Origin of the sequence: Acetobacter fabarum, assembly GCF_011516925.1 — a bacterium.
GTDB lineage: Bacteria > Pseudomonadota > Alphaproteobacteria > Acetobacterales > Acetobacteraceae > Acetobacter > Acetobacter fabarum.
This window is the reverse complement of the sequence record NZ_WOTG01000013.1, coordinates 1-57671: the sequence shown is the minus strand read 5'-3', so window position 1 is coordinate 57671 and position 57671 is coordinate 1. Positions and strand designations below refer to the sequence as shown.

The window sequence follows — 57671 nt, the reverse complement described above, 5'->3', positions numbered from 1 at the left end:
GCTCCTTTGCCTTGTTGGTCTTCCCCCAGTATGTCGCAGACCGTTGTGACGCTCTGCGTTCGGCTTTTGTTCCAAAGAGCGTCACAACGCTCTGGCGCATCATGGGGAGAGAAGGAGACCCCAATGCGACATTCCCGAAACGCTCTTCTGGCGGCTACAACCCTTGTGGCCCTTTCAACACTGGCGCAGGCCCAGCAATGCCCAACCCTGCCCCCTGTGGAAGTGACACCCCCGTTGCCTGTCCCATCAGGCACCCCTGACGCTGGCCCTGTCCTGCGCCCCACGCCGACCGTGCCTACGCCACGGCTCATCCCGGCCGAAGAAATTGCAGCAAGCCCTGCACTCCGACGCATCACCAGTACAGGTGCGAAAGTCTATGAGATCGGTAACCACGTCATGAATCATGGCCTTCAGGGTGTGTATGCCGTCAATGGCGACATCTTCCGGGTCTTCTACCTGACCCCGGATGGGCAGGCGCTGATTGGCGGTGTCCTGTGGGAGCAGGACGGGCACAACGTCACGCGTGATACCATTGCCCCGATCAAGGGAGCGATCCCTACCGTGACCATCACCGCGGGAAAAACGGCGGCCGGGCAGAACGGTACATCGGCCGATGGGAGAATATTATCTCCCGAGCAGGTCAAGCACGTCGCTCAGGCCAATATCGGTCTGGAAGGACGGGACGGGCTACCGCGCCTGACTATGGTGATCGACCCGCTCTGCCCCTGGTCAATCCGCGCACTCAATACGCTGGAACCTTTTGTCGCACGTGGCCAGATCCAGCTGGCTCTGCTGCCGATCGCGATCAATGATCACGAAAACGGCAATGCCAGCACCCCGGCCGCCACAGCGCTGTTGTCAGCAGTGCCATACGAGATGCAGGCGACATGGCAGAAGATCATCGATCTGCATCACGTCGCGGACGACATGCCCCGCACAGACGAGGCGGCTCTTCATCTGCAGCAGAATATGGCTGTCGCCAATGCCATCGGTGTTCCAGGGACACCGACATTCATCTGGCGCGACAAGGCTGGTGCCACGCATGTCACTGAGGGGTTGCCCGGGGATGTTGAACAGCGGATACGGGAACTGGGGCGGTGAGGCGGTCCACACGCCCCATTCTAAGAGTGGGGAAGTGGCTGATCTTTCCGCTTTACCTGCCATTCGTGAGGGGCGTGCGCACCTTTAACCTGTCGCGACAGTATCTGCGCGACCGGAAAGCCTTCATCGAAGCGTCAGCCATCGACACGGCCCTTGCTCCCGTTATGGACCCGGCGACTATCAGGGCGCTGGTGTCCACACGGCGCAACGGGCGGTTCTGCCTGCTCCTGTTTGTGGGTACTCTGTGCGTGTGGGTCTGGTCGTGTGTTCACCAGGGGACAAGGCTGGCCAGTGTCACCAGTCTGCAATTCGGGGTTATCCTGCTGGTGCTGCTGGCCGAGTTTATCAGACTCAGCTTCTCGAACTGGATGCTCCGAACCGGAGGCATCGGGCGGTTCGGAACGTTCATCGCACGGGGAAGCAATCTCTGGCCCCGTTAGGGAGCACTGCGTCGCGCTGGAGCCTCAGACTTGTCGCGCTCTGGCACGAGGCCGTGCTTCCAGCCAGTTTTCAACCTTCAGCCCCCTGATACGACAGAACTCACGGGTGTTATCCGTGACCAAAGTGAGGTTGAGGGTATAGGCGTGGGCAGCAATCAGTAGATCGTTCAGGCCGATTGGTTGCCCTGCCGCTTCCAGCTCGGCCCGGATGCCTCCATATTCGCCATCAGCAGGTACATCCAGCGCCAGGACCGGGATAATGCTCAGAACGCTCTCGACCCGTTCCAGCAGTCTCGCAGACCCTTTCTTTGCGCAGCCATAACGTAGTTCAGCTGCGACAATTACGCTGGTGAAGAGCGTCTTCGGGTTTTCTTTTGCAATGCGACACGAGGCAAGTCCGGCAGGATTACGAATCAGATCACTGATGATGTTCGTATCCAGAAGGTATCCGCTCAAAGGATATCCTCCGGACTGGCAGTCTGATCTTCGATAGCAGGGAACTGGTCATCCGGTCCCAGTGGTTCTTCGGATTTCCATAGAGCCAGAAGCCCGGCCATCGTTGTCGGTCGTTCGGTCGGCTCGATAATAAGCCGGTTGCCTTCACGCCGGATCAGTGCCCGGTCTCCTGGCAGCTCAAACTCAACAGGAATTCGCACCGCCTGACTGCGGTTGTTACGGAATAACCGGACTTCCCTTGGGCGGGATGTAGAAGGGGATGGCATTGTCATGGAGGAGTCTCCTTGTATATGCCATATTGTATATGTACCGGACCAAAGTTTCCAGAACAAATTGGAACGGCCCTATCTCCGGCCTGAACGCCGGGGCCTGCGGGCCTGAAAGCCGAGTCAGGCAGAATATGTATCCGGCTCCGTAGCAATCGCAGAGAAGCTTCTGATTGGAACGGCATGTGCTGGAAATTTCGCGACAATCTGCAGCTCTCCGCCCATCGCTTCAATGTAGCTGCGGAGCGTGCTGATATACATGTCGGTACGCTTTTCCATTTTTGCAACAGATGCCTGATTTATCCCAAGGAGTGCTGCGATCTGCTTCTGCGACATCACTTGAGCACGCCGCAGTTCTGCCAGATCCATGGCGTCCGACATGGCGCGTGCCTTCAGGACGGCTCTTTCGCGGGCCTCTGGGGACAGCTTTTCCGCCAGAGACGCCAGTGACTTACGGTTTGCCATGTCGCTTCTCCTGTTCCAGTTCCTGTAGGTGCATGTCGTACAAGTCGTCCGCCACCGGCACCAGATTGACGTAAAAGCGGTCGTGACCAGTCTTGTCGCCGCCGATAAGCAATATCGCAGCGCGACGTGGATCAAAGGCATAAAAGATACGAAGTGGCTTTCCTCCGCTCTGAACCCTTAATTCACGCATGTGACTGTGTCGCGAGCCCTTTATGCCAGACGACATAGGGTGTCTAAGGTTGGGGCCGCGTTGCTCCAGAAGAAGGCCGGACGCATAAACGTCCTCCTGCTCGCTGCTGGACAGTGAGTCAAACCAGAGTTCGAACTCGTTTGTGTGTTCGACCAGCCACGCCATAAACCTCACCATATATGCCCTCTAGGGCATGTTCAAGTGTTATTGCAGATGCGTTGCTCACTGCTGATAAGAGAACACCACCATGCCATCTGACGGGCGGATGCCTGCGACAGTGCAGCGTGTGCCTGCGGTGGCGGTTGTCGAATGCCATGGCAGAACGTCCGCCGTCGGGATCCAGGCGTAACGGCCCTGCCCGCGGATGATCTGCGTCCAGGCACCCGACGTCGTCGTCGTCACGGCAATCTGGGACGGTGCAACCCCGATTTTTTTCGCATGTTTGCTCGGCCCGGAATAGAGGGTTTCGAACTCAGTCCGGGGCGACATGCAGGTGGCGGGATCCTTCAGGGGTACGGGCGGCGCTTCGGGAGCTGCTGCCACAGGCGCGCCCCAGTCGCGTGGGCCGATTTCGGCCTGCCGTTGGGCCGAAAGCCGATCCAGTTCGGCAGGCGACATCGTCTGGGCCTGTGCGGCCGACACGAGCAGGCCGGTGGGAAGCAGGACAACGGCCAGTTTGGGCATAATCGACACGGGAAAATCCCTCTAAGTGGTTGAACACGTCGATTAGCATACCGCTTGTCGGGAAAGAAGATTCCAGTATGCAGATCAGCCTACTCGTCCGGGGCACGATCCTGCAAAGTCTGGGCTGCACGGCGGTTCAGATGCTCTGCCAGCAGAGCGGCTAGCGTAGTTTGCAAGCGCGGCTGTCGAGCTGCGGACGTTTGGTCCGGTCGTTCAGCAGTTTTGGACACACCAGGATCCACGGTTTCAGCACACATAAAAAAGCTCCATACTGGTCGGGACAGGCAATTGCCTGATTTCCCGATCAGTATGGAGCTTTCAGTTGTGACGCGGCTCAGAAGGTCCCGGCGCGACCTGTTGTCTGCGATACTGCCCATTTGGCGTGTTCATAATCCGGGCGGTCGCCCTGATCGACCGGGTCTGTCGGGCGGACGATCGTGCCATCGCGGGACGCGACAGAGAGTGGGCACGGCTACCAAGTTGTAGGTTTGAAAATCCTCTTACCTGACCCTGGCAAAATTACGGGATCAGGGAAATAGCGGCTAGGGCCAATGTAAGGCATAACATGTCTTACACTCGTTGCGACGTTTACGAGAGATGTCGCAGGGTTTGACGTAGGCGCCAGCAGGTGAACTGTCCGACCAAAATCAGTACATGCCATTTCGATAGCGGAGCACAAATCCGTGTCATTGGTCAGAACACCAGCTACATCAAAAAAACCTTTTGCTGCATCTCGAACTAAGTGAACCCCAAGATTAACATCTGACCCCTTCTCTTCCGTTTTCCAAACTTTTGCCACATCCAGAATGGTGCCAGAAGGCAAGTGGTGTCGGGGTAAAAAACGGGGCGGCTGCACAAGGCCAGACCATTTTTCGCTCACTTGATGACGGCCGTAAATGGTTTCAACAATCGGTGTTGACTTGAGAGCGTTAAGGTAAGCCTGCTGTTTTTTGGGAGCATCAGGCTTCACACGTCCAGAGGCTCTGGCTGTAAAATACTTTACGGCTACAATGCTGCAAGTTGCTGGCATAACTGCTTTTGCGAGCGCTTCAAGATTAAGCCAACGATGAGCCGTTTTTTTTAAGCAGAGATAATAGAGATTGAAGCCGTCAATATAAACAATTGCACGCATATGTTAGACCCTTAGATATGCAAAAGGCCATTCCCCCGAAAGGAAATGGCCTTTTGAGCCTACGGCACGCCGCAGGTGATTGAATGAAACCAACATACTAGCGTCAAGCAGGAAGGTCAAGAAACTTTACGCGCAAATTAGAAGGTTCCGGCGCGACCTGTTGCCTGCGATACTGCCCATTTGGCGTGTTCATAATCCGGGCGTTCGGCCTGATCGACCGGGTCTGTCGGGCGGACGATCGTGCCATCGCGGGACGCGACAGAGGGCGACCAGTGCGCCGGCGATGAGCCGTAAGACGCATAAGGGTCGTATTGTGCCTGACGCACCGGCGGGGGCTTGAGCGGCTTGTCATTCGCAGACCGTAGATTGCCGTGCGCACACCCGGAAAGCGCCAGCATGCAGCCGAGTAGCGGAAGAGGCAGCCTCATGCCTGCTGCGCATTCAGTTCTGCCTCAACGGCGGTGATGAGCGCGACTGCGTTAGCCGGTTGAGCTTTAACGGTGTTTGCACACTGGGCCAGCTTATTAAAATCTCTCACCAGCTTATTATACTTCTCGTTCAGCTCGTTCAGTTTCTTCCAGCCTCGGTCTTTCTCAACCCGCAGGGCCTCCTGCGCCTGCTCAAGCTGCTGACGCAGATCGGTGGTGACCTGCTCTTCTTTTTTCCAACCTTCTAGGCAGCTAACACCCCAAGCTTTCCAGTCAGCCACTTCTTTCTGGAGCTTGAAAGCCGTAACCTGCCAGTGGTTGGCGACCTGCACCTGCTGGGCCAGAGATGACACCGTGCGGTTCTGCTGCTCCAGATCGCTGGCAACCCGCCGGAGTGATCCGCGAATACCGCCTAACGCACCAGCTGTTACAAAATCACTGCACATGGGTCACGCCCTCAAACATCGGTCTGTGTAATGGGCCGCACCTGTGCAGCCGTTGTCGTATCCATTGCAGGAACTGTACCACCAGAACCACCACTGCCACCACTTTTTTTTGCTTCGTCTTTCAATCCTTCGAGATATTGTGTGGCAACCTGACGACCAGTATCTGCCCCTTGTTCAACCGGCCGGCTGGAGGTTTTTTCGAATTCTTCCGCATCCACACGGCTGGCTGCACCAAATCCGACCATGGAGGCCATGTGATGGGGCAATGTGGTGATCAGGCGGAAGGACAATGTCGCAGTCGTCATCTCCATGGCGGAATACATGATGATCATGGCGATCAGGCCGACCCAGTTATCGGTGAGATAGCCATGGTCCAGCGTAAAGGTCGAGGCGACCAGAAAGCTTTTCATCAGCAGCCAGGAAAACGCAGAAAATATTGTATAGCTGAATACCATACCGATCACCATCATCGCCGGCCGGAAGAGAATGGTGAAAAGAATCTCGTAACCCCGCACCCCTTTGCCGTGTATGCCGTCTCCTGCGAACGTCATATGGGCAAGGAACCATAACGGCGCATAAGCGACAGCCTCGACTACCAGCAGAAACCATCCCGTAACACCGGCAATCCAATACAGATAGGGCATCATCGGCAGGACATAGGCCAATGTGACCCCTGCCGAGAGCAGGAAAAGGCAGGCCGTAAAAATTACCGGGAGCAGACGGGTAATTGTTCCGCTCAAAAAGGTCGCCGCAGCAGCAGTAGCCGTGACGCCCCATTGTCCCGTGAAGAAGGACGCAACGCCAGCACTAATATCGAGAGACATACTGCCTGCGGCCACAGACAACGCAATGGCACTCAGGGCCAGATGGATGAGCAGATGCCCCATGCCAATCATGGCTCCAAGGGGATCAACCCAATCTGTGCCAGAGCTGCCCATCACCAGATGGTTCATGATGAGTTCAAGCGTGCCTGGTCCGAAGTTCAGGTACGTCAGCACCTTTGTCCAGATCGCCGTGCTATCTGAAGAGACACGGGCATTGGCATACAGCCGGGGTGATGTGCTGTTGGGAGCTGGCTCGTCAGCTGTCTGAAGTGTCGCATCCATCTTGCCGAGATAACTGGATACGCTCTGAAGGAACGGCAGCAGGTCCTGCCCCAGATACGGGCCTGTGCCGGCCCATGATGGTGCTACGACAGCGGGGGTGATCGACGACACTGAAATGACTTCTGCATTCAGGCGGGAAATTTCGAGATAATAAGCCCCAAGTCCCGTCCAGCCGAGGGAACGGAGTTCTGCGGTCGCCGAATTGTCACTGGCTGTTGACCCGGCTGCATTCCGGACTGCGGCAACTACGCTGGAGGCGATACCTGTCAACTGCCCGTTGAGGTAGTTCGTCTGCGCAACGAAGATCGTGTCGAGTGTCCCCAGTGTTGCAACGTCACGTGTTTCCCACAGTGAGGTTATGGTATTCTGTAAACCGGAGCGGATATTTGTCACCAGCGTTTTGAGGGACTGGATTTGCTGGCTGCTGACGCTACTGAAATCAATGCTCTGGTATTCGGTCGTGGTCGCAGTTTTAACGGGTGTACTGACGGAGATCAGCCCACAAGTTGGGGTGGCCGTGCCATTACCACCCGTCATATTATAGGAGAGGGACAGGGTACCATTGCCATCGTCAATGATGGTGGGTTCAGGAACAAGAACGGGGTTGTTGGAGGCCTTGTTGATCAACGCCCGACAGATCTCGCTTTCCATGACACCGAGCACAACCTGACGCGAGCCCGGGATCATGGGCGTTGCCAGAGGGAGTGCTCGCGGTCCCACCGAGTTCATCACCACTTTTTCCTCGATTGTGGCCATACCGATAGAAGCCTTGGCAAAATTCACAATCAGGTTTTGACCGAGCGAAAATCCGTTGAGGACTGGCAGCATCATAATGACGCTGCCGACCGCACGCACTGGCACCCAGCCGCCAAAACTGGCGGAGAACACCTTCCCGGTTTCAGCGGTTTTCTGAATCTGCGCCAGGATGGAATACATGATCCAGAAGCACGCCATAATCGAGACAAAGGTGGTAAACCATTGCAGCAGGGTGCCGGTGGCCGTATCCGCGGTGCCGTCCATCGGGAACAGGCTATCGAGAACTCGCGAAGACCAGTCATCACCTGCGACAAGGTCTGCCCAGCTTACATTCTCGAACCCGTTCGTGGCGTGGGCTGGCCCTGCGTGAAGCAGAACCAGCCCTCCAAGTAAGGCTGCCACCAGTGGCGGCGAAAGCCGCGCCATTTTGGACACACCGCGCATGGCTCAGGCTCCCATGGACGGGCTGTTATCGCGCCCCTGCTCACGTCCCTGGGTGAGGGCCAAAAAACGCGCCTTCACCTTCTCCATGATGCGTTCGAGTGCGCCCCCGATGTTCTTGATCAGACTCTCGCCGGGATTGCGACCGGGCACGTCCTCCATCTCCATGGCTTTCTGGCCGGCCCTCTCTTCGACCTCGACAACGGACTGGGCGTTGGTCGCACCGCGTTCAGCGGCCTCACTCTGCAGAGAGCCAAGGTTGAGACGCATATTCTGCAGTGTGTGGCCCAGGTCACTGTAAGCCTTGCCTACCCGTTCATCGGACAGGCGAAGCTTCTCGAACTCCTGCCACAGGCCATGATGCTTGCCGCCCTCACCCATGCTGGCAATCAGTGCAGCAGGTTTAACGCCTTCCTGTCTGGCTGTTTCTTCCATTTTTTTAAAAAAGGGCGCAGCGGTCTGCTTGAGGTCCTGATAATTCGTGTCGGCTGTACGGATGTTACTGTCTACCGTTGCGACCAGACTATCGATCCGGCGCTGGTCAGATGCGACGGCCTGATTGGCAAACCACGATCTGGCAGCATTGGCCACCTTGGACACGGCATGTCCCGCCAGACTACCCACGGGAGCCTGCGCCGGTTGGGCCTGTTTGGGCTGCGCTTGGGCCGTAGTCTCCGCCTGTTCTACAGATGTAGCTTTGGCCCCTAATTGCTCGAGTTCCATCTCTTTATTCTGTGTCTGACTTTGGGTGCCTTGTTGCTCCTTTTGCCCGTTGGTCTGCTCCGGCGGCTTCTGCTGAGTCCCTTGCTGCTGCTCAGGGGGGGTATTTTGGGCTTCCTGTTGGTTGTTCATGTCATTGTTGCGGATATCGCTTTCCTGCCGAGCACTAATGCCCGCTTGGGCTTTTTGCTCTCTGGAAGTCTGGCTGCCGTCCTGTGAAGCCTGTACCTTCGGCTCTCCTCCCGGCGCTTCTACTGCTTCGCCAGCACGGGAGACAGGATTACCGTTTTCGTCACCAAACGGAATATTCATGGAAGCATGGCCGTGTGAGGGATCATCCTGGTCCACGTCTGGCTCGCTGGCAGGTCGCACGGTCTCACCCACCTCCTGTCGCGGATCAACTGTCGCCTCATGAGACGCCGCCTGCGTGGTGCTTTCGGCGACAACGCTCGCCGCAACCGCAGACACCGGCTCCACAACGCCGGGCTCGGACTGAGCGACAGCTGGGCCAGCCTGTGCAACATTTTCTGAAACAACTTCAGGAGCGACCACGGACGCCGATGGCGCCACGGCTGGCGCGGCCTGAGGGACAGGAGCAGGTTGGACAACAGGAGACGGCTGTGGTGCGGGCGCGACACCGGCCTGCGCCGCTCTGGCCTCAAGGGCGTTTACCCCGGCCGTAATCAGAAAAGAGGTCTGCTGTTCCGCCGGCAAGGAGCCCAGCTCCACGCTGGCATTACGAATATCCGCGACAAGCTGGCGGTCATTCATGGAAGCAGTCTGCTGGAGCATGGAAGCCATCTGCGGATTGCTCATGCCGGGATACTGACCCGCCATTGAGGTCAGTCCTGCCTGCAGAAGCGGGGACACCTGCACCCCCTGCCCCGTGCCACTGAATTTCGGCCAGTCCTGCATCAGCCAGGCGACATGAGTGGCGAATTTCGGGTCGTTCTCCAATGAAGGATCGTTTTCGAGCTGCTCCTGCAACTCTTTCAGCCGCTCCGCCAGCCCACGCTGGTCTTCAGGCACGGACTGCTGCTGCTGCCCCATTGCCTGCAGCACGCCGCTGATGGTTGAGGAAGGGGTCGCCGTGGGCTGCACGGCCGAGAGTGTATCGGACATGGTGTTTCCTTATGTCTTAGGGAGAAGGAACCGGCAGAGCGCCGGTAGAATGACGGCTGAGGGCTTCATCAGCCTCGATCGCAAGGCGTTTGGCATCCGCGACTGCGGTCATTTCCTGGAGTTTGTAGGTGTTCCACAGGAGCCAGTTACGCTGGGCATCCAGAAGGGCGATCTGGATCAGAACGGACTTTTCAGATGACATCGCCTGCAAATCGGCCTGCCAGTCCGTGCCGGAATACTTCCGGTTAATCTCCAGCTCTGTTGCCTGCCACGATGACCCCTTGTCTGATGTCGTGAGCCCCTCACGCTGGGCTTCCGCCTTCTGGGCGGCCGTCAGAGTGATGGTCTCAGCGCGTTGACTGAGGACATGATCAACGATCATGTGCGCCAGATGCATCGCCGCGTTATAGGAGCGACGGAACGGCATAAGCTGCTGCCCCTGTGTGGAGGTGATGGCGCTACCGCGCTGCGCCGCCGGGGCAACCGGTTCGATCAGGGTGACGGCATAGGCATTTGCCCGATCAATAGCGTCCTGACCGGTATAAACAGACGGCGTAAACATGCTGGTCGCCGCCTCATCCGCCCCCTTCATCGTAGTGTCGGCAAGTTTGCACAGCCCTGCGTCAGCTTCCGCATCATCGCAGTATTTGCCAAAATGGGCGTTGTTGTTGGCTTGCGCCCCCTGCCCGCCGCCAGCCCAGGACGGCGTACCTTTTTCAGCACGTGTGCGCGCTCCCTTGGCAACGTCGAGCGCTAACGCGACATCACTGGATTGGCGGGCTGCGACAATCTGAGCCTGTCCTCCTTCGAGGTTCAAACAGTCCTGGCGATTTACCGCATGCAGATCCTGAATTTCCGCATGGCGCACTTCCTTGGCGAGTTGCGCCTGCAACATGTTATTGGCGTCTGCGATCTGCTGCTGTGCGCCAATTTGGCCCTTCAGGTAATTGGTGATCTGGTTGAACCCCATCCCCAGCTTGTCATTAAGCAAACCCAGCGACCCATTAAGAACTTTCTGAGCGGTCGATGTGACTGTGGTGATGGCGCTTTGAGCGGCAGCTATTGCAGCCACAATAGGGCCAATATCAAATCCGAAAGCCTGCGCTGGACGGGGCGCGGCCATCTGGCCCAGAAACAAACCACCTGCGAGGATCAAAACCAGCCCTAATCGGGAAGACGGTCGTGACATGCTCAGTCACCCCCCGAAAGGCCGAAAGCCTTGGCCGCATCGCCCAGCTTGTAGCCGTCAGGCAACTGCAGGGTGCCATTCACATCCCAATGGTTCGTGCCCGATCCATTGGTTCCGCTGCTGATCAGCGTGTCGCCACCACCACCGAAGTTCACCGTCGGGCAGACAGTTCCAGAGCCAAGGCCAAGGTCAAAGTTTGTATCCGGCCCGGTGAGGGTCAGGCCGCATTCTACGGTGCCTTGCAAGCTGTCCCATGCCGAACTGAGCTGGCTGCAGATCTTTCCCATGGCACTGCGGGCGATGGATTGCGCGCTAAGACCATTGCTCAGCATGTCCAGACCGACACCGTTAAAGAAGCTATCGAGACAGGTAAATTTGGTCACTGATTCCGGCATCTTGATCAGGGAGTCATCAGCCTTCATCTGGGCTGCGGCACCTGTTGCCGCAGCCTGAACCAGCGCCTGACAGCCTTCAGACGCGGCTGAGGCAACGCCGGCCGAGACAACCAGCCACCCCGAAGCGCCAAGGACCAGTCGCGATACAGGCCCCCATCTCATGATGTCGTCTCCTTCTGCTGTGCCTGTTCAGGAGACGAAACTGCAATGGGAGGTGCATCACCCGGAAAGGTGATGGTGTCGAGAATACGCTGGGCATACCCAGAGGTAAGCCACTCGGGCGTGGGGGAAGCCTTTTTGGCTACAGATTGAGTATCGGGCATGGTCTGTCCTTGTGAGGTTTCACAAAGTCAGTATGCGCTCGGCCGTTGTGACGGCGGACGTGTGCTCAGGAAGGGCTACAACATGCCGTCACTCTTATGATATAGTGAACAAGAGGAGACCGGATCATGCGCCCATCAGAAGTGCTTGCACTGCATCGTGACGCCATTGTGAAGCTAACGGCACACTGGAATCTTACAAACCCTCGGGTGTTCGGCTCTGCTCTGAAACACCATGACAATGATCAGAGTGATCTGGATATTCTTGTCGATGCACCAAATGGTGCAACCTTGTTGGCGCTAGGCGGCCTACAGAACGATCTCGAAGAACTCCTTGGAGTGCGTGTTGATTTATTGACACCTACCGAATTGCCCGTGGGATTTCGTGACAAAGTTCTGGCTGAAGCCCGCCCTGTATGAGAGGCGCCTTCCGTTTTCAGGATTATTTGATTCACATGCGCGACGCACAGGCTGATGCGGTCAGCTTCATAGGTACCATGTCGCGTGAGGAATTTCTTCAGGATCGGCGAACCCAACAGGCTGTTGTGATGAGTCTGATCATTATAGGCGAAGCCGCGTCGAAAATTATCAATGCATGGCCGGAGATCAAGCATACCTACCCAGACATTCCATGGGGCGCGATGCGCGGCATGCGCAATCGTATCGCGCACGGTTACTTTGCTGTTGATTATGGCATGGTATGGGACACGGTGAGGGACGCTCTTCCTGCCTTAGGACAGCAACTGGATTTATTACTGAAAGAAATCCAGAGGCCTTAATTCTGGAAGATATATTCTATCAACCACTCCACTGGCGGCAAAAAATAAGAAGGGTAATACGTGTAATTTTTGGACACGGATGGGCTGCACCAGCTATGCGCCAAGTACAAGACAGACCCGACCAAACGTGAACCGAGGCAGAAAACGGGAATATATCTACAGAATATAAAACTCCGTTACGGTTTGCTGCCTGTTCAAAACAGATAAAAACAGATGCGGAATACGATTCCGTTATGATAACGAAGGGTAGATATTCAATTCCGACATTGCTGGAGCCCACATAGTGCAGAGCCTGTTCCGGAGAACGACCCAAACCATGCAACCGGCGTGGTGCTTTCCCACCACACAGCAAACCGCACTGGGCACAGGCTTTGGTGGTCCGCCGACAACGCGCTGCGGCTGGTCCCGTGACGAGGAACTCTATCTCGCCCGGACCTATCCCACAAAAACGGATGCCCCGTTCATTTCAAAACTGATCGGACGTACACTTGGCGCCGTACGCCGCAAGGCTCAGGCCCCTGGGTTAGGCGGGCCGCCCCGCGGTCGGGGGGGTAAAGACCGCTTTTCCTTTGCCCCCCCCCCCCCCCCCCCCGCACAATCTGGGGATAACCTCAAGTCTCTCCCACGCATTTTCTGATTACTTTTCTGCCATCCGTCGTACATCTTCCGGACGACTGATATGGGATGGCACGGCGATTGATCTTCTCGCCGATCTCTGGAAACGCCTGTTTTCCGTCACCTGCATTGCCCGGATGCTGGGTATCAAACGCACAGCCGTCTCAGAAGCCGCACGGCGTGCCGGACTCCCTGAACGCGCAGGACTTCCCCTGGAACATAACATCCCACAGGGCAGCCCTCAGGACGTTCCCGTTAACGATACAATCGCCAGTCAGATAATCCGCAAAATCTGCAAAATTACAGGGCGGCCATTTTTTGTGCGCCCCCGTGACGTCCGGAAAATCCATTACAGCTTCCTCGGCAAACTGTTTCTCGCACGGCGTCGCAGCACCCTCGAAGGGATCGGTGAGTATGTATCCCACGCATTCAATACCGACCGCCTCGCCTGAACCATGCGCAATACCTATGACGCCGTAACCAGACGGCTCAATGATCCAGCCTTCGCCCGGCAGGTCATCCGTTATCTGTCTCTCGTGCTTCTGGCGGCACTTTGTGAAAGTTTCACTGTGTCAACAGCCCTCTTTTACGAGGTCACACATCGGCCAAAGCCACAGCACATCTATCATGACCCGTTTGGAAAGCCGCGCGAACTGATCGTAACCGATGAGCCGTATTTTACGGACTCTCAGGTCATGAACTGGACCGCCGACAAGGTCACGAACCTCTATACGTTCAATTACCTTGATTACGGAAAACATCTCGATAGCTGCGCAGGATATTTCACCAGTGACGCGTGGAACAGTTGGGCAGCGGCTTTTCAGGGGCCGGGCAATATCGAATTCATCCGCACCAAACAGGTTCTCCTGACAGCCGCCCTCAAGACGGCAGCCAGCATCGAAAGTTCAGGCCTGAACAGGCGGGGCGTGTTCGAATGGCACGTCGCATTCCCCATGTATCTGAAATGGACGAACGCGGCCGGTGAAAAAACTGATGTGCTCGCCGTAAGGGTTACTATTCAAAGAACAAATGATCCGCTTCACCCCGATGGCCTGATCATCACACAGCTCAACGCGCCCAAGGCAACATCCTGATGGGTATAAACAGGATTTCTCTCGTGCTCATGCTGGGCATGATGGCCTGCGTATGCTCCACAGCGTTCGCACAGTCTCGCCAGAACGGCGGCCCCGACGACCGGGAAAACGAGCACCTTGATCCCATCTATGCCGGATCATTGCCGCCACCGCCTGCAGTCCGCCAGAACCTGTATGACCGCTTCGATACCGGCCAGAGATCCCTGGATGCGGAAGATGACCCGCATATGCTCGCAAGCCCCACCTCACGATCGCTGAACATATCTTTCGAGCCGGGTGCGCAAATTCCCATAATACGCCTCGCACAAGGCTATCCCGCAGCGATTACCTTTCTGGATGCGACTGGTCAGCCGTGGCCAATTGCATGGGATCTGGCCACCAACAAGGCTGCAAGCTGCGACGACAAAGGGAACGGCGATAAAACAACCGTGCGCGCGGTTGGCATCAATGCCTGTGTGCCGCAGCCTGGCTCCAATGTTCTGCAGATCACCCCGGTGTCGCGTTATCCGCGCGGGGGCATACTCGTAACGCTCAAAGATGCCCCCAAACCCATCAACTTCATGATTGTCGCGGGCACGGGCGCCTATGACGCCGATCTTACCGTCAGGATCACCCGAAGAGGGCCAAACGCAAAAGATCAAGCCTCAACGTTGGGCGCAGTGCCAGATACTTCTGATCCGATCCTGAACAATCTGCTTGATGGCATTCCGCCCGTAGAGGCGGTGCCACTGCTTGTTTCTGGCGTGAGCGCTGATCGTCTGCGTGCGTGGAAGCTGAAAAACATCATGTATATCCGCACTACCTTCGAACTGTCGTCACCGGCGGCTACTGCACATGTCAGCGCGTTTGACGTGACAGCCTATGCCGCCCCCTATTCGTCACGGCTTCTTGTCTCGACCGGAGAGCGTCTGGTTCCGGTCTCCGTACAGGAGGATGGGCCGTGAGCAACGAACCGCAGAGCAACGGCGCACAACCGCTGAAATCCTCATTCGACGGGACCCGCAGGATCCTGCCATGGGTCGGGGGCGGTTTAATCGCGGTTGTGGTTGGAGGCTATTATTTCTTTGGCACGACAGCACATGCCCCTGAATCCGCCCAGATTACGCACCCGGACATGCAAAGCCCGGCAGGCGGCTCCAATCATTCAAAAACCATGGATGATCTCGCACGCAAACGCGACGAACAGGCGGCACAGGCAGCCCTCAAGGTGGGAAAGTCTTACACCAGTGCCCTTTCCGGGCAGGATTTACCTGATCCGCAGGAAGTCGCCTCAGAAATTGGCGACACTCCGGACACCACCCAGAAGCCAGCACCTGCACCACCACCCGTCTCCCATACAACAGCCCCCTCCCCATCACCTGCGCCCCCTGCTCCGTCCTTCACGCCGTCAACACCACCTGCTCCACGCGGCCATTTCAATACCACTCCGGCTGAAAAACCGGCTGTACCAGAGCAGATGTCCGAACGCGCGGAGATGGAATTGATTACCGCATGGTCCGGTGGGCCTCGGGTCCGTCTCGAAATACCTGGTACAAAAGACAGTCATGGCGGATCAGGGGACAGCGGGTTTCAGACAGATGCCGCCGAACCCGCCACATTCACCCAGACCCCGGCCACGACTGCGACCGCGGCCAGCACGGATGCTGAACGCGCATCGCAGGGCACCCGGTCAGGCAGAGGCACACTCCTGCTTCCCGCAGGGCGGGGCGTTTATGGACACTCCGTCCTTACCGTCAACAGCGATCTGGGGAATGCCGTTCTGATGCAGATCGATAGTGGGCCATTCCGCAATGCACGCATCAGCGGTACGTTCGAGATGAAAAGTGAGCGACTGGTCATCAAGTTCAACAAGCTCATGATCGGCGACGCTGATCCCATCACGGTCTCTGGCTATGCCGTATCCCCCCAGACGGCCGAAGTCGGTGTCGCCTCTGAAGTCAGGGAGCACCTGGCGACACGGATCATCCTGCCTGCTGCGGCTGCGTTCGTCGAAGGGCTGGGGAGTGCCATGTCGAACTCCAACACGACAAATTACAGCAACGGATCGGGCATGTCGTCCTTCACGCATCTCAATCTGGGCGAACAGATGGGCGCTGCCGCGGGCACAATGGGCCAGCAGGTTGGACAACTCATCCAGAAACAGACGCCTCAACAGGCCACCGTCATCCTCAAACAGAACGACGGTGTCGGGGTCATGTTCGATGAGCCCGTCTATCGCCCCTGAACGCCGTCACAACGGACTGGGCGATACTGGAAAAAGACATTCACGAAAGGACAGTCATGCGACCGATTTTTGCAATGCTTGCAACCTCTCTCGCGTTTTCAACGCCGGCTCTTGCCGCGAACCCGCCACCTCTCCCCACGGCAACACCGAGGTCCGCACCGTTGTCCGGTTATGTCACGTTCAAGGGTCTCGACGGTGGTAGCAGAATGACCGTCATAACCATTGGTGATAGCTGGGGCGGGGGAGGAAGTTATGGCACTGCCGTGCCCTACACGAATTCCGTAATCTTCCATCCCGGCAAGCCCCCTCTCATCCACAAAGGCGTTATCGAAACCGGAACCAGACTGTGGTTTCGCGCCCACGAAGACCATCAGGGCGTCATCAAACTTGACGTCAACATCAGCACCAACACGCTCCGTGACATGAAAAAAGGCCGGGTTCCGGGCACGGACAAAACAATCGATCTCCCCGAGACAGATCCCCAAATGCTGACAGAAACCATCTCCATTTCCGACGATGAAACGGTGCCCTTGATTTCCTCTGCTGGAAAGCCGCTTGGAACTCTGACGTGGGCAGCAGCGCCTCTGACCGCAACCGCCACGGCTCACTAAGGAACCACCATGAGAGGCCTCGCCATGACCACCGAACCCGAAACCGGGTCTGTCACGATGCTACGCAAGCCTGGCACACCCCAGACTGAACCAGCCGCCACCACGCCCCCGGCCGCCACGCCACAGGCGACGCCGACGACTGCGCCCCTTCCGGAGCCCGGCAACACGGCCACTCGATCAAAAGCCCTGCGGGCCGGCCTCGTGCTGGTCGCAGCCGCAGGCATCGGCGCATCAATAGCCTATGTCGCATCATCGCGTAGCCCAGCGCCGCATGCGCCACTCCACGCCCAGATGGCGGGAGCAAATGGCGCGGCTGTGAACAGTTCGGGCATCACCCCGCCCGATCTCGGCACACCTCCAGCGTCACCCGCAAAGCAGGCGACAGCGCCAGCAGCGAGCGCACAGACGGCGGCGCCGACAAACACCGACAAGCCGCCCGTCCCGGCGTCAACCCCGCTCACACAGCCATCGCCGTCTCTGGACGCATCCGCGCAGGCAACTTCTGAAAAGACGATGCCTGGCACTCAGGCAGACCAGCCAACACCCACCCCCACAACCACCGCTGAAGATCAGCTTTTCATGGAAATGAGCCGCAAGCTCACTGAAATGGCGAGCCGGATCGACACGCTTGAACAGAAATTCGATGCAAGCCAGCGCGCGCTGCACGATCAGCTCGTATCCGGACTGGGCACCGTCGGCGGCCGTCTTGACGAACTACGCCACCGTGAGGACACGCTGGAGGCCACTCAGAGCGTCCATGCCGCATCGCCTCCCGCAGCGGCTGCCAATGTGACCGCCAGCACCCCCGCGACAGCCGCACCGACACCGGCGCGGAATAACGCTCACAAATCCGCAGAAACGGCTGCCACGCATCACACACCGTCTGACGCGCAGCCTGCCGAACACCCGGCTCCACGCCCACACTACACCGTTCAGGCTGGTGCTCCCGACATTGCCATTCTCGAAAGCCCGCTGGGTCAGCCCGTGCGCGTGCAGCCCGGTTCCGTGCTGGACGGATGGGGCACTGTCACCGCGGTCACACAGTCCGGCAGTAGCTGGGTCGTCCACACCGAACATGGCACCATCCGTTAAGGCGCACAAACCATGTTGCAGGATCTTGTGGATTTCGCAGGCTCAATTGGCAAGGCCTTCGCAATACTGTTGCCAACGCTGTGTTACGTAACCGGCTCAGCCTTCCTGATAGGCAGCCTGTTGAGGATGTACAGTCGGGGTAAAGGAGCGACAGGGGTAGGCAGCAGCCTTCCTCTGTGCATCGCTCTGATCGCTGCCGGGGCGTCACTGCTCTCGTTCCCCGAATTCATCAACATGGGCAACACCACGCTGGGCCTTTCAGCAAGAGCCAGCGTCGGCGGCGTCAACTCGGCAGGGCAGGTCACGTTTTCTTCTGACAGCCTCAAATCGGCAATCTCCCAGGGGCCCACTGCGGCACTGGCCGCAATCCTCCATATCTTCCGATACTACTTCATGAGCTACGGCGCTTTCTGGGTCTACGTGTCCATCATGCGCCAGATCAGTACCATGAAGGGGCGGAGCAATACGTCAACGACCACCAATCTGTGCATGGTCATTGGTGGCTTTTTCCTGATGAACGCCGACACCATAGGGCCGGCGCTCGCAAAGGAACTTCACCTGCTTTCCTCATAATTTCTTCAAAGGACACAGACGTCATGAATGTACGGATCAAAACCCACGTAACACTTGCCCTTGGCGTAACAGTTCTTCTCACGCCAGCCCTTATGGGGTTCGCTCACGCACAGGCCATCGACGAACTGATGCGGTCCGCAACAGGCCGCGCAAATGACGCATGGGGTTATCTGATCAACTCAGTCGGCTTTATTGGTGGGGGAGGCCTTCTGATTGGTTCTCTCTTCTACGCCTATAAAAAACACAACCGCACAGGCGGCAACGATGTCAGCTATGGCAGGATCATCGCCGCGGCCGTTGTCGGTACCTGTCTACTGGCCCTGCCATTCTACGAACGGACGGTGAGCTCAACGATTTTTGGCTCCAGAGCAACGATCACGGGCGAACAGCAGACCATCAGATTCGACCAGTAATGCACGATCTGGTCGTCCATTTTCGCGCACCCACGGGGAGCCTGACCAGCCGGTTGCTCCCCACAGATGCCCAGACCGCATGCGCGTGCTGCGGTCTGGCGGGCGCAACCCTCACCGTCAACGAAACCCCACTCTGCCTTGTCTGTGCGCCCGCCTATGCCGCAGACGACCAGCAGATCGACCAGCACGCAGCACTCATATGGCTCCCTCAACTCGATCAGGGCAGCCTGTCGCGGCTGATACGTGCCGCATGGACGGCCCTGCTGGTCTGGAGCCCCGGACATCCCGGGCGAGACCGTGCGCTGACGATACTTGATGATCTGTCAGGACGCCGTGAAACCGCTACCGAGAAGATCGGCACCTATCATCCGTCGCATCTGCGTCTCGCGGTGTCCACCCTCGCCCCCCATCACATGTTTAAACGTCAGGGAGCCGTCTCAGGTCTGCGCATCTTACCTGTCGCCGCATGGCGCGAACAGAACAGCGAAGCCCTCAGCAAGCTCCTGATCAACCGGAACACAGCACCATGAAACGTCTGTGGCAGAAAAAGATTACCCAGGCCCCGGCACCACCAGCCCCGGCGACACCCGGGCCCACTTCGGAGCAGGACAACCCTGTTTCGCTCAAAGCGGGGTTCCGCCCACTTGACCTGTTGCTGCGAGGGGTTGGCTATCTGTCACAGATGTTCAAACGGGACCTGTCGTCCTTCTGCGATCTCGCGACCTGCGACGAACATGGCCTCATCACCTTCAGTGGCGACTACGTCACCCTGTTGCGGGTCAAGGGGCTGCGACAGATGGCGAGCCGCGCAGAGATCGAGGCAAAGGCCCAGGCTTTGCGACAGGCCATCGGTGGACAGATGGACGGTCCGGGTCACGCCATGCAGTTTTTCTATATGGCAGAACCGGACGCCTCTGCCTTCGTCAATCGCAATCTCGGTGACCGACGCAGAATTGCCGCCGCCCTGAACGCCCAGTTTGAAGACATCCTGACCGAACGTGAGCGCGTTCTCATACCCAAAATGCGCCATGAACGAACATGGCTGGTCCTATGGAGCCGTCAGGGGTGCCTGTCCAAGCAGGAAATCGCGGCAAGCAAGGCCGCCCGCGCAGAGGCCTCAAAACTCCTCCCCGATCTGGGCGATGGGCAGAACCCGCTTATGGGGTCAGTGGAACTCGCGACAATCCATACAGCCTTCGTAACCCATATCCGCCACACCTTCGAACATCAGGGGATCCTGATGGATGAACTCACACCAGTGGATGCACTACGGGCCATCCGTGAGGAAATCTATCCCGAGGTCCACGGCTCACGCTGGACGCCCTCCACACCCAACAGACGCCCGCCCTCCATCATCCCCGACGAAAACCATCCCGCCAATGTCGCAGATGCCCTCTGGGCACCCTTGCGGGAACAGCTTTTCATGGATGACGCCTATAAACCGGATTTTTCCACCGTCACGCTGGGGACCCGGGACTGGCGTCCCGTGGATCTTGAGGTGATGTCCGAGACCCCCACACCCTTTATCGAACTGTCATCCCGGCTGGCCGCTCACCGTATGCCCTGGCGGATGAACACGACCATCCAGGGGACAGGCCCGCTCTTTATGGGGTGGAAAAAGGAAGTCGCAACCCTCTTACGCTTCGGGCCCAACCGCCTGGTCTATGAAGCGTTCATGGATCTGGCGCGCCGGCGCGAAGCAGGCGAAGCCGTCATTTCCGCCCGCACATCCTTTGCCACATGCGCAACCAGCGGCGAGCGCATCCAGCTGGCCAGACGCGCCTCGACCCTCGAGCAGGCGATTGGTGGCTGGGGAGGGGCGTCGGCCAGTCGCCTGTGCGGCGACCCACTAGCAGGTGTCCTGTCGTCAATCCCCGGGATCGCACTGGCCTCTACAGCTCCAGCAACCGCCGCTCCGCTGGATGAAACCCTGATGACCATGCCGTGTTTCAGGATGGCAGCACCGTGGACGGACGGCGCGGCTCTGCTGCGCGCCAATGACGGGACAATCATCCCCTTCGACCCAACCGGCAGCGGGCGTGTCGCGACACTCGACCTCTTTGTCGCCCCATCCCGACGCGGCAAGTCCATGCTCGCCAACTCCCTGCTGCTTGCCACCGTTCTGAGCACTGCGTCCCTGACCGATGCCGGTCCGCGACTACCCCTGATCGGCAAACTGGATATTGGCGACGCGGCAAGCGGCTTTATCGACATGATCCGCAACGGGCTACGGGCCGAGGATGCCCATCAGGCTCTCTTCATCCCGTTCGATTTCCGCCCCGACCATGCCTACAATATCTTCGACACCGAAGCCTGCTGTCGCCAGCCCCTTGAACATCACCGCGCCTTTCTGACCAATTTCCTCTCAACCGTGTGCATGCCGCTCACAGGTGAGCCCTTCGAGGGGATGAACCAGATCATCGATGCGACCGTCAGCACGGCCTATCAGATGTGTTCGGATGAAACTTACTCGACACACATCAAAAAATACCGGGCGGGCGACAACCCACTCGTCGATGTGGAACTGACGCGACAGGGTCTGGAAACCGACGAGCATACGACCTGGTGGGATGTCGCAGACAGGTTCGCGGCCCGTGGCGACATCCGCATGGCGCGAATAGCCACACAGCACGCAGTACCTATTGTCCAGGATCTTATAGCCGCCACGTACCAGGCACAGGTGCAGGACAACTACGGCTCCAACACGCCCACATCTGGCGGGGAAACCGGACTTGCCATCTTCCAGCGTTACGTAAAGACCTTCATTGGCAAATACCCGACGCTCAACCAGCCCACCCGTCTCGATCTTGGCGACGCCCGCGTTGTCGCCATCGACATCGGCCGTGTCGCGCCCGAAGGTCTTGGCGAGAACGCCCGCCAGTCTGAACTGATGTATCTGCTGGGCTTTCAGATCATCGGGCGGAACTTCTTCCTTGACCCCGATGAAGCCGAAAAGGTGCCGGCTCACGTCCGCGAGATCCATCGTGAGCGCTTCCGCGAATTCCGCGAAAGCTACAAGCGCCTTGAATGCGACGAATTCCAGCGCGCAGCTGCCGCGCCCTTCGTGCTGAAGCTATTCGAAGAAGCGGCACGAAGGGCCGCCAAGCTGGGTGTGCGTCTGGGGCTGACCAGCCAGAAAATCACCGATTTTGGCAGCTTTCTCACGACCCACTCGACAGCCCGCTTCATTCTGGGGACAGCAAACCCGACCGAAGCAGACGACACCGCGAGGCTACTCGGCCTGAGTGCTGCGGGACGACAGATTGTCCACACCGCCCTGCAGGGGCCACGCCCCGATGGCAGCGGCGCACCCCTGCTGCTCCAGATCAAGGTCGGGGAGGACTGGTATGAAATGTTCCTCCTCAACACACTCGGACCAATCGAACTCTGGGCCCTCTCGACACGCCCCGAGGATGTCGCCTTACGCAAGCGCGTCTATCACGCGCTCGGGTCAGTTGAAGCCCGCCGCCGCCTGTCGCACGTGTTCCCCAAAGGCAGTGCCGCCGATGAAATCGAGCGTCGCAAAAACGAACAGATGGCCGAAACAAACTCCCTTGACGCACAGGCCGCACTCGGTGGCGTCATCACCGGTCTGGCGGTCGAAATCTGTGATGCAGTCGGACTGGGTGCGACACTCAGAGCCGCCGCCTGAGGGATGCACAGCGTCACAACGGTCTGCGCGATACTGAGGATATGAAGAAGGCACACCTCCTCGCCGCGCTATGTATCCTGAGTGGATGCACGCACGACCATGACGCGGACACCGCCCCGGTGCGCGTCGATACACCCGGGATGCCATCGGCCGAGCTTGCCTTGCAGCAGAGCATTGACCGCGTCCACGGCTTCATCGCCAATATGCGTCAGCGGCTGGGCGACGACCCGGCCCTACGCATCCGGCCCGGTGTCGCATTACAAAGCGGCGGCGTCATGGCCAGCCATGCGCCGCCGCCAAAGCCTGCCGCGACACCCACACCACCGGGTAGTGGGTCGCCGCGCAATGCGACGCCAATCGTCGGCAAGGGAGGCGTGACCTGGTTCGCTTTCGGGGACGGCACCCCCACAATAAACTGCCATTATCCGGATATCTGCATCCTCAGACTTGATCGCGGTGAAACCGCCCTGAACTCTGATCTCACGGTTGAGGACGCATCCAACTGGCACGCCGATCTGGTGCGCGGGGGCAAAGGTATCCATCAGGGGTGGGCCGTCGCAATCGATCCCGGCACAGGCGCCTCCCGGACGACCCTGACCCTCAATGGCAGCCAGCATGCTTACAAAGTGCTCCTGGACACCCGGGGAGACAGCATGAGAACCATCGCGTTCACCCATGCCCCAGGTGAGCCTCTCAGCCAGCCCGACATTGCGCCTCAAACCGGGGTCACCGGGACGCCAGACTTTGCTTACCGCATGACGGGGGACGCTCCGTGGAAGCCCATGCGCGTCTACCGCGAAGCCGGGAAAACCTTCATTCAGTTTCCCCCGGGTGGGATCAATGCCGCGCCCCGTCTGGTTGTCGTCGCACCTGCGGGCAAGACCACACAGGATTACACCACCATTGGAGACTCTTACGTTATCCCCCGCGCCATCGACGATGCGCTGCTGATTGGTAACGAAGCGGGTTCTCCTCAAATCCACATAACACATGGAGGAACGAAGTGACCCGCCTCACCCGCCACGCCGCAACGGGCATCCTGCTTGTCGGGCTCACCGGATGTGCGCAGAACGCACCATCCACGACTTCTCACGTGTCGGGCGCAACCTTCAGGGATGCCTCGGCACTGACTGTCTTTATCGCGGACATCCTCGCCAACAGCATGGACGGCCCCAACAGCATCATTCGGCTCGCTCCTTACGAGGGACCCGATCCCAACCATACCACCGTGCTGCTCACCGATACCCTGCGCGAGCGGGGCTTTGCCCTCTCTCCTGACGGGATGTCCTATCCAGGCGCGCATAGTGTCCGATACGCGGTCAGTCCGGTTGGACAGAACCTCCTGCTCGAACTGGACACTGACGATGCTCAGGCGACCTGTCTGTATGGACACGCTGAGGACGGCTCCCTGCAACGGGCTGGAAGCTGCACGATCCATAATGGACAGACCCTTGTTCTGAAGATCCCCAATATCGAACAGGTCCGTCAGATCCCCCTCAAAGCAACACCACTCGCGCCACAGTCTGCCCGACCGGCCACGCCTGCCATCATCAAACCACCGGCCGAAGAATGGACCCTTGTCGAAGGTCAGCCCATCCGCGAGCAGATGGTCGCATGGGGTGACCGCGCAGGCTGGAAAGTGTTCTGGCCCCACGATCTGAACTGGATGGTGCCAGCAATGACCACATACAGCGGAGACTATCAGAAGGTCATGACAGACATCATCCACACCATATCGGACGAAGGCAAAAGCATTCACGCCGACTTCCATACGCCCAATCACACTCTGGTCGTCACCAGCCCCGGGGGGCGCGGCGAATGAAACTCCTTCCTACACTCCTGACCACCGCATCATGCGTGACGCTGCTGAGCGGATGTGCAGATTTCAAGGCCGTGCAGAAGGTCGAACGGGATGCCGAAACAGCGGACAAAAACTACAAAATTCCCCAAAACCCCGTCGTAACGGTATCGGACAAACCATGGCTGCTTGGAGAAAGCGTCCATGAGTCCGAAAAAATCCCTGAAATTCTCCTGCACCCCGCGGGGATTACCCTTTCACGGCCAGTGTCATTGCGTGATGCCGCCATCATCGCCGGGCGCGTGACACATATTCCCGTCAGTGTCACGCCCGATGCCGAAATGGATTTTGCTTCCTCAGGCGGCGGCTCCAGTTACAGTGCAGCAGATCTGCCGCCACCACCGGCCGCATCGGGAAGCACTTCCCGATCTGACAGTGACGTTGGGCAAAGCCGCTCAGCCCCCCGCTCTGAAAGCAGACCCTCGAACAGTGAAACCTGGTCAGGTGTCGGGAACTGGCTCCAGTATCAGGGCACGCGTGAAGGCGTTTTCCAGACACTCGCCACCCGCTTTGGTGTGTGGCAACGCTGGACAAACGGGCAGGTTGAGTTTTACCGCACGCTGACAAAGACATGGTCAATCCCGGCATTTTCCGGGGACACGACGTCTGACTCCTCAATCGTTGCCTACACTGGGGGTGGCAGCGGCTCGTCCGGTATGGGCATGGGGATGGGTGGCGGCAGTGCCATGATGTCCGGCGGGATGTCTGGTGGCGGCATGAACGGCAACGGCGGGTCCTCAGGCCAGTCGTCCGGCATGGCGTCCATCACGGCACACAGCAAGACAAACCGCTGGCAGACGATCCAGAAAACGGCCGCTGTCATCGCGGGTGATGCCCGTGTGATCGCGGATGAGGGACTGGGGACCGTCTCCGTGACCGGCACGCCAGACCAGATTGCACGCGTGGAAGACTGGGTTCAGGGACTGCGTGACGACATGCTTAAGCAGGTCGCTGTCGAAGTGCATGTCTATACTGTCAAGATTACCCGCGAGAGCAACTACGGGTTCAGCCCGACACTGTCCTTCTCCTCCCATGGCGGCCTGCTCGGCATCACATCCACGCCGGCCACAATGCCGCAGCTCCAGACCTCAGACACACCCTTTTCGTTCGGCGCATCCATTCTGGATACAGGGAAAGGGACAGGCGGACTTTTCTCAGGATCGAAGGTGGTCGTGCAGGCGTTGCAGCAGCTGGGGCATGTCACCGAGCAATACGACCGCTCCGTTGTCACGACGAACAATCAGACAGCTCCGTTCCAGAACGGCATCAATACGACCTATCTGGCCAACAGCTCATCCGTGCTCGCAACCAACTCGGGCAGTTCCAACTCCCTGTCCCCCGGTGTCGTAATGTCCGGGTTCATGGGGTCAGTAACACCCAAAATCGTTGATAGCCGGATACTGCTGCACCTGAACTTCCTGCTGCAGACACTCCAGACCATCACCACCATCTCAAGCGGTGGCTCCTCTATCCAGGCTCCCAAAACATCCAGCACATCTTTGGATGACACCGTCGCATTGCAAAACAACAGCACGTTGGTTCTGAGCGGCTATGTCGATGACGCGACCTCCCGCAAACACAACGGCGTCGGTTCTGCCATGGACTGGATCCTTGGCGGCGGTGGAGACGCAACCCTCGATAAAACCCACGTCGTCGTCACTGTTGAGGCCCACACCCTATGAAAAAAGCCCTTATCGCCTCACTCGCACTCACAGTGAGCCTCCCCGCTGTATCGCGGGCAGCACCTCCCGATTGCACACAGCATCTGCAGGAGCCAGGAGCTGACGGCCGGCTCTCTCAGGAGCAGCTCGATGCGAACAACGCCTGTCTGGCCATCGTTGATACACAGAAAAAAATCTCTGAAGGACTGGCCGCCATAGCCGACAATGAGCGGCGGACAAAAAATGGCGGTGCGGCTTATCAGGCACCTGCCGTGCGCAATGAGGCCTCATCCGCACATATGCCGTTTCCACAGCAACGTCCCGTAGCGATGCCCAGGCCTGACATGATGCCGTCTCAGGACAAGACCGAAGACCCTCGTCCCAAGGCCAGTGTCGACGGAGTTTTATGGGAAGGGGGGAACGTCATCACGGGCATGATCCGTCTTCCCGATGGGCAATCCCTCGAAGCCATGAAAGGGACGACACTCCCCGATGGCAGCGTCGTGACGACCATCACCCAGAGTGGCACGGTCATCGTGACCCGGAACGGCAAACACTATTCCCTGCCGTCCAGTAAGCCCGTCCCGCAGTCCTCCTCGGAAAACCCCCTATAGGGAGCGGAACAATGGCCGTATTATTCACCCTCTCAAACGGAAGCCGTGTTTTCGTGAGCGGAATGCGCTGGGTGCCACACGCCCGGCGCCCATCTCTGCGCACCATCCGAGGGGAAGCACTGGCGATGGGCATGACAGACTATGTGCGCGCGCAACAGCTGCCCAACCGAGTTGGCTATCTGAAAGTCGTCGATGAAAAACTCGCCGATCAGAAGGCCGGGAAAGCCCGAAAAGAAAGTCTCCTGCTTGCAGTCCTCGCGCAGTGTGAGCCTTTGACGTGCGTCGAATGTGACTTTGGTCCCTCTGGAACCTGGGTCATGGCTACGGACGAAAATGGATCGCCCCTGCCCGGCTCGGATAGCTTTTTCGCAGATGACGATCTCGAAGGTTATCGGTCCTCTCTGGCTGGTTTTACTTTCAGGCAAAAAGTTCTTGTCACACCGGAAAAGGCTGATGACTTTCTTGCAGCCCTTCCGGCCGCGCCAGTCTCCATACGCTCCGTCTCCTTAAGGCCCTACTATATTACGGCTGGCGTTCTGGGGGTTGCTGGTCTGATCGCCTTGCAAAGCTTTCATGTCCTGCACGAGCGCAACCTCGCACACCTACGCGATGAAGCCCGCCGTAATTTCCTTCTGCAGCAGCAAAAAGCCCATGCGGCCACCCAGGAAGGGCCTTCGGCCGCCGAGTGGGTAAAAATCTGCATGCACACTGCCTATTCGCTACCACCCTTCAAGAATGGCTGGACGCTGAAGACCTGGGAGTGTGCGGGAAGAACCGTAAGCGTCCTGTGGGTCCGCTCAGGAGGCACCCTCGCCGATGCCCCGGTTGGTTTGATGCTCAATAATGGCAACTCGGTCCGGTCCCATTACCCACTCCTGCCTTTTGAGAAGGTGAGCGGGACACCGGGCAACGCGACAGGGGATGCTAAATCATTCATCGCCTTTGTGCAGCGATCCGAAGTCAACCTGTCCGTCAAAACAGCGGATCTTGCCCATGACGATCATACAGACGCGCAAAGTGCTTATATGATCACGTTCCCATGGCAGGGCGATCCCCGGGAAATCCCATGGGATTTTTTCCGCAATATCACTGTTGAGCGTCTGGGACGTGAAATCAGTTCCGATGAACGGGGTGCCGCGCGGAACACGGATTATCAGATTCATGTCGCCATCAAGGATAGCTCCGCATCCTCCACAAAAAACGAGGGAGGCTAAAGCATGGGCAACATCTGGTCCCGCCTGTTTGGACGTTCCAATCAGACTGCAACTGATGAACTGCCACTGCCTCAGGCACAAGTGGTGATCGACATGCCGAGAAGTCTGGAAGGGCAGATTTTTATAGAGGCTAATGGTGATGACCGCACCGTTTTTGCCAGCAGACAGTTACAGGATCGTCTCCATTTTCTGCAGTGGCTGGACAACCTGCGTTATGTTGACGGTTTCAGGGGGGTTAAGGTCAAATACGTTCCACTAAGTGCTGTCACGGAACGCATGGAACATGCCCACCAGAACACAGCAATTATGGAGACCCCTAAAGAAGATGTTGAAGTCAGAGACCGGGCACTTGCCCTTCTGACGGAGATAGGTGGCTACAATTCCTCTGACATCCGGATCAGGAGACTATCCCGGCACACAGAAGTAGCCTGTCGCATCAACGGCCGTTACATGGTGGCCCACGAACTGGAAAATTCGTTTGCTGACCGCATGATGCGTGCAATGTACCGTTTGGGTTCGTCCCAGGCCGCATCCGTCACGGACAGCCAGTTTCAGGATGGCGGCATCTCAGGCGAAGTTCTCAAAGGCACAGGTCTGGATAACGTGCGTATCGTGCGCGGCCCCTGCGTTCCTCAGACAGAGGGCGGATGGTTCATGATCCTGCGCCTCCAGTCCGTCAAAAAGGGTGTCAACAGACGCATCCGGGGGAATTTCAGCACACTCCAGCCGCTCAAAGGTCCTCCCGGTCATCTCCGCCTGATAGATTACGGTTTCACCCAGGCTCAGATTGACCGCCTGATGGGTATTGCCATGTCCCCGTCCGGGGGGCTGGTTTTTACCGCACCGACCGGTCACGGCAAAACAACAACACTCTATGAAATCTGGGCTGAGAAAGCGCGCGTTCAGCCGGGGCGGAACACCGTCACGATTGAACAACCCAAGGAACTGGATATGCCATGGGCTATTCAGCTGGATATTCCCAATACAGACGATGAAAAAGAAAATGGTCGCGTACTCCGAGAACGTCAGCGCGTCACCTTGCGTATGGACCCCGATGACATCGGTTTGGGAGAAGTGCGAGACGTCGATGGGGCAATCACCTGTTTTACAGCCGTGCAAACCGGCCATTTCGTAGCATTCACCTGCCACGTTGATGACCCATTTGATCTGCCTCTCAGGCTTCAGATCATGGATTTCACGCGTCTGAGTTTCGCCATAACGTGTAATCCATCCCTCATACGCGGCGTCGTGTCGCAAAGACTTGTGCCCGTGATATGCCCGCATTGCGCTGTTCCCTGGACGACTGACGATGCGCGTCTCGCAAAAGTCATCAATGAGGCTGTTCTGACGTGGTGCCCCGATCCCGCCCTGATCAGAAGGATCGGGCCGGGATGCGAGCATTGCTACGGAACTGGAATCGCCGGCCGAACCTGTGTTGCCGAGGTGATCGAAACTGACGAAGAGCTCATGAACGACTTTGTCGTACATGGCGTCAGTGTCGCACGACATCGCTATCGCTCGCGTCCCGATGCCGATCCATCGCTGCTGGAAGCTGGCATGAAGCTCGTCGCGGAAGGTAAGCTCGACCCTTTTGACGTTAACACCACCATCGACCGCATCCGTCCGTATGAAAAGGTCATGAAGGACCGTGAGGATGGCGCATTACGGGGAGCGAAATCATGCTGATCCGTTACACCGATGTCGATTATGAGCAGCAGCATAGAAAAAAATCACTGTGGTTCAGATTGAACGCCCTGATCTTCTTCAATTGGACAGCACGCTCCACCCTGTACCAGATGCTGGCAATACGGCTGAAAATTCATATTCCGGAAACCCAGATCTTACGCATGTTTGCGGCGCAGGCGGCACGGAAAAAACAGACAGTCATCCCGCAGATTATTGAGGACATCATCTACCGTCTCAATCACGGCGAAAAGCTCGTCGATGCGTTCCGTCCCTACGTGCCAGACGATGAATACATGCTGATGTATGCGGGCGCAAAGGCCGGAACGCTCCCCACAGCCCTGCAACTGCTCTGTGAGGCAAAAGGGCGCTCCAGCGCCATGATGCAGGCCGCCATGAAAGCCGTCAGCCAGCCGCTGATGTATCTCGGGATTATCTTTGTATTCCTGCGGATCATGGGAACCGAAATTCTCCCAGGTCTGGTCTCTGGTCCGATGGCACCCAAACATCCCAGTTCCAGCCAGCAGATTCTCGTGGTCGCATCCAACCTCGCGTCAGGTTGGTCTGCCTTCATAACACTGGGCCTTCTGCTTTCAATGGCGCTGATCGTGTGGGCCAGCCTGCGGCGCGCAACAGGACATTTCCGCGTTATCCTCGAACGTTTCCCGCCATGGTCAATCTATCGGGACGTTCAGGGATATATCTGGATCACGGCGTTCCTCTCCCTCGTTCTGGCTAAGGTGCCAGACAAGGAGGCACTGCGGATTCAGGCTGTCGGAGCATCTCCATGGCTGAAGGAGCGCCTTGACGCCATCCTGACCAACCTCACGATCAATGGCCTGACATTTCCAGACTCACTCCTCTCAACAGGGTTCGAATTCCCATCTCCGCGCATCATTGACGATGTGGAAGCCAACTGGGTGAGCAGGGAGGGCTACCTGCGCCTGCATGAGACAGCAACAATATGGGCCAATGCGACTGAGCAACGCACAATTGCCTTCGCAAAAAAGGCGGAAAACGTATTCCTCCTGATCATGATCGGCCTCGTCATCATCCTTGGCGCTGCCTGTGACAATCTCGGCGCAGATTTGTCGCACTCCGTCTCTTTCTGAACGTCCCTTAATTTTCCAAAAGGAAATCCTACTATGGACCTTATTGTTTCCATTCTCTCAAAATACGGCCTTCAGGCTCTGGCACTGGTCCTCGTTATGGGCGGTGTTTATGAAGCTTTCCACAAGTCCAACGCGCAGACGGCAGCAAGCTGGGAAAGCGAACTGGTCACCAATATTGACGGCTTTTTCCAAGGTGGCCTGACTGCCAGAAACTTCAGTGGCCTCAATAATACGGTTGCCATCAAAGCCGGGCTCGTTCCCAAAGGAATGCTCACAGGGGATGGTAGCACCATCAAAGGTCCATGGCCCAACTCATATGTTTCCCTGAGCCCGACCAGCAACGGCATGGGTTTCATGGCCACATGGAGCGATGTGTCCAGCGATGACTGTGCAACCTTTGCGCGGTCACAAAGTGCCAACATGGTGAGCGTCAATGGCACAACGATCGACCCGACGAACAATGCCGCGGCAGCAGGGATCGCCATGGCCTGCGATGCTGGCGCCTCCTCATCGACGGCATCAATTGCGTTCGAACACGATAGCTAAGGGCCATGGCCTATATCATTCTCGCCTTTTCTCTCATTCTGGGTGCGTTTGCTGACACGAAAGGGCTAGCTACTCTGGCCCTGCAGCAGACCATCTACGAAGAACCCAGCAACGCAGCCCAACAATGGCTGGCTTACCGAAGTGCTGTGCAATCGTACGTAGACCGACACCCGGACTTCTCGGGAAGCCTGAACCTGTCGGATATTGGCATGGCCAATGAAACGCTCTTTCTGCCTGGTGTGGGGAATGATGTGTCCAAAGGGAAAGATGGGACGACCATCGTAACCTGGATGGCTCTCCCACCAGACGTCATTGCAGACACGATCCGGCTGGCCGATGGCGACCGAAGCATCGGGATCGCACACGATACAAGCTGGTCTTCCCCATTTTTTGGCAACATGGGGAACCTGCCAGTCTCTGTCCCGGAAGGGGACATCATCTCTGTTGTCACATTCACAGGTCCGAGGTTCTAGATGGCGTCCATTATTGCCGTACTCGCAGCCATTCTGGTGTCGTTATGGCCAACAGCCCGCTATTACAGCATGACGCAGGATGCGAATAACCGTTCCGTCATCGCCGTAACGGGAGGACAGTTTGATATTCTCCTTGCCGGCGTCAAAAAATATATCCGCGCCCATAGCAATGAACTGATCAACACCATTCCGGTTGGCAGCTCCACAGCTGTGTCTCTGGCCACATTGATCAAGGAACGCGACCTCCCGGCCGGGTTCACCAGCACCAACCCCTACAATCAGACCTGGACAGCATACATCACGCAATCAGACAGTGGCGTGCTGGACGGTCGCATCATTTCCTACGGCGGCCTTACCCTTTCCCCCAAGGATGCTGTCGCCATTGCCCTCAAAGCGGGCGCTCAAGGGGGTTATGTCCCGCCAAACGGCCTGATGAATGGCCTGAATTCCAATATGGCCGTTGGGGCCAGTGGCACATGGTCCCAGACAATTTCCGGCTTCCCCAATCCCGGTGCAGGCCATCTGGTCGGACTGGTGGCATCAGCTGATGATGCCGACAACAACCCCAACTATCTCTACCGGGATGCCATCTCCGGCCATGAGGAGCTCAACGCCATGAATGCCCCCCTGAATATGACGGGGAACAATATCAACAGCGCCGGGGATGTGCATGCCTATGGCGCCCTGAGTGCCGGGAGTGACGATGATAATAAAAATGCCAACGCCTACATCAGCGAAGACGGACGGGTAAACGCTACCAAAGACATTCGTGGGCAGGTGTTCCGTCCCAATTATATCGCGCAAAATGGCGCACCATGCGATGGGGTCGCCATCAATACCGGCGTAATGGACAGCGTTGAGTCCAATAATGCCCAGGACACGTTCACAACCCAGACCGGAGATCTCGCCCGGGATCAGAACGGAAACACGCTAAACTGTGTGAACGGAAGCTGGAGAGTTCTCGGCGCGTCCTTTTCCACGCTCATTCAGGCGTCCTGTGATAACTGGAGCTATTACACTCTGAACTCGTCAGACCTGCCCATTCTGGTCGAGGCCGTTGTCTATGCCGGCCATAAAGGTGCTACCGCAGATGCCTATGTCAACGGCCAGTCGGTGGCGCATATCGAGTGGAGTGGTGACAACTCACGTGTCGATCAGACCATGACGTTTGTCGTCCCCGCTGGTCAGGGCTGGTCCATCAGTCCGGAAAACCGGGTCAGCAGCGTTTGCTACCACGTCTACCAGTAACAGCGACCAGCGCGTCCACCTCAACCCGGGACAGGTACTGCAGCACGGAAAACTCCGTCTGTAGTGCCTGAACTCCCTGAGTTTCCCGCACTTCGAGACCCATCATGATCATACCACCCTGCGTTGACCAGATTGCTGAATACTACCATGTCCAGTCCGCATCCATTCTGCAGATCATCCGCAAAAGTCATGACGGTGCGATCGGTCCCATGGGGATACAGCCCGGCTGGCTGCCAATTCTGGAAAAAGCCGGGTTTTCACCTGAGGCAGTCAAAAGCAATGTCTGCATAAATATCGCAGCCGGTGCATGGATACTGGCCTATGCCGTCCAGAATAAACCCGTGGATGTACAGAAACCGCCCTCCCCTTCTGTGCCCTTGTCCATTCCATCGGCCCTGCCTGCAGACCTGCGCACATGCGCAGTGAGCGCGGCAAGCCAGTATCGGATCTCGGTGCCCCTGTTTTTAGGCCTTCTGGCAACAGAAGGGGGGCATGTTGGCCAGATCGTCAAAAACACCAATGGGACCTATGACATGGGTCCAGCCCAGATCAATTCGTCCCACCTGCGCGAGCTCGCGGCCAAAGGCATTACGCGCGATCAGATCATCAATGATGGATGTCTCAATATCCATATCGGCGCATGGATACTGGCGAAGGAACTGGGAGATGAGACACCCCAACACCCCAGGGAATTCTGGCAGCGCGTCGGCAACTACAACTCACGCACCCCGGACCATAACCAGGCCTACCAGCTCAAGGTCTGGAGCCACGTTGTCGGCATCTCTCATCAACAACCGCACGGCTAAGAGTGAAGGTGTCGCAACGCGTCCGCGCATCAGCACGGCGTCACAACGGATGAGCGCACAATGAGGGAATGAACAACACATCCCTCAGAGGCGTCATGCTCATCCTTCCCCTTGCATTAGCGGCCTGTCACCGGCCCCCTCCACCGCAACACCCCACCCTCGGCCAGCAGATGGCCACCCTCGATGCGCAGGCCAACGCTCTGGCCGAAACCCGTTACCCCGTCCGCCGCCCCGGTTCCGTGCTGCCTGCCGAACTGGAAAAGCCGGTCAGCTGGCATTGGACAGGCACCCTTCGCAACGGCCTGCGCCAGATAGCCAGCCAGATCGGTTATCGCCTCATCATGGACGACACCGGTCCCGGCCCGGTTGTCGCCATCAATCAGACCAATACGACACAGGCACGCCTTATTGACGCACTCAGCCTCGCCGCAGGCCCGAGCTATGTCGTGGACATCAACATCCCCACCCATGAAATCAGGGTGTCGCGTCATGGCTAGGCCCGGCATTTACCTGCGGTGCAGCCTGCTCGCGCTGATCATGGCGACACCCTCTTATGCAGCATCCAGCGGACCGGTCGCGCTACCCGTACCCTCCACACCTACCCTATCGCCCGGTGCTGCAAGCCCGATCGACACACCGCTGACTGGCGCGGCCGAGACGCCGCACATCAGTGACACGACACGCCCACCCTCCATGGAAGCGCTGATGGCCGTCCGGCCGGGCTACTCTCCCCGCGCAGAAACCGGTACGGATCATGACGACGCCGTGCGACAGGCCGCATGGGCCTACGGCGCACAAGGTGGACTGGCAGCCCGTTCTTTCGCGCTGAACGACATGCTCGGCCGATATGAGACGACACTCGACCAGACCTTCGACTTCCGCCCCCTCGTCCTGCCTGCAGGAAGCGGGCAGACCCTTCTGCGTCCTCCTGTCGTCTCCGAAGCCCAGATGGCCATGGCCCTTGATCCATCCGGACAGACGGCGCGCGAGACACGACGGATCTTCCGCGTCACCCGCGAAGCTCAACTTGTCTCAGCCCCTCCCCAATGGCGTACATGGCTCGTCCGCTCCATTTCAATGCCCGAAACGCCGCCAGACGCCGTCCGCCCCAGAACCCGCCATGAGGTGGAAGTCTGGCGCGAAGGTGTCGCCCGCGGCTGGGCGGCCGGGGAGCGACAGGCTGTTGAAATCTTTCTCGACGACCTCGCCCGCCTTGAACACGATCTGATCGGTATGGCCCGCTACCGGGTACTCCTGAAGGCTGGCAAGGTCGAAGCCCCCGAAGTCGCATTCTTCCAGCGCGACACCACCGGCGGCAAGGACGTGCTGCGCGAAGACGACACAGAAATCCGTATCCGCTCCCAGCCCGGCCTCGATGCGAACCGCGCCCACTGGCATGTCGGGGAGGATGCGCCATGAACCGCATGAGCGCTCCAGGGCGGGAGACCGGGGTAGAACAGATCCTGTTCCTGATCGGCGGCTCACTCTTCATGCTCTGTGTTGTGGCCTACATTCTGTGGCAAGTGGCGCACACGCAGATCGTCATGGCCGTCCTGTTCGAGCAGCGCATAATCCTGCATATCGCTTCCCTGTTTACAGACAGCTACGCCCCTCTGCTCGACAGGATGTCACGGGCCAATCCCGCGAAAGTCAGTGCGGCAACACTCTGGCAGCTGCTGGGCATTACCGGCTTTCTGACACTGTTTCCGGTTCTGGCCCTGTTTGCTGTCTCTGCACTGCTCTGTGCAACACGGGCACCTGGCACGATCTACCGTAACCAGTTCGGTCTGGATGGCATGAAACACGCACTCGCGCAGAGTCATCCCATCGGACAGGCATGGATCGGCTACAGCGCGAAACTCCGTGAACCCCCGGCTGCGACAAAACCACTCCGCCCCATGGATCCGTTCCTGCGTCCACAGGAATGGCTGGCCCGTCACGCAGGCGACACGCCAGGTACCGACGCATATGCCTTAGCCGCCCAGAGCGCGCTGGCAGCACAGCTCGGACGTCCATGGGCCGGCCCACAAAGCCTTAGCCCCGTCGAACAGTGCCTGTTCATGGTCTTCACGCTTGTCTGTGCCCGTCGCGTCGAAGAAGCCCGGAAACTGCTTGAAACCCTGTCGCACGCACTCTCTGGCCGGTGGCACAGGGGAGAGATTACCGCACCGCTCACTATTCCGCGCAAAACCATCGCGACCCTGAAAAACGCGCTGGCGTCAGGCGACTGGCAGATCGGTCTCCAGATTGCTCAGGGACACGCCTGGTCACGCACGGTTCTGATGGCACTCCTTCAGGCCGCACGCCAGAAGGCCGGTGTCCTCAACCCCAGTCTCTTCTCGATCATCCAGCTTGTTGATCGTGATCTCTGGCTGATCCTCTCCGCCCTGCCATACCCCATGCCCGGCCGCCCCAAGCACGCAATCATCACGACAGCCTGCACGGAGGCGGCCGGAGCGCTGGAACACTGGCGCGCGGAATGTCGTCTGGGTGCACCACTGTCCGAGCCCAACATCAGCGCAACACTCGATACCCTGCTCAAAACCGACCGGAAGCCGTCATGACCTCTCCCGACATGCAACTTGGCGCCCTCTATCTCGCCGCCCGCAGCACGACTCAGGCACTACGCAGCTGGGTCATCAAAACCTACATGCTGCGCGACAGCCAGCTCGACGCCGCCATGGCGACAGCCCTCGGTCAACTCGATCAGGTTTACCGCTTCGCTCTTTATTACGGCTACGACGTCTCCAACGCCCCCGAGGCACTGCGCCAGCCCATTACCGCCTATGTCGCCGCCCTGCGACAAGGCTCCAGCAGCCTGCCCGGCGAGCGGCCGTCACGACATCTCTTCAAGGTGCACCGAAGCATAGAAGCCCTTGTCCTCGGCCCAAGCCGCTCCCCTGACACGCTATCAGAAGGAGACCCCTCGTGAACGACATCATTGACCGCCTGAAGTCCCTTCCCCCGAGCACCAATCTCGATACCATCCTGATCAGCTGTGTCGAAATGGGGGCGTCGCGTATTCACCTGCAGACAGACACAGCCCTTAAAATCCGCGCGTATGGCCGCAATTATACCGAGCCCTCCATGCGGTGGACCTCACGGGAAGTCGAAGACGCACTGGCGATAATGTATAAATCCTCAACCGGCGCATCACGGCTGAGCCAGCGTGCGGCCATCGACACCAGCTACATTATCTGGCCTGACCGGCGCCAACGCCGTTACGGTTTCCGTGTCAACGCCGTCGCCTCGACCATTGGCTCAAATGACGGGATCGGGATCATTCTGCGCCCACTCCCCGAAAAGCCCACCCCGCTTGAAGAACAGTATGTCGAACCCCGTCTGGCCGAAGCTCTGGAAGGGGAGACCGGCGGCTATCTGATCTGTGGCGTCACGGGCAGTGGCAAGACCACCCTGATGGGGGGTGTCACCCGCCAGCGTCTCGAAAATCCGGACTGCCACTGCGACATTGTCGAAGGTGCGGCTCCGCTGGAGCTTTTCTATGATCTGATCGAGCAGAAAAACGCCAGTATTCAGCAGACAGAGATCCCCCGCCAGTTGGCCACCTTCCCGGACTTCATCCGTGCGGCCATGCGTCAGGAACCCACCGACATCAATATCGGCGAGTGTCGTGACGCCGAAACCATGGAAGCGACCATTCAGGCCATCATCTCGGGCCACCGCACCACCACATCCGTGCATACCAATGACCCACCCGCGACAATCCGCCGTGTCGTCTCTCTCTGTCCCGCCGGCGATCGTGACAGCCTCGCCATCGCTCTGGTCGACAACCTCAAACTCATCGTCAACCAGCGTCTGCTGCGCTCTACGGACGGCGAGCGTACCGCCATCCGCTCATTCCTGCCCTTCAACCGCAAAATCCGTGAAGCCCTGCTCGATGCGCCGCAGGCACGCTGGCCCAATATGGTGCGCGGCTTCGTCGAACAACACGGCCAGACCTTCGAGCAGTCCATCAAGGATGTCCACGCTCAGGGCCGCATCAGTGATGACATTGCAGCCCGTGCCATGAAGGAACTGCACTGATGTGGCGTCACTCCGCAAAGCCCGTCTACTTCTTCGTTGTCGACTGTCGCTGCCTGCTGGGCATGGTGTTCTGGCTGGCCCACATGCGCATATGGACTTTCATTGCGGCGGTCGTGATTACCGTCCTGTTCGGGTTTCTGGCCTGGATGGGCCTCACCCTGCCCGTAGCATGCCGCATGGCACGGGTGCTCGTGATTGGCGCGCACCGACCGCGCCTGCCCCGCTGGAAACAGAGGGATTACGCATGATCCCCATCGAACGGCTCATCGACGCCCTCGCCAGCCTGCTGGAGAACGCCTCGTATCACATCGTCCTGAGTGCGACAGACAATACGGTGTTCACGCCCCGTCGTCTGTTGGCACCCGACTGTCTGCTGCCCGTCCTCATGCGGATGGCGGAAGAAACCTGGAAAGCCCGCGCAGGACAGGTCAGCTTCGGTCTCGCCATTGAGCCGGACCGCAACGCCCTGTGCGGACAGCGCCTGCACGCAGTCCATCATGCGCCCCTCTCTCTGGTTATCCTGTGCACCGATCAGACCCTGCAAAGTGTCGCAGATGCACAGGGCCTGATCTTGCTCGACACTCTTGAGCGTCACGCCAACACGCTCTGCGCCGCCCCGGCGTCACAACCCATGCCCGTATGATCGCAGCTCTTCACAGGAGTACACCATGGACATCTTTCTTTTTCCCGGCGACAGCCCCCTGACCATCACACCGGGCGACAAAACCCTCCATATCCGCGTCTCGTCCAACATGGACGCCAATCCGCAGAACCCGCCCCCGACCGCACCTGCCCTGACGACACCCGCGACAGAGCCGGAAACCCTTATGCGCGTCCGTCCGCACAGGAAGTGGCTGATCATGATCGCTGTGATCCTCACCGGCGCGCTTTATATTGGACTTCACTCTCACCCCGGCAGAGCTCCCGCATCATCGTCCGCACTCCCCCAGCCCGAGCTGGGCCTGCTCGACCCGCCAGAGTTCCCGACCCGACCAGTTCCACGACAGCAGGCACTGCCGCCCCAACAGCCCGGCGCGGCTCCGGTACAACACGCCCCCTCCCCCCTCAATCAGGCATTCGGGTTACACTGACATGGGGCAGCTCAGACGCCGTATCGACGGCCCGCAGGATCATCACGAACAAAGAGACGGCGTAGCCTATCGTGATACCCGAACACTGGGCACCCGTATTCTGGGCGGTCTCAGGACCGGGCTATCCGCCGCACCGTTCATCGGATTTGCCGGGCTAGCTGTCACCTGCCCCGCTCTCACAACCCTGCTGGTCCCGCCCGCACTCGCCTATACGGCGTTCGTGCTGACCCGACCGACCATCATGCCCCTGCGCCTGCCGGCCAGTTCAAAACGAAAGGATTTCGGCAACCCGGTGCCAGACCCCAAACGGGTAGGCGTAGACAAGCCCGACAAGGCCAGGGGCGACTGGCTGCTCGGCTGGGATGAAGTCAGTGGGCAGCAGATCTGGGTATCGGGTAGCGACATGACCATGCACGGGGTGCTGCCCGGCGCGACAGGCTCAGGCAAAACCCAGTTCATCTACAGCCTGCTCGCCTCAGCCATGGCGCAGGGAACCGGTTTCACCATCGTGGACGGGAAAGGGTCCAACAACCTCGTCTTCTCATTGCAGGCCCTGCAGGAACACTGGGGCGCAGCCGCCAACATGCGGGTCATCAACTTCCTCGTCTCCAGTGGCGACCGAAAGACCCACACGTGGAACCCCTTCTCGTCCGTCAATCCCGAAGGGATGGCCGAGCTGCTCCGAACACTTTTCCTGCCCGACAAAACTCAGGGCGGCGGTAATTCCGAATATTTTGCGAGCAGAGCCAGTTCCCTGATCGGCGCAATGTCGAACGTTTTCGTGTGGATGCGTGACCATGAGGGCATCCCGATCACAGCCTCGACCATGCGCGCAAATTTCTCCGATATTCAGGCGCTGATCGATCTAACCCGCGGTCAGGACGATACGAACGCCAGCAGACGGTTTCGCTACTTCAGTGCGCGCACTCAAAAGGTCGAGCGTATTCCCCTGCCTGACGACTTCCCTGAGGAGATGCTGCACGACATCAGGTTCTACGTTCAGGAAACCGGTGGCTATTCACAAAAAGCAGGAGATGCAGACGGTCAGGAGAAAGTTCGCCAGCAACATGGCTTCGTCATTGGTGGTTTCGCCAAGACCTTCATGATGATGACCACAACCTACGGACACATCTTCAACTGCGACGTGCCCGATGTTGAACTGACCGATGTCATCTTCAACCGCCGCAACCTGATTGTGCTGCTCCCCTCACTGGAAAACGACCCCGAGACCAATGCGGCAATCGGCAAGACCTTCATCACAGCCCAGCGCTACGCCCTTGCCGCGGCCCTCGGCGCGTCAATCGAAGGCAATTACACTGATCTCGTCGAAAACCGTCCATCCTCGGCCAGCACGCCGTATCTTATGCTCTACGATGAAAGCAATTACTTCGCGACACGCGGCATCGACGTGATGATGGCTCAGGGACGCGAACTGAACGTCTCGATCTGGATGTCCTTTCAGGAAGTAGGATCGCTCTATGCGACACTCGGCCGGGACTGGTCCGTTCCCTTGCTCGGCAACCCCAAACTCAAGATTTTCGAGCAGGTCGAAGACGCCGGCCCCACCCGCGAATGGATTGAGCAGGCAGGTGGCACCATGCAGGTCGGGGTTCTCTCCGGCTATGAAAACACCGAGATCGTCGGTGACTATACGACACAGACCCGTGCGGACATCCGGGAGGTGAAGCGTATTTCATGGAACGACATTCAGGCCCTGAGGCAGGGACAGGCCATCATCATGTTCCGTGGCAAGCGTCTCTACACACGCCTGTTCTATGCGGGGATAAAACCACAGGGGGCGAACCGGCTCTATGCACCCCTGTCCATCGCCCGCAGCGACAAGGCCCTACCGGCATCCCGGACACTACCCAACCCAGAAGATCAGGCCGTAGTCGATGCCCTCATCAAGGGTGCAGATCTGGTCAACCCTGAAAAACTGCCGGCACTACCCGGTCCTCTGGGAGAAATTTACAACCGGATGGCCGTCGTTCTGCAGCACCCGGACTGCACGCAGGACATAAACCTGCTTTTCAACGACCCATTGCCGCCAGACGCCTACGTGCCGTTCCGCGCCCTGTTTCGGGATATGCCAGAGCCCTTCACACGGCCCGCTTCAGGGTCTGGCGGACTCATCAACCCGAATATCGACCGCAAGCTGTTCGAAACCATGGTCCGTTTTGAAATGCGGGCCGGCGCGACAGAGGCAGACGCCCGCAAAAGCATTGCTTCAGCACTCAATCAGGCGGCCGTTTAGGCGGCCTGAGGGTTATCCGCTCCAGACACTGCGCATCCATTAGAATGACAAACCATGGATATTGATTCAGAAAAACAGGCGCTGAAAAACAGGCTTGCCCTCAACAAACACTGCCAGACCGGCCTTATGGCTGAACACAAAGTATTTTTCAGGAACAACGGGCCGCAAGGGTCACCAGAACTCCTCGCGCTGATTTACGCTGACGATCCGTTTTTTGGTTACTGGTACGGGCACATCGTACGGAGCAAAGATGGATACGCATCCATTCTGTCATGGATGACCATCTACGTTAACGCCCCGTTCGAGCAGCTGCTTTTCCGGCGGTATCATTATCACGCGTGCATCCGGCAACGCTACGAACCCTGCTATGCTCAGGCACCCGATGACGTGTTTGCACACTCCGCATCCTTCTCCGAAGCACTGGCGAAGCTGCACGGCATCATCGAGCAATTCGACATCGAAAAACGCTGGCCAGACACGCCAGAATCCGATGACCACATCGATTACCGCATCACAGACGTTTATACGTCAGACTACACGGGAAACACCGGCGACGACTATCCCCTCCTTCCTATGCAGCCCGGATTATTTCTCGCAAAAACGAGTCCTTGATCCAGTCCGCATTGCCGGCCATGCGCGGAGCAAAGGACTTATTGTCGTGACCGGGAACCTGCAGGAGTTTACCAGAGTGAACGGCCTGCGCTGTGAAGACTGGACGGCCGATTAAGGGGGGAAAGCGGAATGTCTGGTGCCAGGAACAGCGAGTAGAAAGCAGCCACTTCTACGGAAAGGATTCACGCCAAATATGCAGAAACGCGGTTCTACTTCGTCATCTATATTTCTATTTGTTCTCAGTCTTACCACAGAACTGGTCTCGGTGGAGTCTGTGGATCTGCTTCGATCTGCGGAGCAAGGTTGCGACTTGAAACGCGGCGTAGCGCCTCACCAGCCACGAACTGCGCGCGCATTGCCAGAACCATCAATTCCGAACGCGTCATCCCGTGTGAGGAGTAGCGCGTGCCAACATAGTCCGGAAATTTCGCGACAGCGCCACGCAACCGATCATCACGCATGGTCGAGACCTCACCAATCAACGCGTCCGCTAACTTGTGGAGATGATGCGAGAGCTTTCTATATCGCGGCTCGCTCCAACCGCACACGGCAAGTGCCCCCTTGAACGCTAACTCGACAGTAAGACAAATCGTCTGTACGGCAGCATCAATGTCAACGTCCCCAGATAGAATGCGGGCCGTTGCTGCCAGAGACGAGCGAGCGTTCGTCAGCAACTGATGTGCATCACCCCCGACATGCGACAAATCGTCCGCGCCGTAAATAAAATCCCACAAATCGGCCACACCATAGAAAGCACGCCAGCCTTGTTCAGGATAATGCTGAAAAATCAACTTCAACTCATTGCACGACATCTTGATGCAGTCGATCGGATTGACGCTGAACTGACCAAAACCGAGAGGAATTTCGACCCGATACATTTGGTCACGAAGCGCCACGCCACCTTCAAACATCACTGGCATCGAGAAATTGCCGGATGGATACAGATCACGATAGATATCCATCAATGGTTTCCATATCGCGTCATCGAATACATTGCATGACAGGTTCTGTGCTTTCATCCATTCAATTGCTACATGCAACGGGCGTTGGTGCAATTTTAAACCCTTTGCAACCAGTTCGTCGTCGCAATTACGTACGAATTCCTTGTCGATCTTTTTCATTTTTGATTGCTTTTGATTGTCAGATGAATTTGTCGCCCCACCACGAACCGGCATTGATATCAGCCGGAACTAAGTTTTTCAGGGTGTTAACTGGCACGCGAGCGTCTACAATGGCGGGATGGGCAGAAGGTTCCCCTCGATAAGAAACGGGCATCCGGAGGTCGAAAATGGGGGACAAAAAGCTTTCCTTTTTTTGGTCACACGAGAACCATAACCTGATAATATTGTATATAGAGAAGCCAATTCGGAGGATTGTTCGAACCCTCCAAATTACACTTTGCTCTACCTACATCCCATCGCGCCTCAGGTCGTTCTACTTGAGGAAGGCGGCAAAGAAGCCGTTACCACTCGGTCCGAAGACATTCTTTCTGTCACTAGTTCAGAGGTAAGAAGAGGTAGGACAGCGTCAAGTTGAGCCTCTGAGGCCGCGACGATGAAGTGCCGGGTGGTATCTACTGTGAACTGGTTATGGTTGGCGACATTGACGGGTGCCTGATTGCCATTGCCCCAAGCTACCGCAAACCGGTTGTCTGGCGATGGTGTTCCAACGAGCATAGCTCTAGGCCCAAGCGCCATAGTGATAAAGTTGTGGGGCTCTTTGTGCACTGTCCAATCCCTGAACGGCTGTTCGTTTATTAACAAGTCTTCCTTAAGTCCCGTAATGATAACGAAACTCCAATTCGCAAACTGCTCATATTTCGCCTGCAAAGTTTTCCTCATCGTCTCAATGGCTAGGCGATGAAGATCTCCGCTATCCACCCCATGTTGCGCCAGCAGCGACATCGCACGATAAGTGTAATATGCGCTTCTAAAGCCCAAAGAAACACACGATCTAATACCTTTCTTGAGAGTTCGGTAAGACGGCTTACGTGTACTTCTACCGTTAGCCGCCTTAAGCAAGTGGCCAAGGCTGCCTTCATCCACGGCAAACTCGTTTTCCAAATCGTCGTTACGGCTTCCGTCCTCTTGCAATGGAACATAAAGATATTCAAATATTGCGAACGAAGCCTTAGATCCTTGGAAAAACTTTTTTTCCTGCTTAGTGACATCGAACGACCAAATCACTGAACTATTTTTGCGAGTTGTCTGCCAATATTCCAGCAGAGCCCTAGTAACTTGATGATTGTTTTTTTTGACGAATTTAGGCATTCATACACTCACATTGATATGGTTTCGATAAATAGCGATCAACCGGCATATAGCAACACATAGGCCCTAACTTAGAACTGAGGGCATGGTCTAATCCTCTCCGGCAGATCTGCCGCAGGCGTCTATAAGTGTTGGGACTTCCAGCCTTCAGATTCGTAAGAAAATCTTGTTCAGTCTAGATTAACGACCAATTGAGGAGCGTCGTAGAGACGGGATCTTTCAATATCCTTATTATAACCAAGGGACGTTATCGTAGAACTAAGCGCGTGTACTATCCGCCAATCTTGGCGCGGGTCAAAGACGACGCTGTCAATCAGATCAACCGCATTAAAATTGAATGGTACTATGTCACTACCAAGGTATCTTTTGCGTGTATCACAGAACAGGATACGAACTTCATGCTCGTGCCTAAACTCCTCCCTTTTTAATAATAGTGAACGGGCGAACTGAATATTACTTCCTCCGTGAGCTAAGTCCGCAAAGCTAAAACTCTTGGCTACGGAAGCGATGTCATTCTGCGTCTTATAATCAACGCGCCCGATAAAGTTTTCTAAAGCAGATATGGTAGCAGATTCGTCGTAAAAGCTGCCGAATAGTTTCCCAACGGTAGTCCCCACACAGACGCCGTCCTTAGCTGGACTGTAAATCCGCCACATGGCGTCACTTTCCGCAACCGTCGTCCAGCATTGCCCGTACCAGCTTTCGCGGATATCGCTGATGTCCACTTCGTTCACGCCGCTGAACACTCGGGCACCAAGGAAAAAGTTCTCAAACGGATCGTCCCAAAGCTTCGGCCTGACAAGGACGTTTTCGCTTTTTTCGAAGAGGTCCAAAACCCGGACTAAAGGAAAAACTCTATAAATCTTCGTATCCATGTCCAAGTCGAACATGTTGTCGGTCATCTTCTGTAGCATTCACGAATTCCCAGTGTAATTGAACACTTCAGTTTAATTCGGATTCAGGGATTGCGATACATTTAGCCATAACAAGGAGGAGCATAATAATTTGTTCGATCTTTAAGACGAAAATGCGCGTCCGCCGTTCCCTTTCCACCCTTCTCATCCAATAGCAACCGTCTACTCTCATCCTCTGTCGACTTCGTGGTGCAACAGTGCTTATGTCTGCTATGCGGCACACTATTCAAACCTCCTCACGCCCGAGATGAGGGCGTAAGCCGCCTGTCTGCTTCATATTCCGTGAGCGGACAGGCTGCATAGAGGGGGAGAACGGATGGTCTGTTGTCAGACGCCGAGATCAGAAAAGCGGCCATTCACGCTACCGCCTATGCTCAAGATACTTATGTATTACGGTTAGGTTCTCGACGCTGCGGCACGTATTATCCGTATGCTGGTCTAGATCGACATACAGGATTCCCAAAGGAGCTGTTATAAGCATTGACTCGTGTGATCCCACTTTCTGAGACCGATGGATCGGATAGTGTCAGGAAGGCAGCAAGGCTGTTTCAGGTGGAACAGGCTGCGTCGATGATGTGCCCCATGCCATCGAAGACAGTAATGGACAGCCAGTTGGCGCGCAGGACTGCCGGACATTCTCGACCGGTTTTCAAATCAGGGCCGTCGTGCTTAATATGCAAGCACTTGAGCGCGGATTCATCTCAAACGTCTATAAAAGAATTGAATATGTCGGGGGAAAACAAAAAAACGAGTTGTTCGGTGTTAATTATCGACTGCCAAGACAAAGGGGAAGACCCTGGCTCCGAGGGCAAGTTTATCCGTCATATGCTCAACCTTATGGGGGTGGCGAACCACTACCATTCTGTGCGCATAAAAACGCAGTTCCTAGAACTGCTATCGTCGGTGCCCTCAGAAGCCGACGTGGTTCACATTGCCACGCATGGGCGCGTAGGAAAGCCCCCTAATAAGAAACGAGAAAAATTCATTGGATTCTGGACGCCTGACGAGAAACACGTGTCGATGCAAGAAATTGCTTCGGCTGGTATTAATCTCGCTGGAAAAACCGTTATCTCGACGGCCTGCCGATCAGGTCAAAAGACGCCGCGTAAAGCGTTTAAACATTCTACACAATGCGAGTATTATATTGCCCCGATCAAAGGCCCATTATTTTACAATGCAGCACTTATGTGTCACATTTTTTACCATAAACACCTAAGCTTGGGTCTAAGTGTTAAACAAGCCTTCTCCGAATATGAAAATCGTTATAAAAATCCGCATGTGTTTTTCCTCGAGTGAGTGGAAGAGGAAATAGATAATTATCCGGCACAAAAGTGATTGTAACTCTCACGCCATCTAACCAAAGAGCGCCGAACGTGCGGCCTCAGTTAGCTTAAGTCGACCATTATTGATAAGAAAGTTAACAAATAACTTAACATCAGCATCCCCCGCTATCCAATGCACTTGATTATTACTTAGGCACGCACGCAATGCCTGCTTAAAGTGGCGACTCTCAAACGATTCCTGCAGCCTCATTAATTTTTCAACAATAGTGTGCGTTGTGGCAAAGTTACCACTCTCGGAAAGTTGCTCGATAAGATTCTCAATATTCTTCGTCTGTTCTGATTTTTCGACGCAGAATTGTTCAAAACTGATAAACGATTCTCTTACATCCCTATTATTGATCAGATTTCCGACTTCACATATTGCGTGAATTTCATCTTCAACCCCGAGGCCCAAAAATCGAACTGCCGAGAGATATGTCACGGGTGATTGTTTGATGACCTCAATGTTCCTGAGCAGGAACTCCTCTAAGTCTTGCCCGGAGCCAAAAAACGAACAATCAGGTTCTATGAGAAATCCAAAAATTTCCTGATCACCGATTGAGGTGATCAGTTCCTTTTCACATGGAAGCCTCTTCATGGTGTTAAGGTAGCCCGCAGGAATAGGAAACATATTCTTGATGTTCCCATTTTCATCTACACTTTGCGCGTGAATTACCTCACTCTCGCCGGAAAGAAAGATAGGCGTGCTAAATGCAGTGAGATTATTGGCAACGCTTAAAGCGCCTATACACTTCCAAACCATCATAGAACGCCCTTATGAACTAGGTATCGACAAACCTTTTCGTAAATTAGTGCTGTATGATCTGCCGCAGCCAAACTGTAAGTGGAATACATAATGATTTCGGCTTTTAGAACATCAGAAATATAATTTCGAACTTCTTCAATATTGACATAACTATCAGAAATAACAACTGCCTCAACCGAACTCGCATCCAAAGTTAATTTTTGGTCACTCTGAATTTCAACAGCGAAACGTCTATCATCTATTGTCGCTAAAGATGTATCTCCAGCCAACTCACGTAGCGCCAGGACCTGAGCATCCAAAAGACTTAACGAGAACTCTGTCTTGAATTTATTCTCATCCTTCGGCTTTAAGCGGAAAAAATCATCAATGCTATCAAAAAATGCTCCAATAATTCTGCGCGGAGTATCTCGGGAGGGAGCGGCCTCAAAATCTGATATACCCATCTTTCGAATATAGTCTGGGTGACGACCCGCTAAGAAAGCACCACTATCAAAGGGGTAGATGCGTTTTATGTTGGAGATCGCTGAAGGCGATAGTAGAAAACAGATAGGCATTTCCCACTGCTTAGATTGTTCAAAGTCCCCTGCTGATTTATATGATGGTTTTCCATAAAAAAAATAATTTAAATCTTCACCTTCAAAGGTATTGCATGGTGTTGGAACAAGTTCAGAAGAACCTATAATACTTTGAAGGTTAAATCCTTGAGTCGTGTGAACTATTGGAAGTTCTGCGCTAGCAACAATATTGTTTTTTTTTAAAAAATCATTCAAACGTGACAAGCCATTAACCTCCCCTACCGTAAATCGTAGTCCCCCATGAATGGCAAATGTAGAGCTGCCTGGGTCAAATTGTCCTGCATTTTTTTTAAACTATCAATCCCTTAAGTTGACGCCATTTTTCATTATCATATCGATATGTCCAATTGGTCGCGTCGTGGTTAGATGCTGTGCGCAGAAAATATACAAATATACATTTAAAATTATTTGTACATTTATCAATGCTGGCGTCTAAACTAACAGCGCAGCGAGTCTATTTTGCGTCATGTGGATACTCGGAACCATGCTATACCAAGTAGAGGTTTCTCGAGAAATTTTAGAAACGCGAACAATCTGCAAGCTTAGGTATTTTTTTTCGAGCGATCCTAACTGATATGCGTTGGAGGATTACCGTTAATGTCTGCTTTCCATTCGACGCACCGGTGCATTAAATGACCGAGATGAGGGCGACTGCCGCCTGTCTGCTGCTGTATCACTGAGCCGACAGGCCGATCAGGGGGGAAACGGAAGGTCGGCTTTGTGTCGGGCGATCGGTAAAACCGGACATTTACATGGACGACTCTCGCGAAGGCTTTCACCCCATTCCGGGCGTTCAAATAGCCTGTGGGACTTTCTGAAAGCCAACATTTTCTCATGAAACAGCCAAGCGCCAACCAATTGATTCAATGTATGTGTTCGAATCCCGCTTGGTGCGCCATCTAAATCTGGCGTATCGAAGGCGGCTACAGCAACCGGTAGCATAGTTACTTCTACTATGATCGCCTAAGACAGAGCAGTAATCGTCTGTTCAGTCGATTGCATGTTTCATATCCCTAAACCAAGTCTAGGGACCGATTTGAGCCTGACCGCCTCGGAAATAAGCGGAAAATTCCCCTTGAAGAGGGATTGAGTATGAATCTGCGAGCGCGGCGACCTGGTAGCCGATTGATTTACGGAGGATCCTAAGCGCGGCCTCGAAGGCCAACCATTCCGGATCGCAGCCGTCACACCGTAAAGTCGTAAGATTGATTTGTTCAACCTCATTGAAGAAATGCCTGATTGTTTGTGTGAGCGCAACAATTACGGCGTCAAGTGGGCTGCCGGCCGCGCAATCCCGGCGAAGTCGAGTGAGGTCGTGCCGTAAGCCGTCAAGCGACATGCGCACACGGTCGGGGAATTCTGCGTCAAACCGCGCCCAGAAGGATCGGCGGTCCTCGATCAGGGCAATAATTTCCTTAGCTACGCCGGGGGTCATGCGCCCCGAACGAAGGAGTTCAATGCTGTTCGACCACCCCTGCTGACGCACTTCAGCGATCATGGCCTCATGGCCGTACTTCCAAGCTCGGAGTTGTTCAACGGTGAAACCACTGCTGTCCTTGTCGACCATATCGCCGCACTCACGGCACAGCCAGAGCCCGTTAGTGCCTGACCGACGTTCCGCTTCACTCTGCGTAGGGTCATATCGCGGCCCAGCCGGCGCGGCCGCGCAGATATGTGCGGCATGTCCTGTTCCCAAGCCGCGTTCGGCATCCGATCGTGGTCCCGCAGTCAACCGAAGGCACCGGGGGTTCGAGCAAAAGTACGCGGCTCGCATGGCGAGTTCGCGCTTTACAGGTAGCGAGAAGTCGTGGCGTGACATTCTTACGGCTCCAGACACGACAGCCACAGGTGCCAGACTGAGATCGGGCCTGGTTCGATATTTGGAGATGAGTGGCCGACATACACGAAGCTTCGGCCATGGCGGGAATGAGCTAAATCCGTGCTAAACGCGCTCACAGCATTTGGAAGAACCTCGATGAGGTAGCCCGGAGGAGTTTCCAACATTGCGCTTGAAAGGAAAGGCGTCAATTTGGTGCCGATCGACGATCCATCACGGACGTAGGCAACCATGAACGCTTCGCGATTCCCCCAAGCATACTCCCCTTCAACAAAGCGGCGGATACCTTTGTCGCAGTATAAGGCCTCCGTTTTAGACGTAGTCGCATCTACGATCTTGGCTTCTATGATTAGTGGAAAGCCTCGGTTTCGGTTCGAAAGATAAATGGATAAGTCCGGACGTTTCTCCAAGTGAGATCCGTCAAAACTGAGACTTTCCTTACCTCGCGTTACACAAAGAACTAGCTGGCCCCACAGAGGATCCTGCTCGATCATCGTGTTGAGCCGCGCTTCCATCAGCGCAGTTATTTCCGCCTCGGTCCCCGATGCGACGGTCGACGGTGAGTGCGTACGGACATCGCTGAATGCGCGAAGCAGGCTCTCGGCAATGACCTCAAGATGGTCGTTCGACACTTCCGGCAGCGGCAAATAGAGACCACGCGTTAGTTCTGCGATTTGGTCGGGGCGTGGGCGGATTGCCGCGACTCTCATGCGTGCGCCCGCCCCTTCAGCAAATCGATATGGGACCAGACGATCCGCTGTGCGAGCAAGCGAGCCTGTGTTTCGCTCCAGTATCGGCGCTGAGCCAGCAGACCAATAAGCAGGCCGCCATTCCCGTCGCGAACTAATATTTCCGACGCAGCCGCGTCGTCCGCAGCTCGAAGCAAGCCTTCCCAATCACTAGATCCTACGGTCCCACGCGCGCCATTGAGCGATGTCCGAACTTCGATACCGCACCAAGGGGAGATCTCTGGCTGAAAGAGATGATCCACAACGAGCTTCGAACCGAATCGCTCACACCAAGGTGCCAGTTCCGCCTCTAAAACCTCCCGAAACCGCGCCTGCTCTGGATGCGTGGGGACGGTCTGGGCGTCCTTCTTGTTCTGTGCGAAAGGAAGATTGGATTCCAGCGTATCGGATATGACCTGTAAGTCGCGTGGGCCGAGGCCGTACAAACGTGCGACCCATTCATCCACGTCGCTCCGTGACTTCTGGTCAGCGACCAACCCATCAAATAGTGCCAACATCTCATTTCGAAGGGATGGTTGGAACGTCCGGAAGTCAGGTAGCGGAATTCGATCCAGCGTCGCTTTTTCGATGACTTCCCGCTCGAAACCGAATTCGCCGCTCGTCACAAGGGCCATCCAGACGGCCAGTTTGCTCCCCAGAATGAGCGTCAGATAGCGGGCAAGGAGATGCGCTTCCGGATACGTGTGCAGGCTATAGCCATAGAACGTTTCATTGAAGACAGCGTCCTTCTCGGAAATCGCTACCCCGATACGTCCCGTAATTACTGGGGGTGATTTGTGAACGACGACAAGGGGACCGGCAAATAGTTCCACCGATCGAGGGTCGTGAATCCTGTCCTTCGAAAAGACGTTGAGGGCCTCGGTGTCGATGGAGACTTCCGTGAAGGACGATGCCGTGATTTCGGGCAAACCGTGGAGATAACTTGCATCAACGCCAGGGAGACCATCGCCCTGCTGGCGTATCCGGCTGCTCGGCCTGAGCTTCTGGTATCCGTTGCCGCTGCCCCGCAAGAGACCGCGCTCGGTGACACCAATCACTTCTCGCCAAAAAGATTCTAACGTTGGATGTCCGTGCGCCCGTATCCGCTCTACGATTCCAAGATCGGCCTTTGTTCCCCGGAACAGGATTTTCAGAATTTCCGGTGTCTCACGAATTTGCTGCGACGGCACTAGTTCAGCGTTCAGCGCATCAATACGCATGCCACCGGCTTGGTTTAGCGAATCTTCAAACCTCGGACTGATAAGACGAAAGCCAGCGCTTGCCTCAGGCGTCTTATTGGTAGCGAGCAGAATGCAGAAGGGTGCGGAAATCTCGGGCCAGACCTTCGTCTGCCGTAGTTCCACACCATTTATGATCGAGGTGACGTCCAGAGCCTCAAATAGCGACTGGCGGGCCTCGATCATGCCATCACCCTGCTGGAAAAGTAGCCGCGCATGAAGCGCGAAGGCGATTTGCCCATCTGGTTTCGCCCATTCCATTGCGCGCCATACGAAGGGAAGATCGAGCCCCTCATTCGGCAATGGGGGCGACGTGATCGAGATTTTCCTGCCGGCTGCAATACGAGAAACCGTTGCTCGCACCAAATTCCAATCTTGCAACCCTGTGCCGCTCGCCCAAGGCGGATTGCCTATGACAAGATCGTAGCGTCCGACATGCTCGTCGCCCACGAGCGGTCCCAGACTTCCTAGTTCGGTGCCTTCGGTTTCGTTCTCGACCTGAACTCGATGCAGCACCTTCCCGCGCAAATCCTTGAATTTCAGCTTGTCGACCGGCCTCGGATTAGGGTCCAACTCAATAGACATCAGATACAAACCCAGCGCTGCGAAGCGAAGCGCGGCTTCATTGATGTCGAAACCGACGATCTGATCATAAAGTATCGAACGGAGAGCCTTTGTATCCGGCCGTTTCCCATCTGCGCGCCAATGCTCTGCCACTAGCTCACGAAATGCCGTCAGCAGGAACACTCCGGCTCCAGCCGCTGGATCGAGGATTTTTGCCTTCTGGGTTGCGTCCTGCCGTTCCAGTGCGCGAAAGGACGCTCGCACCATCAGATCGGCAATCGGCCGGGGTGTATAATAACCACCTTCGCGCCGTTGACGCAGCGGAGCATGATTTCGCAAGTAGAGTTCGTAGGCTTGGCTCAGGACTCCGACAGGAATATGCGCGAAGTCAAGATTGTCCCATTTCTCTTCCCAACCCAGATAAAGTTGGCTTTCCGGCGATCTCCGAAGAATGTCACCCAATATATGATAGGCGCGATCCGGAAGTTTTTGAAATATCCCATCCGATAGAGGAAGAAGATCGCCGTTGAACGTCGTATCAAGCCAAGTCGATGTCTCCTCGGCAACCTCACGACTGTCAAACATGCTGGCTGCAGTATTCGTGTCGGAAACACTACTTGGCAACAGCCCACGGTCAGCCAGAAAGCGGGTGAAGAGGGCACGGCCAACAAGCGAGATCGCGTCTTCATCGGACATGCCGTCAAGCTCGGTCAGTCTTGTTATCGAGCCCGTAAGCAGATTAAGGACTACATTGGAAATCCAGTTGCTCTGGTTGATCGCTGCTTTGGGGCGGATGTTGCCGAGGCGCGCGATCGCTGCGGATCGAGCATTGTCGCCATCACCTAAGTCCACCCGCGCCTGTGCAGGCGATTTCCGGTCAAGTGCAACTCGAAAGACGTCGAGCCGCCCCGTAGCGATGACTCCTAGATAGGGCGCGTCACCGCGCATGGCGAGCAGCCGTCTAATCTTATGAAGCTGATCGTCTCCTTGTAGAGAGTCTGCATCAACCAGAAAGATCAGCGGGGCGCCCTGCCATTCATAAATGGCGCTTACGACGCCCAATATATCGCCGCCACGCTGCCGTGCCGTCAGGAGCGATGCATAGGGCAGCAAGTCCGGTCCATCGCTGTCCAGCAGGCGCAGAGCTGCCGGATCAGCGCCAAAGTCAACGAGCGCGGTCGCTATGTCAGCCATCGAACTTCCCCGCATCGCAGCCGAACGTAAAGATGACGATGGTGAAGCGAGCCGTCATGCCTTCAAATCCAAATTATTCTGGCGATCACCACCAAAATGGCCCTGACGAGCGCCACCACGGGGTTTCTTTAGTGTAACTCCTACTTTCGACATGATCCGTCGATAGTCCCCGCCCATTTCGCTGACCGAAACAATGAGGACGGCAATGAGCGAGAGATGTGTAGGAACCTCGCCAGTGCGCGCATAATTGGAGATCGAGTTCGGATTCATACCAGTGAGTTCAGCGAACGCGCGAACGCTCAACCCAGCCTTCCCAAGCTCAGCAATGAATTCGGTATAAAGCATAGGGCGCTATTCCACACATATTAATGTAACCTATCACATAGATTTATGTATGCAAAGGGCTCCGAGAGTAACTTGCCCTGTGCGGGGCGCAGGCACTCCAGCTTGTTTGAAGCCAGAAGAGTTTGACATTGCCGTTACGTGATCAAGTTCACACAGTGCCGTCCGTCCCGGTCTGATGCAGTTCCTTCGGACGCCGCGGTTGCTGAAAGGAACATTGATGTCGGGCATATGGGCACCTCAGAGAGCTACAGCGTAGACATAGTGCCCATCATCATTGGGTAGGTGCGCTTAATGAGATTCGAACCTCGAAGGAGAAGAATGCATGCGCAAGTCCGTTACCCGCCTTTGCCAGCAGAGCGTCGGATGATTCATGTCGGCTTTCGGGAAACTCTCCCAACCGCTCGCATGCCCGACATGAGGGCGACTGCGGCCTGTCTGCTCTGTTTCCATTGAGCAGACAGGCAGTTTAAAAAGGACAGCCGGCGAACAATCGGCGGCTGGCCGGGGCGTTTATCCAGCCCAGCCATGCACCCCTTTCCACGCCTCGTTTAGCAAGCTCCCGGCAACAGCCCGATCTGACGCGGAGCCTTCCAGTGCCGGGTGTCGCAGAACAGCATAGTAGATTTCGCTCATATCCTCTGTGGTCGCGTCATCACGCATCCAGCCGCAGGCACGCAACTGGTTGATGACCTGGCGGTTCAGCTCGGCATGTCTGGCCCGGAACGCTTCATAAGCCTCCTGAGTGTCCAGCTGCTCCGCTTCCCGTTCCACATGAATGAGGGGCAACGCCCGTGCTACGATCTCTTCCACCAGCGGGTTACTCATGATCAACTCCCATATCCGTTGAAGGCCGCACCACACCGCCCTTAGACCGGTTCGACGCTGGCGTTTGTGTCCTGTCCTGAAACAGATCCTTTTCAGCCCCCCGCTGTGCGACAAGCCTGTTGGCCCGCTCAGCCGCATCCTGCGCGATAAGCGCCTGGCGCCTGAGATTGCGGCCCAGATCATCCCATCGCTCAGTGGGAACTTTGCGCAGCGACACAGATGCTGCCCGGCTCCGCGCCCGCTCCCCAGGCTGTTGCTCATCCTCCTCAATCTCTTCCCGACCCCGCTCACGACGGATCCACTCGATCTGGCCCTGACGGATCTTCATTCCCTCGCCCGTCAGGTCAATAGCAACAGACTTGTAAGGGTGCTTGCCCATGTCGCCCGCAACGCGGTTCAGCAGATCCTCATACGTCACAGGCGTCTTGTCCCCCAGCGGTCTGGAAAAGGTCTCGGCTTCACGTACAGACGCCTCGCTAACCATTGTCCATGCCGCATGGACATGCCGGCTTTCCGCGACATAGGCCGTAAACCCCGTCATCGACGAACTGCCCCGTGGTAGCGCATTGATATGCTCGTCCGATGTCGCCCCCTGCGCCGCGTCAATTGTCATCGCATGACCAAAGCCGAGTGCAATGCGGCCCGTCTGCCGGTCCGCCAAAGAGTCCCATGGCACCATGCCCTCGGTGCCGGCACGGTTCCTGAGCATCAGGCCCTGTTTTGTCCAGCCCAGAACATCGACAAAATCACCATTTGAGCCCAGTTCCAGCCAGCGTGGGCCATAGGAGCGCTGAGCGTGACACCGCACCTTGCTGAAAAGCCTCAACCGGTCGCCAACCGCAATCGGCAGATCATAGGTCTCCCCCCTCTGGTCAATGGCTGCTCGGACGATCTCCTCTTTCCCAACCTCCCCGCGTTCACGCAGCCGCTCACGCACCGCCATGCTCAGCGCCATGACGTCCTCATTCGTGGGAGCGGACATCGTAATGCCGCGCGTGCTCCCGGACGCGCGGAGCATGTCGCGGCGCTTCAGGTAGAACTCCGCAATATTTGCGACAACCTGCGCGTGATCACCGCCGACCAGACTGAACGTCCCGTCTGCCCGCTTGAGGTCTATCGCCTTACGCGCACGCTGCGCGTCCTCGGCATTCTGCTCTTCTTCCGATTTCGTCATATCGCGGCCTGTTCCACGAAACAGACCCGCGATCATCCGGCCGCGCTCGGTTTTCTGACGGATGGTGCTCAGCAACTCAAACCGCACGCCCGCAGGCACGGAACGCATCATCAATTCCACGCTGTCGCCCGCTTCAATAGCCTGTGCCTGCTCACGGTCCGCAATGATCCGCATGGAAAAGCCCACCTCCTTCTGCAGCCGCAGGAGCTTGAGCATCTGGATCGGTGCGATCTGGCTGCCCTCGTCAATGATGAGAACCGAGTTAGGCGCAATCGCCAGCCGACCCGCCTCGATTTCACGCAAAAGGGGGGACAGTGCAACCGTCCGCTCCACCCCGGCATCCTTGAGTGCATCCGCCTGTCGCCAGGCCATGGCCGTACCGATAACCTGCCGCCCTTCCTCCTTCCATGCTGTGACCAGCGGCGACAGGAGCGCCGTCTTCCCCGACCCAGCCGCCCCTGTCAGAAAGCCAAGCCGCCCAGAAAGCCCAAGACCATAAATAGCCGCAAGCTGGGCGCGACCGTGATCGGGTTCGCGGTCAAAATCCAGACCGGACGCCTCAATCGCCTTTTGCAGCGCCTCGCGCGACAACGCCCCATCCGTGTTGCGCGCCGCCAGTGCTACCAGTTCGGAGAACTCTTTCTCGACACTGATCTGGAACTGGGACGTGACACGCTCACGCCCGTGCAGCGTTTGGACGACAAGCGGGGTCCGCTCCCCTTCCAGCACGACACCTCGTTGCAAAATCATGTCGCGAACATGGTCCATATCGCCCGGCTCGTGAATTCCGGCCGCAATCAGGCCGTGGGCTGCGTGCATCCTGAGCACGTCCAGATCGAGAACCGCACTACTCTTGAAGTCTTCCGCAACCAGCCGGGCCGCAATCACATAAGCTTCCTCAAACCGTTCAGCATCGGTCTTCGTCGCATACACCGTATCCGTCAGCGAGGTCGTGTGCTTCCAACCCAGTTCTTCAGCCTGCTCCCGCCAGATCTCGCGATCGTTGCTCCCGGTATATTTCTTCGCCCGATAGGCCAGATTGGCCTGATGCAGCACCTTAAATTTCTGGTCGGCCGACATCGTCTTCCAGTCGCCACCCTGCCGCGCGACAAAAGCCTTCGCCTGCTTTTCGGCCTGCTTGCTCCGTTTGGAAAACGCCTCGCAGACCTCTTTGGAGATGTCGTCAATGACGATCGCCCGGCCTCGGGCGTCAATGCTGACCTTGATCCCCAGTTCGCGGAGCAGCTGGGCGAGCTGCGCCTGAAAATAGGCCCCAAAGATATGGGGCATCGTTTTCGTGATCCGGGCTGAATCCAGAGAGCCGACATGTCCGTCTGCCGTGGCCACCATGTTCAACAGGATGTTATGGATATGCGCCTGCGGATCACCGGGCACTGGAATTTCGACCGACGCCGTCGGGCCTGACACACCATCCTGAATCTGCATAGCGGGACGGGCCGCATAGTGTCGGAAGGACACCCAACCAACCTCCCCCTGCTCCTCGACCTGCACGCCATTCACCATCCGTCGCGCCCAGCCCAGTTCCGCCGCTATCAGCATGAGGGCGCGATCATTCGCGGTATGGATGGCGTGCCAGATCAGCGCCTGCTCAGCCTTCGTGGACGCAAACTCGGCGGCGAGCGTGACTGACTTGTCGGGCGAAGCCGTAAAATCAAACCCGGAGATGGTGCGCTTGCGACCGCCTGCCTTCCGCCCTGCCTGTTTGGTTGTCTTCTCCCCCTCAATGTCATGCCATTCCTCGCCGGTATCGGCACGCTTGGCTTCGAACAGATTGCAGAGGGCTTCATCCGTGGGCGGAGCCGTCAGATCAATGCCGAGTGCGCGGGCCGCGAGCGGGCCGATGCCAGGCCCCCAGTCGCCACGCCCTTCCCGGCCAGTATAGTAGTTGTTGAGACGTCCGCCCTTTTCTTGGCCGCCGTCCGGCGACACTTCAGCCCCAGGCGCGGCATCCATCTGATGCTCGCGCAAATAG

Annotated in this window: 60 protein-coding genes and 2 pseudogenes; 37 read left to right on the top strand and 25 right to left on the bottom strand. The window is 56.8% G+C overall.

Annotation, left to right across the window (positions count from 1 at the left end; all coding sequences use genetic code 11):
• Positions 1-123 precede the first annotated feature (123 nt).
• Entirely contained in the window at positions 124-1101 is a 978-nt protein-coding gene (locus GOB83_RS12205; protein WP_165926270.1) for a DsbC family protein, read from the top strand.
• Positions 1098-1541, top strand: a complete 444-nt coding sequence (locus tag GOB83_RS12200; protein WP_165926269.1) for a hypothetical protein — start codon at positions 1098-1100, stop codon at positions 1539-1541. The genes GOB83_RS12205 and GOB83_RS12200 overlap by 4 nt, the downstream gene beginning before the upstream one ends.
• A gap of 24 nt (positions 1542-1565) precedes the next feature.
• Here GOB83_RS12200 and GOB83_RS12195 read toward each other — a convergent pair whose 3' ends face one another.
• The 13 genes from GOB83_RS12195 to GOB83_RS12135 all read right to left on the bottom strand — a co-directional run bounded on the left by GOB83_RS12195 (position 1566) and on the right by GOB83_RS12135 (position 11660).
• Entirely contained in the window at positions 1566-1997 is a 432-nt protein-coding gene (locus GOB83_RS12195) for a type II toxin-antitoxin system VapC family toxin (RefSeq protein ID WP_059024942.1), read from the bottom strand.
• Entirely contained in the window at positions 1994-2263 is a 270-nt protein-coding gene (locus GOB83_RS12190; RefSeq protein WP_157065415.1) for an antitoxin, read from the bottom strand. The genes GOB83_RS12195 and GOB83_RS12190 overlap by 4 nt, the downstream gene beginning before the upstream one ends.
• 123 nt (positions 2264-2386) lie before the next feature.
• On the bottom strand, positions 2387-2728 hold the full coding sequence (locus GOB83_RS12185; RefSeq protein WP_059024944.1) for an XRE family transcriptional regulator: 342 nt from the start codon (positions 2726-2728) through the stop codon (positions 2387-2389).
• On the bottom strand, positions 2715-3083 hold the full coding sequence (locus GOB83_RS12180; RefSeq protein ID WP_059025017.1) for a type II toxin-antitoxin system RelE/ParE family toxin: 369 nt from the start codon (positions 3081-3083) through the stop codon (positions 2715-2717). Before GOB83_RS12180 ends, GOB83_RS12185 begins: the two co-directional genes overlap by 14 nt.
• Positions 3084-3140: 57 nt before the next feature.
• Complete coding sequence (locus GOB83_RS12175; protein ID WP_165926268.1) at positions 3141-3611, bottom strand: SH3 domain-containing protein; 471 nt, start codon at positions 3609-3611, stop codon at positions 3141-3143.
• Between the two features lie 463 nt (positions 3612-4074).
• Entirely contained in the window at positions 4075-4734 is a 660-nt protein-coding gene (locus tag GOB83_RS12170; protein ID WP_165926267.1) for an NYN domain-containing protein, read from the bottom strand.
• Between the two features lie 137 nt (positions 4735-4871).
• Positions 4872-5162 (bottom strand): flagellar basal body L-ring protein FlgH, encoded by a 291-nt coding sequence (locus GOB83_RS12165; protein ID WP_165926266.1) that lies wholly within the window; start codon positions 5160-5162, stop codon positions 4872-4874.
• Positions 5159-5608, bottom strand: a complete 450-nt coding sequence (locus GOB83_RS12160; RefSeq protein WP_165926265.1) for a hypothetical protein — start codon at positions 5606-5608, stop codon at positions 5159-5161. The genes GOB83_RS12165 and GOB83_RS12160 overlap by 4 nt, the downstream gene beginning before the upstream one ends.
• A gap of 11 nt (positions 5609-5619) precedes the next feature.
• Positions 5620-7914, bottom strand: coding sequence for a DotA/TraY family protein (locus GOB83_RS12155; protein ID WP_165926264.1), 2295 nt, complete (start codon positions 7912-7914; stop codon positions 5620-5622).
• A 3-nt stretch (positions 7915-7917) separates the two neighbouring features.
• Entirely contained in the window at positions 7918-9753 is a 1836-nt protein-coding gene (locus tag GOB83_RS12150) for a hypothetical protein (RefSeq protein WP_165926263.1), read from the bottom strand.
• A 16-nt stretch (positions 9754-9769) separates the two neighbouring features.
• A complete protein-coding gene (locus GOB83_RS12145) occupies positions 9770-10942 on the bottom strand; it encodes a hypothetical protein (protein WP_165926262.1) in 1173 nt (390 codons plus the stop codon).
• 2 nt (positions 10943-10944) lie between these two features.
• Positions 10945-11499 carry a hypothetical protein gene (locus tag GOB83_RS12140; protein ID WP_165926261.1) on the bottom strand — a complete coding sequence of 185 codons (555 nt, stop codon included), beginning with the start codon at positions 11497-11499 and terminating at the stop codon, positions 10945-10947.
• Entirely contained in the window at positions 11496-11660 is a 165-nt protein-coding gene (locus GOB83_RS12135; protein WP_165926260.1) for a hypothetical protein, read from the bottom strand. Before GOB83_RS12135 ends, GOB83_RS12140 begins: the two co-directional genes overlap by 4 nt.
• Before the next feature lie 126 nt (positions 11661-11786).
• Here GOB83_RS12135 and GOB83_RS12130 point away from each other — a divergent pair, with 126 nt between their 5' ends.
• The 34 genes and pseudogenes from GOB83_RS12130 to GOB83_RS15005 form a co-directional block, all read left to right on the top strand.
• Positions 11787-12077: a nucleotidyltransferase family protein gene (locus tag GOB83_RS12130; RefSeq protein ID WP_165926259.1), complete on the top strand. Its 291-nt coding sequence runs from the start codon at positions 11787-11789 to the stop codon at positions 12075-12077.
• 35 nt (positions 12078-12112) lie between these two features.
• Positions 12113-12436: a HepT-like ribonuclease domain-containing protein gene (locus tag GOB83_RS12125; protein WP_157065408.1), complete on the top strand. Its 324-nt coding sequence runs from the start codon at positions 12113-12115 to the stop codon at positions 12434-12436.
• Between the two features lie 316 nt (positions 12437-12752).
• Positions 12753-13073, top strand: a complete 321-nt coding sequence (locus GOB83_RS12120) for a hypothetical protein (protein ID WP_165926258.1) — start codon at positions 12753-12755, stop codon at positions 13071-13073.
• 433 nt (positions 13074-13506) lie between these two features.
• Positions 13507-14145 carry a DotI/IcmL/TraM family protein gene (locus GOB83_RS12115; protein ID WP_165926257.1) on the top strand — a complete coding sequence of 213 codons (639 nt, stop codon included), beginning with the start codon at positions 13507-13509 and terminating at the stop codon, positions 14143-14145.
• A 29-nt stretch (positions 14146-14174) separates the two neighbouring features.
• A complete protein-coding gene (locus tag GOB83_RS12110) occupies positions 14175-15089 on the top strand; it encodes a DotH/IcmK family type IV secretion protein (RefSeq protein WP_165926256.1) in 915 nt (304 codons plus the stop codon).
• A complete protein-coding gene (locus tag GOB83_RS15010; protein WP_242005853.1) occupies positions 15086-16369 on the top strand; it encodes a hypothetical protein in 1284 nt (427 codons plus the stop codon). The genes GOB83_RS12110 and GOB83_RS15010 overlap by 4 nt, the downstream gene beginning before the upstream one ends.
• Positions 16370-16530: 161 nt before the next feature.
• The gene (locus GOB83_RS12100; protein WP_165926255.1) at positions 16531-16980 is read left to right on the top strand and encodes a hypothetical protein; all 450 of its coding nucleotides are present in this window, start codon (positions 16531-16533) and stop codon (positions 16978-16980) included.
• Positions 16981-16989: 9 nt separating this feature from the next.
• Complete coding sequence (locus GOB83_RS12095) at positions 16990-18072, top strand: hypothetical protein (protein WP_165926254.1); 1083 nt, start codon at positions 16990-16992, stop codon at positions 18070-18072.
• A 12-nt stretch (positions 18073-18084) separates the two neighbouring features.
• On the top strand, positions 18085-18645 hold the full coding sequence (locus GOB83_RS12090) for a hypothetical protein (protein WP_242005852.1): 561 nt from the start codon (positions 18085-18087) through the stop codon (positions 18643-18645).
• 23 nt (positions 18646-18668) lie between these two features.
• The gene (locus tag GOB83_RS12085; protein WP_165926253.1) at positions 18669-19058 is read left to right on the top strand and encodes a hypothetical protein; all 390 of its coding nucleotides are present in this window, start codon (positions 18669-18671) and stop codon (positions 19056-19058) included.
• The gene (locus tag GOB83_RS12080; RefSeq protein ID WP_165926252.1) at positions 19058-19588 is read left to right on the top strand and encodes a hypothetical protein; all 531 of its coding nucleotides are present in this window, start codon (positions 19058-19060) and stop codon (positions 19586-19588) included. The genes GOB83_RS12085 and GOB83_RS12080 overlap by 1 nt, the downstream gene beginning before the upstream one ends.
• Positions 19589-19854: 266 nt before the next feature.
• Entirely contained in the window at positions 19855-22710 is a 2856-nt protein-coding gene (locus GOB83_RS12075; RefSeq protein WP_165926251.1) for a type IV secretion protein DotO, read from the top strand.
• Between the two features lie 41 nt (positions 22711-22751).
• Positions 22752-23717, top strand: a complete 966-nt coding sequence (locus GOB83_RS12070) for a TrbG/VirB9 family P-type conjugative transfer protein (protein WP_165926250.1) — start codon at positions 22752-22754, stop codon at positions 23715-23717.
• On the top strand, positions 23714-24532 hold the full coding sequence (locus GOB83_RS12065) for a TcpQ domain-containing protein (protein WP_165926249.1): 819 nt from the start codon (positions 23714-23716) through the stop codon (positions 24530-24532). Before GOB83_RS12070 ends, GOB83_RS12065 begins: the two co-directional genes overlap by 4 nt.
• Positions 24529-26250: a pilus assembly protein PilN gene (locus GOB83_RS12060; RefSeq protein WP_165926248.1), complete on the top strand. Its 1722-nt coding sequence runs from the start codon at positions 24529-24531 to the stop codon at positions 26248-26250. The genes GOB83_RS12065 and GOB83_RS12060 overlap by 4 nt, the downstream gene beginning before the upstream one ends.
• Positions 26251-26573: 323 nt before the next feature.
• Entirely contained in the window at positions 26574-26843 is a 270-nt protein-coding gene (locus tag GOB83_RS12055; protein WP_165926247.1) for a hypothetical protein, read from the top strand.
• Between the two features lie 131 nt (positions 26844-26974).
• Entirely contained in the window at positions 26975-28057 is a 1083-nt protein-coding gene (locus GOB83_RS12050) for a hypothetical protein (RefSeq protein WP_408737447.1), read from the top strand.
• 3 nt (positions 28058-28060) lie between these two features.
• Complete coding sequence (locus GOB83_RS12045; RefSeq protein ID WP_165926245.1) at positions 28061-29743, top strand: ATPase, T2SS/T4P/T4SS family; 1683 nt, start codon at positions 28061-28063, stop codon at positions 29741-29743.
• On the top strand, positions 29737-30852 hold the full coding sequence (locus GOB83_RS12040) for a type II secretion system F family protein (RefSeq protein WP_165926244.1): 1116 nt from the start codon (positions 29737-29739) through the stop codon (positions 30850-30852). Before GOB83_RS12045 ends, GOB83_RS12040 begins: the two co-directional genes overlap by 7 nt.
• Before the next feature lie 33 nt (positions 30853-30885).
• Complete coding sequence (locus GOB83_RS12035; protein ID WP_165926243.1) at positions 30886-31398, top strand: type 4 pilus major pilin; 513 nt, start codon at positions 30886-30888, stop codon at positions 31396-31398.
• A gap of 5 nt (positions 31399-31403) precedes the next feature.
• Complete coding sequence (pilM, locus tag GOB83_RS12030; protein ID WP_165926242.1) at positions 31404-31871, top strand: type IV pilus biogenesis protein PilM; 468 nt, start codon at positions 31404-31406, stop codon at positions 31869-31871.
• Complete coding sequence (gene pilV, locus GOB83_RS12025; protein ID WP_165926241.1) at positions 31872-33119, top strand: shufflon system plasmid conjugative transfer pilus tip adhesin PilV; 1248 nt, start codon at positions 31872-31874, stop codon at positions 33117-33119.
• Positions 33120-33223: 104 nt separating this feature from the next.
• The gene (locus GOB83_RS12020; protein WP_242005851.1) at positions 33224-33925 is read left to right on the top strand and encodes a transglycosylase SLT domain-containing protein; all 702 of its coding nucleotides are present in this window, start codon (positions 33224-33226) and stop codon (positions 33923-33925) included.
• Between the two features lie 95 nt (positions 33926-34020).
• Entirely contained in the window at positions 34021-34422 is a 402-nt protein-coding gene (locus tag GOB83_RS12015; RefSeq protein ID WP_165926240.1) for a DotD/TraH family lipoprotein, read from the top strand.
• Positions 34415-35344 carry a type IV secretion system DotC family protein gene (locus tag GOB83_RS12010; RefSeq protein WP_165926239.1) on the top strand — a complete coding sequence of 310 codons (930 nt, stop codon included), beginning with the start codon at positions 34415-34417 and terminating at the stop codon, positions 35342-35344. Before GOB83_RS12015 ends, GOB83_RS12010 begins: the two co-directional genes overlap by 8 nt.
• Positions 35341-36489: a secretion/conjugation apparatus DotM-related subunit gene (locus GOB83_RS12005; protein ID WP_165926238.1), complete on the top strand. Its 1149-nt coding sequence runs from the start codon at positions 35341-35343 to the stop codon at positions 36487-36489. Before GOB83_RS12010 ends, GOB83_RS12005 begins: the two co-directional genes overlap by 4 nt.
• On the top strand, positions 36486-36857 hold the full coding sequence (locus tag GOB83_RS12000) for a hypothetical protein (protein ID WP_165926237.1): 372 nt from the start codon (positions 36486-36488) through the stop codon (positions 36855-36857). Before GOB83_RS12005 ends, GOB83_RS12000 begins: the two co-directional genes overlap by 4 nt.
• The gene (locus GOB83_RS11995; protein ID WP_165926236.1) at positions 36854-37969 is read left to right on the top strand and encodes an ATPase, T2SS/T4P/T4SS family; all 1116 of its coding nucleotides are present in this window, start codon (positions 36854-36856) and stop codon (positions 37967-37969) included. The genes GOB83_RS12000 and GOB83_RS11995 overlap by 4 nt, the downstream gene beginning before the upstream one ends.
• The gene (gene icmT, locus GOB83_RS11990) at positions 37969-38217 is read left to right on the top strand and encodes an IcmT/TraK family protein (RefSeq protein ID WP_095350343.1); all 249 of its coding nucleotides are present in this window, start codon (positions 37969-37971) and stop codon (positions 38215-38217) included. Before GOB83_RS11995 ends, icmT begins: the two co-directional genes overlap by 1 nt.
• On the top strand, positions 38214-38612 hold the full coding sequence (locus GOB83_RS11985; RefSeq protein WP_165926235.1) for a hypothetical protein: 399 nt from the start codon (positions 38214-38216) through the stop codon (positions 38610-38612). The genes icmT and GOB83_RS11985 overlap by 4 nt, the downstream gene beginning before the upstream one ends.
• A gap of 25 nt (positions 38613-38637) precedes the next feature.
• On the top strand, positions 38638-39060 hold the full coding sequence (locus GOB83_RS11980) for a hypothetical protein (protein WP_165926234.1): 423 nt from the start codon (positions 38638-38640) through the stop codon (positions 39058-39060).
• A 1-nt stretch (position 39061) separates the two neighbouring features.
• Complete coding sequence (locus GOB83_RS11975; protein WP_165926233.1) at positions 39062-41314, top strand: type IV secretion system DNA-binding domain-containing protein; 2253 nt, start codon at positions 39062-39064, stop codon at positions 41312-41314.
• 54 nt (positions 41315-41368) lie between these two features.
• Positions 41369-41926 carry a hypothetical protein gene (locus GOB83_RS11970; protein ID WP_165926223.1) on the top strand — a complete coding sequence of 186 codons (558 nt, stop codon included), beginning with the start codon at positions 41369-41371 and terminating at the stop codon, positions 41924-41926.
• Positions 41927-41936: 10 nt separating this feature from the next.
• A pseudogene (locus GOB83_RS15005) lies at positions 41937-42041 on the top strand (VapC toxin family PIN domain ribonuclease); the annotation flags it as partial.
• Positions 42042-42171: 130 nt separating this feature from the next.
• Here GOB83_RS15005 and GOB83_RS11960 read toward each other — a convergent pair.
• The 4 genes and pseudogenes from GOB83_RS11960 to GOB83_RS11945 form a co-directional block, all read right to left on the bottom strand.
• Positions 42172-43047, bottom strand: a complete 876-nt coding sequence (locus GOB83_RS11960; RefSeq protein WP_165926232.1) for a hypothetical protein — start codon at positions 43045-43047, stop codon at positions 42172-42174.
• A 303-nt stretch (positions 43048-43350) separates the two neighbouring features.
• The gene (locus GOB83_RS11955) at positions 43351-44196 is read right to left on the bottom strand and encodes a DUF4238 domain-containing protein (protein ID WP_165926231.1); all 846 of its coding nucleotides are present in this window, start codon (positions 44194-44196) and stop codon (positions 43351-43353) included.
• A gap of 170 nt (positions 44197-44366) precedes the next feature.
• Positions 44367-45098, bottom strand: coding sequence for a DUF2971 domain-containing protein (locus tag GOB83_RS11950; RefSeq protein ID WP_165926230.1), 732 nt, complete (start codon positions 45096-45098; stop codon positions 44367-44369).
• Between the two features lie 483 nt (positions 45099-45581).
• Positions 45582-45756, bottom strand: a pseudogene (locus GOB83_RS11945) (IS630 family transposase); the annotation flags it as partial.
• An 80-nt stretch (positions 45757-45836) separates the two neighbouring features.
• Here GOB83_RS11945 and GOB83_RS11940 point away from each other — a divergent pair.
• The gene (locus tag GOB83_RS11940) at positions 45837-46406 is read left to right on the top strand and encodes a CHAT domain-containing protein (RefSeq protein WP_165926229.1); all 570 of its coding nucleotides are present in this window, start codon (positions 45837-45839) and stop codon (positions 46404-46406) included.
• A gap of 57 nt (positions 46407-46463) precedes the next feature.
• Here GOB83_RS11940 and GOB83_RS11935 read toward each other — a convergent pair whose 3' ends face one another.
• The 8 genes from GOB83_RS11935 to mobF all read right to left on the bottom strand — a co-directional run bounded on the left by GOB83_RS11935 (position 46464) and on the right by mobF (position 57628).
• On the bottom strand, positions 46464-47198 hold the full coding sequence (locus GOB83_RS11935; protein ID WP_165926228.1) for a hypothetical protein: 735 nt from the start codon (positions 47196-47198) through the stop codon (positions 46464-46466).
• Positions 47195-47977, bottom strand: a complete 783-nt coding sequence (locus GOB83_RS11930; protein ID WP_165926227.1) for a hypothetical protein — start codon at positions 47975-47977, stop codon at positions 47195-47197. The genes GOB83_RS11935 and GOB83_RS11930 overlap by 4 nt, the downstream gene beginning before the upstream one ends.
• A gap of 820 nt (positions 47978-48797) precedes the next feature.
• The gene (locus GOB83_RS11925; protein WP_198912009.1) at positions 48798-49340 is read right to left on the bottom strand and encodes a hypothetical protein; all 543 of its coding nucleotides are present in this window, start codon (positions 49338-49340) and stop codon (positions 48798-48800) included.
• A gap of 254 nt (positions 49341-49594) precedes the next feature.
• Entirely contained in the window at positions 49595-50320 is a 726-nt protein-coding gene (locus GOB83_RS11920; protein ID WP_198912008.1) for a hypothetical protein, read from the bottom strand.
• Positions 50317-53334 (bottom strand): HsdM family class I SAM-dependent methyltransferase, encoded by a 3018-nt coding sequence (locus tag GOB83_RS11915; protein ID WP_165926226.1) that lies wholly within the window; start codon positions 53332-53334, stop codon positions 50317-50319. Before GOB83_RS11915 ends, GOB83_RS11920 begins: the two co-directional genes overlap by 4 nt.
• Before the next feature lie 54 nt (positions 53335-53388).
• Entirely contained in the window at positions 53389-53679 is a 291-nt protein-coding gene (locus tag GOB83_RS11910) for a DNA-binding protein (protein ID WP_099213570.1), read from the bottom strand.
• Between the two features lie 510 nt (positions 53680-54189).
• Entirely contained in the window at positions 54190-54504 is a 315-nt protein-coding gene (locus tag GOB83_RS11905) for a hypothetical protein (protein ID WP_165926225.1), read from the bottom strand.
• Positions 54497-57628 carry a MobF family relaxase gene (gene mobF / locus GOB83_RS11900; protein ID WP_338420633.1) on the bottom strand — a complete coding sequence of 1044 codons (3132 nt, stop codon included), beginning with the start codon at positions 57626-57628 and terminating at the stop codon, positions 54497-54499. Before mobF ends, GOB83_RS11905 begins: the two co-directional genes overlap by 8 nt.
• Positions 57629-57671: the final 43 nt, after the last annotated feature.

Coding starts and splice junctions, on each gene's coding strand:
- GOB83_RS12205 (WP_165926270.1), top strand. CDS start 124: ATGCGACATTCCCGAAACGCTCTTCTGGCGGCTACAACCCTTGTGGCC.
- GOB83_RS12190 (WP_157065415.1), bottom strand. CDS start 2,263: ATGCCATCCCCTTCTACATCCCGCCCAAGGGAAGTCCGGTTATTCCGT.
- GOB83_RS12185 (WP_059024944.1), bottom strand. CDS start 2,728: ATGGCAAACCGTAAGTCACTGGCGTCTCTGGCGGAAAAGCTGTCCCCA.
- GOB83_RS12180 (WP_059025017.1), bottom strand. CDS start 3,083: ATGGCGTGGCTGGTCGAACACACAAACGAGTTCGAACTCTGGTTTGAC.
- GOB83_RS12170 (WP_165926267.1), bottom strand. CDS start 4,734: ATGCGTGCAATTGTTTATATTGACGGCTTCAATCTCTATTATCTCTGC.
- GOB83_RS12165 (WP_165926266.1), bottom strand. CDS start 5,162: ATGAGGCTGCCTCTTCCGCTACTCGGCTGCATGCTGGCGCTTTCCGGG.
- GOB83_RS12160 (WP_165926265.1), bottom strand. CDS start 5,608: ATGTGCAGTGATTTTGTAACAGCTGGTGCGTTAGGCGGTATTCGCGGA.
- GOB83_RS12155 (WP_165926264.1), bottom strand. CDS start 7,914: ATGCGCGGTGTGTCCAAAATGGCGCGGCTTTCGCCGCCACTGGTGGCA.
- GOB83_RS12150 (WP_165926263.1), bottom strand. CDS start 9,753: ATGTCCGATACACTCTCGGCCGTGCAGCCCACGGCGACCCCTTCCTCA.
- GOB83_RS12145 (WP_165926262.1), bottom strand. CDS start 10,942: ATGTCACGACCGTCTTCCCGATTAGGGCTGGTTTTGATCCTCGCAGGT.
- GOB83_RS12140 (WP_165926261.1), bottom strand. CDS start 11,499: ATGAGATGGGGGCCTGTATCGCGACTGGTCCTTGGCGCTTCGGGGTGG.
- GOB83_RS12135 (WP_165926260.1), bottom strand. CDS start 11,660: ATGCCCGATACTCAATCTGTAGCCAAAAAGGCTTCCCCCACGCCCGAG.
- GOB83_RS12130 (WP_165926259.1), top strand. CDS start 11,787: ATGCGCCCATCAGAAGTGCTTGCACTGCATCGTGACGCCATTGTGAAG.
- GOB83_RS12125 (WP_157065408.1), top strand. CDS start 12,113: ATGCGCGACGCACAGGCTGATGCGGTCAGCTTCATAGGTACCATGTCG.
- GOB83_RS12120 (WP_165926258.1), top strand. CDS start 12,753: ATGCAACCGGCGTGGTGCTTTCCCACCACACAGCAAACCGCACTGGGC.
- GOB83_RS12115 (WP_165926257.1), top strand. CDS start 13,507: ATGCGCAATACCTATGACGCCGTAACCAGACGGCTCAATGATCCAGCC.
- GOB83_RS12110 (WP_165926256.1), top strand. CDS start 14,175: ATGCTGGGCATGATGGCCTGCGTATGCTCCACAGCGTTCGCACAGTCT.
- GOB83_RS12095 (WP_165926254.1), top strand. CDS start 16,990: ATGAGAGGCCTCGCCATGACCACCGAACCCGAAACCGGGTCTGTCACG.
- GOB83_RS12090 (WP_242005852.1), top strand. CDS start 18,085: ATGTTGCAGGATCTTGTGGATTTCGCAGGCTCAATTGGCAAGGCCTTC.
- GOB83_RS12085 (WP_165926253.1), top strand. CDS start 18,669: ATGAATGTACGGATCAAAACCCACGTAACACTTGCCCTTGGCGTAACA.
- GOB83_RS12080 (WP_165926252.1), top strand. CDS start 19,058: ATGCACGATCTGGTCGTCCATTTTCGCGCACCCACGGGGAGCCTGACC.
- GOB83_RS12075 (WP_165926251.1), top strand. CDS start 19,855: ATGGCGAGCCGCGCAGAGATCGAGGCAAAGGCCCAGGCTTTGCGACAG.
- GOB83_RS12070 (WP_165926250.1), top strand. CDS start 22,752: ATGAAGAAGGCACACCTCCTCGCCGCGCTATGTATCCTGAGTGGATGC.
- GOB83_RS12060 (WP_165926248.1), top strand. CDS start 24,529: ATGAAACTCCTTCCTACACTCCTGACCACCGCATCATGCGTGACGCTG.
- GOB83_RS12055 (WP_165926247.1), top strand. CDS start 26,574: ATGATGCCGTCTCAGGACAAGACCGAAGACCCTCGTCCCAAGGCCAGT.
- GOB83_RS12050 (WP_408737447.1), top strand. CDS start 26,975: ATGACAGACTATGTGCGCGCGCAACAGCTGCCCAACCGAGTTGGCTAT.
- GOB83_RS12045 (WP_165926245.1), top strand. CDS start 28,061: ATGGGCAACATCTGGTCCCGCCTGTTTGGACGTTCCAATCAGACTGCA.
- GOB83_RS12040 (WP_165926244.1), top strand. CDS start 29,737: ATGCTGATCCGTTACACCGATGTCGATTATGAGCAGCAGCATAGAAAA.
- GOB83_RS12035 (WP_165926243.1), top strand. CDS start 30,886: ATGGACCTTATTGTTTCCATTCTCTCAAAATACGGCCTTCAGGCTCTG.
- pilM (WP_165926242.1), top strand. CDS start 31,404: ATGGCCTATATCATTCTCGCCTTTTCTCTCATTCTGGGTGCGTTTGCT.
- pilV (WP_165926241.1), top strand. CDS start 31,872: ATGGCGTCCATTATTGCCGTACTCGCAGCCATTCTGGTGTCGTTATGG.
- GOB83_RS12020 (WP_242005851.1), top strand. CDS start 33,224: ATGATCATACCACCCTGCGTTGACCAGATTGCTGAATACTACCATGTC.
- GOB83_RS12015 (WP_165926240.1), top strand. CDS start 34,021: ATGCTCATCCTTCCCCTTGCATTAGCGGCCTGTCACCGGCCCCCTCCA.
- GOB83_RS12010 (WP_165926239.1), top strand. CDS start 34,415: ATGGCTAGGCCCGGCATTTACCTGCGGTGCAGCCTGCTCGCGCTGATC.
- GOB83_RS12005 (WP_165926238.1), top strand. CDS start 35,341: ATGAACCGCATGAGCGCTCCAGGGCGGGAGACCGGGGTAGAACAGATC.
- GOB83_RS12000 (WP_165926237.1), top strand. CDS start 36,486: ATGACCTCTCCCGACATGCAACTTGGCGCCCTCTATCTCGCCGCCCGC.
- icmT (WP_095350343.1), top strand. CDS start 37,969: ATGTGGCGTCACTCCGCAAAGCCCGTCTACTTCTTCGTTGTCGACTGT.
- GOB83_RS11985 (WP_165926235.1), top strand. CDS start 38,214: ATGATCCCCATCGAACGGCTCATCGACGCCCTCGCCAGCCTGCTGGAG.
- GOB83_RS11980 (WP_165926234.1), top strand. CDS start 38,638: ATGGACATCTTTCTTTTTCCCGGCGACAGCCCCCTGACCATCACACCG.
- GOB83_RS11975 (WP_165926233.1), top strand. CDS start 39,062: ATGGGGCAGCTCAGACGCCGTATCGACGGCCCGCAGGATCATCACGAA.
- GOB83_RS11970 (WP_165926223.1), top strand. CDS start 41,369: ATGGATATTGATTCAGAAAAACAGGCGCTGAAAAACAGGCTTGCCCTC.
- GOB83_RS11960 (WP_165926232.1), bottom strand. CDS start 43,047: ATGAAAAAGATCGACAAGGAATTCGTACGTAATTGCGACGACGAACTG.
- GOB83_RS11955 (WP_165926231.1), bottom strand. CDS start 44,196: ATGCCTAAATTCGTCAAAAAAAACAATCATCAAGTTACTAGGGCTCTG.
- GOB83_RS11950 (WP_165926230.1), bottom strand. CDS start 45,098: ATGACCGACAACATGTTCGACTTGGACATGGATACGAAGATTTATAGA.
- GOB83_RS11940 (WP_165926229.1), top strand. CDS start 45,837: ATGTCGGGGGAAAACAAAAAAACGAGTTGTTCGGTGTTAATTATCGAC.
- GOB83_RS11935 (WP_165926228.1), bottom strand. CDS start 47,198: ATGATGGTTTGGAAGTGTATAGGCGCTTTAAGCGTTGCCAATAATCTC.
- GOB83_RS11925 (WP_198912009.1), bottom strand. CDS start 49,340: ATGGTCGACAAGGACAGCAGTGGTTTCACCGTTGAACAACTCCGAGCT.
- GOB83_RS11920 (WP_198912008.1), bottom strand. CDS start 50,320: ATGAGAGTCGCGGCAATCCGCCCACGCCCCGACCAAATCGCAGAACTA.
- GOB83_RS11915 (WP_165926226.1), bottom strand. CDS start 53,334: ATGGCTGACATAGCGACCGCGCTCGTTGACTTTGGCGCTGATCCGGCA.
- GOB83_RS11910 (WP_099213570.1), bottom strand. CDS start 53,679: ATGCTTTATACCGAATTCATTGCTGAGCTTGGGAAGGCTGGGTTGAGC.
- GOB83_RS11905 (WP_165926225.1), bottom strand. CDS start 54,504: ATGAGTAACCCGCTGGTGGAAGAGATCGTAGCACGGGCGTTGCCCCTC.